At 69.7% G+C, this 45,151-nt stretch carries 47 protein-coding genes; 26 read left to right on the top strand and 21 right to left on the bottom strand.

From position 1 onward, the window contains the following. The 6 genes from Z052_RS16375 to Z052_RS16350 all read right to left on the bottom strand — a co-directional run. Nucleotides 1–667, bottom strand: a 667-nt coding sequence (locus Z052_RS16375) for a replication factor C small subunit (protein WP_099289257.1), incomplete at its 3' end; no start/stop codon positions are given. 49 nt (nucleotides 668–716) lie between these two features. Next, nucleotides 717–971 carry a hypothetical protein gene (locus tag Z052_RS16370; RefSeq protein WP_176455094.1) on the bottom strand — a complete coding sequence of 85 codons (255 nt, stop codon included), beginning with the start codon at nucleotides 969–971 and terminating at the stop codon, nucleotides 717–719. Between the two features lie 44 nt (nucleotides 972–1,015). After that, nucleotides 1,016–1,939 carry a DUF5995 family protein gene (locus tag Z052_RS16365; RefSeq protein WP_094495720.1) on the bottom strand — a complete coding sequence of 308 codons (924 nt, stop codon included), beginning with the start codon at nucleotides 1,937–1,939 and terminating at the stop codon, nucleotides 1,016–1,018. 81 nt (nucleotides 1,940–2,020) lie between these two features. Continuing rightward, nucleotides 2,021–2,965, bottom strand: coding sequence for an electron transfer flavoprotein subunit alpha/FixB family protein (locus Z052_RS16360; protein ID WP_086215921.1), 945 nt, complete (start codon nucleotides 2,963–2,965; stop codon nucleotides 2,021–2,023). Then, nucleotides 2,965–3,753 carry an electron transfer flavoprotein subunit beta/FixA family protein gene (locus Z052_RS16355; protein ID WP_049931454.1) on the bottom strand — a complete coding sequence of 263 codons (789 nt, stop codon included), beginning with the start codon at nucleotides 3,751–3,753 and terminating at the stop codon, nucleotides 2,965–2,967. Before Z052_RS16355 ends, Z052_RS16360 begins: the two co-directional genes overlap by 1 nt. A gap of 144 nt (nucleotides 3,754–3,897) precedes the next feature. Then, nucleotides 3,898–5,178: a hypothetical protein gene (locus tag Z052_RS16350; RefSeq protein ID WP_086215920.1), complete on the bottom strand. Its 1,281-nt coding sequence runs from the start codon at nucleotides 5,176–5,178 to the stop codon at nucleotides 3,898–3,900. 186 nt (nucleotides 5,179–5,364) lie between these two features. Between Z052_RS16350 and Z052_RS16345 the strand changes: the two genes are divergently transcribed. Beyond that, nucleotides 5,365–6,741 (top strand): hypothetical protein, encoded by a 1,377-nt coding sequence (locus tag Z052_RS16345; RefSeq protein WP_094520919.1) that lies wholly within the window; start codon nucleotides 5,365–5,367, stop codon nucleotides 6,739–6,741. A gap of 144 nt (nucleotides 6,742–6,885) precedes the next feature. Then, nucleotides 6,886–7,332, top strand: coding sequence for a type IV pilin (locus tag Z052_RS16340; protein ID WP_086215919.1), 447 nt, complete (start codon nucleotides 6,886–6,888; stop codon nucleotides 7,330–7,332). A 27-nt stretch (nucleotides 7,333–7,359) separates the two neighbouring features. Here the strand turns inward: Z052_RS16340 and Z052_RS16335 are convergent, their stop codons facing one another. Next, complete coding sequence (locus Z052_RS16335; protein WP_049931458.1) at nucleotides 7,360–8,049, bottom strand: methyltransferase domain-containing protein; 690 nt, start codon at nucleotides 8,047–8,049, stop codon at nucleotides 7,360–7,362. Between the two features lie 114 nt (nucleotides 8,050–8,163). On the opposite strand from Z052_RS16335, the gene Z052_RS16330 reads away from it, so the two are divergent. Next, on the top strand, nucleotides 8,164–8,961 hold the full coding sequence (locus Z052_RS16330) for a DUF6663 family protein (protein ID WP_089308017.1): 798 nt from the start codon (nucleotides 8,164–8,166) through the stop codon (nucleotides 8,959–8,961). Nucleotides 8,962–8,992: 31 nt separating this feature from the next. On the opposite strand, the gene Z052_RS16325 is transcribed toward Z052_RS16330, so the two are convergent. Continuing rightward, nucleotides 8,993–9,967, bottom strand: coding sequence for a C-terminal binding protein (locus Z052_RS16325; protein ID WP_086215917.1), 975 nt, complete (start codon nucleotides 9,965–9,967; stop codon nucleotides 8,993–8,995). Between the two features lie 243 nt (nucleotides 9,968–10,210). Here Z052_RS16325 and Z052_RS16320 point away from each other — a divergent pair, with 243 nt between their 5' ends. Beyond that, complete coding sequence (locus tag Z052_RS16320; protein WP_049931522.1) at nucleotides 10,211–10,486, top strand: hypothetical protein; 276 nt, start codon at nucleotides 10,211–10,213, stop codon at nucleotides 10,484–10,486. Nucleotides 10,487–10,551: 65 nt separating this feature from the next. Here the strand turns inward: Z052_RS16320 and Z052_RS16315 are convergent, their stop codons facing one another. Next, the gene (locus Z052_RS16315; protein WP_099289256.1) at nucleotides 10,552–10,833 is read right to left on the bottom strand and encodes a helix-turn-helix domain-containing protein; all 282 of its coding nucleotides are present in this window, start codon (nucleotides 10,831–10,833) and stop codon (nucleotides 10,552–10,554) included. 284 nt (nucleotides 10,834–11,117) lie between these two features. Between Z052_RS16315 and Z052_RS16310 the strand changes: the two genes are divergently transcribed. From Z052_RS16310 to Z052_RS16300, 3 genes are all read left to right on the top strand, one after another. Beyond that, nucleotides 11,118–11,426, top strand: a complete 309-nt coding sequence (locus tag Z052_RS16310) for a hypothetical protein (protein ID WP_086215915.1) — start codon at nucleotides 11,118–11,120, stop codon at nucleotides 11,424–11,426. A gap of 1 nt (nucleotide 11,427) precedes the next feature. Continuing rightward, on the top strand, nucleotides 11,428–13,248 hold the full coding sequence (locus Z052_RS16305) for a ribosome biogenesis/translation initiation ATPase RLI (protein WP_049931463.1): 1,821 nt from the start codon (nucleotides 11,428–11,430) through the stop codon (nucleotides 13,246–13,248). An 87-nt stretch (nucleotides 13,249–13,335) separates the two neighbouring features. Further along, the gene (locus tag Z052_RS16300) at nucleotides 13,336–13,602 is read left to right on the top strand and encodes an HAH_0734 family protein (RefSeq protein WP_049931464.1); all 267 of its coding nucleotides are present in this window, start codon (nucleotides 13,336–13,338) and stop codon (nucleotides 13,600–13,602) included. A 27-nt stretch (nucleotides 13,603–13,629) separates the two neighbouring features. On the opposite strand, the gene Z052_RS16295 is transcribed toward Z052_RS16300, so the two are convergent. The 3 genes from Z052_RS16295 to Z052_RS16285 form a co-directional block, all read right to left on the bottom strand. Next, nucleotides 13,630–14,259 carry an L-threonylcarbamoyladenylate synthase gene (locus Z052_RS16295; RefSeq protein WP_049931465.1) on the bottom strand — a complete coding sequence of 210 codons (630 nt, stop codon included), beginning with the start codon at nucleotides 14,257–14,259 and terminating at the stop codon, nucleotides 13,630–13,632. 101 nt (nucleotides 14,260–14,360) lie between these two features. Then, complete coding sequence (locus tag Z052_RS16290) at nucleotides 14,361–14,870, bottom strand: redoxin domain-containing protein (RefSeq protein ID WP_086215912.1); 510 nt, start codon at nucleotides 14,868–14,870, stop codon at nucleotides 14,361–14,363. A 1-nt stretch (nucleotide 14,871) separates the two neighbouring features. Next, complete coding sequence (locus Z052_RS16285) at nucleotides 14,872–15,168, bottom strand: glutathione S-transferase N-terminal domain-containing protein (RefSeq protein ID WP_089308014.1); 297 nt, start codon at nucleotides 15,166–15,168, stop codon at nucleotides 14,872–14,874. 210 nt (nucleotides 15,169–15,378) lie between these two features. On the opposite strand from Z052_RS16285, the gene Z052_RS16280 reads away from it, so the two are divergent. After that, nucleotides 15,379–16,803, top strand: coding sequence for a hemolysin family protein (locus Z052_RS16280; protein ID WP_094520920.1), 1,425 nt, complete (start codon nucleotides 15,379–15,381; stop codon nucleotides 16,801–16,803). A gap of 173 nt (nucleotides 16,804–16,976) precedes the next feature. Here the strand turns inward: Z052_RS16280 and Z052_RS16275 are convergent, their stop codons facing one another. Continuing rightward, on the bottom strand, nucleotides 16,977–17,708 hold the full coding sequence (locus tag Z052_RS16275) for a DUF5781 family protein (RefSeq protein WP_086215909.1): 732 nt from the start codon (nucleotides 17,706–17,708) through the stop codon (nucleotides 16,977–16,979). Nucleotides 17,709–17,872: 164 nt separating this feature from the next. On the opposite strand from Z052_RS16275, the gene Z052_RS16270 reads away from it, so the two are divergent. After that, nucleotides 17,873–18,931: a hypothetical protein gene (locus Z052_RS16270; RefSeq protein WP_094520921.1), complete on the top strand. Its 1,059-nt coding sequence runs from the start codon at nucleotides 17,873–17,875 to the stop codon at nucleotides 18,929–18,931. A 53-nt stretch (nucleotides 18,932–18,984) separates the two neighbouring features. Here the strand turns inward: Z052_RS16270 and Z052_RS16265 are convergent, their stop codons facing one another. Together Z052_RS16265 and Z052_RS16260 are read right to left on the bottom strand one after the other, a co-directional pair. Beyond that, complete coding sequence (locus Z052_RS16265) at nucleotides 18,985–19,704, bottom strand: queuosine precursor transporter (RefSeq protein ID WP_049931471.1); 720 nt, start codon at nucleotides 19,702–19,704, stop codon at nucleotides 18,985–18,987. Beyond that, on the bottom strand, nucleotides 19,697–19,924 hold the full coding sequence (locus Z052_RS16260) for a type II toxin-antitoxin system ParD family antitoxin (protein WP_094520691.1): 228 nt from the start codon (nucleotides 19,922–19,924) through the stop codon (nucleotides 19,697–19,699). Before Z052_RS16260 ends, Z052_RS16265 begins: the two co-directional genes overlap by 8 nt. Nucleotides 19,925–20,078: 154 nt before the next feature. On the opposite strand from Z052_RS16260, the gene Z052_RS16255 reads away from it, so the two are divergent. The 4 genes from Z052_RS16255 (at nucleotide 20,079) to Z052_RS16240 (ending at nucleotide 24,416) form a co-directional block, all read left to right on the top strand. Next, on the top strand, nucleotides 20,079–20,678 hold the full coding sequence (locus Z052_RS16255) for a biotin transporter BioY (RefSeq protein WP_094520690.1): 600 nt from the start codon (nucleotides 20,079–20,081) through the stop codon (nucleotides 20,676–20,678). A 6-nt stretch (nucleotides 20,679–20,684) separates the two neighbouring features. Then, nucleotides 20,685–21,419, top strand: coding sequence for an energy-coupling factor ABC transporter ATP-binding protein (locus Z052_RS16250; protein WP_049931474.1), 735 nt, complete (start codon nucleotides 20,685–20,687; stop codon nucleotides 21,417–21,419). After that, on the top strand, nucleotides 21,416–22,129 hold the full coding sequence (locus tag Z052_RS16245) for an energy-coupling factor transporter transmembrane protein EcfT (protein ID WP_099289255.1): 714 nt from the start codon (nucleotides 21,416–21,418) through the stop codon (nucleotides 22,127–22,129). Before Z052_RS16250 ends, Z052_RS16245 begins: the two co-directional genes overlap by 4 nt. 124 nt (nucleotides 22,130–22,253) lie before the next feature. Continuing rightward, nucleotides 22,254–24,416, top strand: coding sequence for a (Fe-S)-binding protein (locus Z052_RS16240; protein WP_099289254.1), 2,163 nt, complete (start codon nucleotides 22,254–22,256; stop codon nucleotides 24,414–24,416). A gap of 58 nt (nucleotides 24,417–24,474) precedes the next feature. Here the strand turns inward: Z052_RS16240 and Z052_RS16235 are convergent, their stop codons facing one another. Next, nucleotides 24,475–24,771 (bottom strand): hypothetical protein, encoded by a 297-nt coding sequence (locus tag Z052_RS16235; protein ID WP_049931477.1) that lies wholly within the window; start codon nucleotides 24,769–24,771, stop codon nucleotides 24,475–24,477. A 225-nt stretch (nucleotides 24,772–24,996) separates the two neighbouring features. On the opposite strand from Z052_RS16235, the gene Z052_RS16230 reads away from it, so the two are divergent. The 5 genes from Z052_RS16230 (at nucleotide 24,997) to Z052_RS16210 (ending at nucleotide 30,829) form a co-directional block, all read left to right on the top strand. Continuing rightward, entirely contained in the window at nucleotides 24,997–25,989 is a 993-nt protein-coding gene (locus Z052_RS16230; protein WP_049931478.1) for a PstS family phosphate ABC transporter substrate-binding protein, read from the top strand. Nucleotides 25,990–26,045: 56 nt separating this feature from the next. After that, the gene (gene pstC / locus Z052_RS16225; RefSeq protein WP_089308007.1) at nucleotides 26,046–27,020 is read left to right on the top strand and encodes a phosphate ABC transporter permease subunit PstC; all 975 of its coding nucleotides are present in this window, start codon (nucleotides 26,046–26,048) and stop codon (nucleotides 27,018–27,020) included. Then, on the top strand, nucleotides 27,020–28,786 hold the full coding sequence (gene pstA / locus Z052_RS16220; RefSeq protein WP_049931480.1) for a phosphate ABC transporter permease PstA: 1,767 nt from the start codon (nucleotides 27,020–27,022) through the stop codon (nucleotides 28,784–28,786). The genes pstC and pstA overlap by 1 nt, the downstream gene beginning before the upstream one ends. A gap of 1 nt (nucleotide 28,787) precedes the next feature. Then, nucleotides 28,788–29,621, top strand: a complete 834-nt coding sequence (pstB, locus tag Z052_RS16215) for a phosphate ABC transporter ATP-binding protein PstB (RefSeq protein ID WP_086215905.1) — start codon at nucleotides 28,788–28,790, stop codon at nucleotides 29,619–29,621. Between the two features lie 155 nt (nucleotides 29,622–29,776). Further along, on the top strand, nucleotides 29,777–30,829 hold the full coding sequence (locus tag Z052_RS16210) for a sodium:calcium antiporter (protein ID WP_086215904.1): 1,053 nt from the start codon (nucleotides 29,777–29,779) through the stop codon (nucleotides 30,827–30,829). A 52-nt stretch (nucleotides 30,830–30,881) separates the two neighbouring features. Here the strand turns inward: Z052_RS16210 and Z052_RS16205 are convergent, their stop codons facing one another. Continuing rightward, nucleotides 30,882–31,814: a VOC family protein gene (locus tag Z052_RS16205; RefSeq protein ID WP_049931483.1), complete on the bottom strand. Its 933-nt coding sequence runs from the start codon at nucleotides 31,812–31,814 to the stop codon at nucleotides 30,882–30,884. A gap of 125 nt (nucleotides 31,815–31,939) precedes the next feature. Between Z052_RS16205 and Z052_RS16200 the strand changes: the two genes are divergently transcribed. The 4 genes from Z052_RS16200 (at nucleotide 31,940) to Z052_RS16185 (ending at nucleotide 35,416) form a co-directional block, all read left to right on the top strand. Next, nucleotides 31,940–32,359 carry a cobalamin B12-binding domain-containing protein gene (locus Z052_RS16200; RefSeq protein ID WP_049931484.1) on the top strand — a complete coding sequence of 140 codons (420 nt, stop codon included), beginning with the start codon at nucleotides 31,940–31,942 and terminating at the stop codon, nucleotides 32,357–32,359. Continuing rightward, entirely contained in the window at nucleotides 32,360–33,535 is a 1,176-nt protein-coding gene (meaB, locus tag Z052_RS16195; protein WP_089308005.1) for a methylmalonyl Co-A mutase-associated GTPase MeaB, read from the top strand. A gap of 90 nt (nucleotides 33,536–33,625) precedes the next feature. Beyond that, a complete protein-coding gene (locus Z052_RS16190; protein ID WP_099289253.1) occupies nucleotides 33,626–34,579 on the top strand; it encodes an alpha/beta fold hydrolase in 954 nt (317 codons plus the stop codon). Between the two features lie 78 nt (nucleotides 34,580–34,657). Further along, nucleotides 34,658–35,416: a response regulator gene (locus Z052_RS16185; RefSeq protein ID WP_094495710.1), complete on the top strand. Its 759-nt coding sequence runs from the start codon at nucleotides 34,658–34,660 to the stop codon at nucleotides 35,414–35,416. A gap of 30 nt (nucleotides 35,417–35,446) precedes the next feature. Here the strand turns inward: Z052_RS16185 and Z052_RS16180 are convergent, their stop codons facing one another. After that, a complete protein-coding gene (locus Z052_RS16180; protein ID WP_099289252.1) occupies nucleotides 35,447–35,965 on the bottom strand; it encodes a DUF4442 domain-containing protein in 519 nt (172 codons plus the stop codon). A gap of 456 nt (nucleotides 35,966–36,421) precedes the next feature. Between Z052_RS16180 and Z052_RS16175 the strand changes: the two genes are divergently transcribed. Continuing rightward, nucleotides 36,422–37,414 (top strand): TIGR00269 family protein, encoded by a 993-nt coding sequence (locus Z052_RS16175; protein ID WP_086215900.1) that lies wholly within the window; start codon nucleotides 36,422–36,424, stop codon nucleotides 37,412–37,414. A gap of 66 nt (nucleotides 37,415–37,480) precedes the next feature. On the opposite strand, the gene ftsZ is transcribed toward Z052_RS16175, so the two are convergent. The 3 genes from ftsZ to Z052_RS16160 all read right to left on the bottom strand — a co-directional run bounded on the left by ftsZ (nucleotide 37,481) and on the right by Z052_RS16160 (nucleotide 39,759). Further along, the gene (ftsZ, locus tag Z052_RS16170; RefSeq protein WP_049931490.1) at nucleotides 37,481–38,731 is read right to left on the bottom strand and encodes a cell division protein FtsZ; all 1,251 of its coding nucleotides are present in this window, start codon (nucleotides 38,729–38,731) and stop codon (nucleotides 37,481–37,483) included. 4 nt (nucleotides 38,732–38,735) lie between these two features. Then, nucleotides 38,736–38,915 carry a ribbon-helix-helix domain-containing protein gene (locus Z052_RS16165; RefSeq protein WP_006111915.1) on the bottom strand — a complete coding sequence of 60 codons (180 nt, stop codon included), beginning with the start codon at nucleotides 38,913–38,915 and terminating at the stop codon, nucleotides 38,736–38,738. A gap of 214 nt (nucleotides 38,916–39,129) precedes the next feature. Next, nucleotides 39,130–39,759, bottom strand: coding sequence for a zinc ribbon domain-containing protein (locus tag Z052_RS16160; protein ID WP_099289251.1), 630 nt, complete (start codon nucleotides 39,757–39,759; stop codon nucleotides 39,130–39,132). Between the two features lie 178 nt (nucleotides 39,760–39,937). Here Z052_RS16160 and Z052_RS16155 point away from each other — a divergent pair, with 178 nt between their 5' ends. From Z052_RS16155 to Z052_RS16145, 3 genes are read left to right on the top strand one after another with little or no spacing between them, the layout of a single operon-like run. After that, a complete protein-coding gene (locus tag Z052_RS16155; RefSeq protein WP_094579590.1) occupies nucleotides 39,938–40,381 on the top strand; it encodes a hypothetical protein in 444 nt (147 codons plus the stop codon). A gap of 18 nt (nucleotides 40,382–40,399) precedes the next feature. Continuing rightward, nucleotides 40,400–43,981, top strand: a complete 3,582-nt coding sequence (gene smc, locus Z052_RS16150; RefSeq protein WP_089308002.1) for a chromosome segregation protein SMC — start codon at nucleotides 40,400–40,402, stop codon at nucleotides 43,979–43,981. Beyond that, a complete protein-coding gene (locus Z052_RS16145) occupies nucleotides 43,974–44,960 on the top strand; it encodes a ScpA family protein (RefSeq protein WP_094579589.1) in 987 nt (328 codons plus the stop codon). Before smc ends, Z052_RS16145 begins: the two co-directional genes overlap by 8 nt. The last annotated feature ends 191 nt before the right edge of the window (nucleotides 44,961–45,151 follow it).

Genomic DNA, 45,151 nt, shown 5'->3' with positions numbered 1-45,151 from the left:
CGGCGCCCGTCGTCGCCGCCGCCTGAAGCGAGTTGATCGCGCGGCGCATGTCGCCGTCGGCTGCGTACACCAAGGCGTCGACTCCGGCGTCGGTCACCTCGATCGACTCCGCGGACGCGATCTCGCGGACCATCCCGCCGACCGCCTCGTCCGACAGCGGCGAGAACCGGAAGACGGCGCAGCGCGACTGGATCGGGTCGATGATCTTCGACGAGTAGTTACACGAGAGGATAAACCGGGTGTTGTCGGAGAACTGCTCCATCGTGCGGCGGAGCGCCGCCTGTGCATCATCTGTAAGGCTGTCGGACTCGTCGAGGAACACGATCCGGAAGTCGCCGCCGAACGACGAGCGCGCGAACCCCTTGATCCGGTCGCGGACGACGTCGATGCCGCGTTGGTCGGAGGCGTTCAGTTCGAGGAAGTTGCCGCGCCAGTTGTCCTCGCCGTAGATCTCGCGGGCGATGGCGGTGGCCGCGGTCGTCTTCCCGACGCCCGCGGGCCCCGAGAAGAGCAGGTGCGGCACGTCGTCCTGCGCGATGTAGCTCTGGAGCCGCTCGACGATCTCCGATTGCCCGTGGATGTCGTCGAGCGTCTGCGGCCGGTACTTCTCGATCCAGATCTCCCGGCCCGTCGCGGTCGCAGCCGGCTGCTCGTCGGCCTCGCTCATTGCCCGATCTGAGGGTCGGCGGGGTGATAAACGAACCGAGACCGGGCTCTCACTCCGCCCGCATCAGCCGCTGGAGCTCGTACGCGAACACCCAGACTCCCATCAACACGCCGACGGGGACGACCACCGCCGCGATCTCTCGCGACACCGGCAGTTCCGCGACGTCGATGAGCAGGTGCGTCGTCGTCGCCGCGATCTGCGCGAACAGCTCGTACTCCTCGCGGATCGCGTCCGTCAGCATCGACCCGACGACGAGGGTCACCATCGCGGCGACGCCGTGGACCGTCCCCCGGATATGTGGCATAGTCGTCATATCCGCGAGGACCGTCATCAGTGTTTCTCTCGTCGCTACATCCGCCGTCGGACCGCCTCGCGGAACGCGCTCGCCGCGTCGCCGCCGTCCTCCGCCTCTCGCAGGCGCCCCGTCGCGTCGGCGTCTACATCCGGCGCGAGGACGGCCGCCGCGGCGCCAGTCGCGACGGTCTCGGCGCGCCAGTCAACGTATCGCTCCCCGAGCCACGCCGGGAGGTCGGCGCGTAACACGGCGTTCCGCCAGGCGAACTCCCGAGCGCCCTTCAGGCCGAGCAGGGCCAACCGGTCGTCGAGGGGATCGAGCAGCCGGTCGACCCCGGCGATCCCGACCGCAGCGTACGCCTCGACGAGGACGTCCTGTACGGTCTGGACGAGCCGGGCGAGGATCGCGTTTATGCGGTCGTGGTCCTCGCGCTTGACATCGCGGTCCGGGTCGATTTCGACCGCACCGAGCGTGTACGTGAGGTCGTAGGTGATGTGCGCGTTGATCGCGAGCAGGGCGTCCTGCGCGACGAGCGACTCGCCGCGGACCGCGGCGGTGAAGGCGATCAGCCACGGTCGCGGGAGCGACTCGAACGCGCGGCGCTCGAACGCCGCCAGCGCCCGGCGGTAGCGCTCCGCGAAGGCGACGAGGTACGACGCGGCCCACTCCGGGTCGACGAACGCGCCGTCGTCGATCGCGGTCCGGACGGTCGCCGTCATCCGGCTGTACACCGTGAGAAACACCGCGCGCCGGTCGCCGCGCTCGCGGAGGTACGACTCGGTCCGCGCCAGCCGCTCGTCGACATCGGCGACGGACGCGAACGGGCCCGAGACGATCTCGAGGAGGCCCAGATCCGGCTCCTCATCGGCTAGGGCCGCGGCCGCGCCGTCCGCCTCGATGTCGACTGTCCGTCGGACTCCGGCGAGCAGCGCCTCCGCTTCGTCGACGGTCGGAACGCTGGTGCGGATCGGGATCATCGTGACGAGACGGCGAACGCCGTCAGAACGTTCGGTACTCCGCCGCGATACAAGAGCGTTGCCGCCGGCTCCGGGGTCCGCCTACGCGAACTCGTCGATGAGTTCGGGCACCACGTCGAAGAGGTCGCCGACGATCCCGTAGTCGGCGATGTCGAATATCGGCGCGTTCGGGTCGGTGTTGATCGCGACGATCGTGTCCGACCCTTTCATGCCGGCGACGTGCTGGACCGCGCCGGAGATGCCGACCGCGATGTACACGTCCGGCGTGACGACCTTCCCACTCTGTCCGACCTGCCGGTTCTTCGGCAGCCAACCGTTGTCGACGATCGGTCGAGAGGCGGACAGCGTCGCGCCGAGCGCGTCCGCGAGGTCCTCGATGAGCTCGATGTTCTCCTCCTCCTCGATGCCGCGGCCGACCGAGACGAGCACGTCGGCGTCCGCGATGTCGACGTCGCCGCCGCCGACCTCCTCGAAGCCGGTGACGCGGGCTCCCGACTCGGGGAGGTCGATGTCGGCCGTCTCGACCGTCGCGTCTCCGACGCCCTCCGCGGGCGGCCACTCACCGCCCCGGACCGTGAGGACGAACCGGTCGCCCTCGACGTCGACCGTCGTCTCGACCTTCGAGCCGTACATCTCGCGGGTGACGGTGAGCCCGTCGTCGTACTCGATCCCGACCGCGTCGGTCACCAGCGGGACGCCGAGGCTCTCGGCGAGGGCGGGCGCGTAGTCGAGCCCGTTGACGGAGTTCGGCAGCACCACCGCCCCGGCGTCGACGCGGTCGGCCAGCGTCGAGGCCGCCGCTCGGTAGGCGTTGTGGTCGAACTCCTCGCCGTCGGCGACGGCGTGGATCGCGTCGACCCCCTCGCGGTTCAGCTCCTCCGCGAAGGCGTCGACGTCGCCCGCGACGACCGCCACGTGGAGGTCGACTCCCCGCGCGTCGGCGAGCTCTCGGCCGGCGGTGATCGCCTCGTACGAGACGTCGCGGAGCTCTCCCCGGCGGTGTTCGGCGGCGACGAGCACGCTCATTACGCGCTCACCCCCTTGTCACGGAGGACCTCGGCAAGGCGACCCGCGGACTCCCCGGCGTCCCCCTCGATGATCTCCGCGTCCGACTCGCTCTCCGGCTCGTACATCGAGGTGAGCGTCAGCGCGCTCTCGACGTCCTCGGCCGTCAGCCCGAGGTCGGACAGCGCCTTCACCGCTATCTCCTTCCGCTGTGCCTGCCGGATCCCGCGGAGGCTCGCGTACCGCGGCTCGTTGAGCCCGGTCTGGACGGTCAACACCGCCGGGAGGTCGACGTCGGTCAGCTCCTCGACCCCGCCCTCCAGCTCGCGGTGGACGTGGGCCACCCCCGCGTCCGCGTCGACGTCGAGGTCGTTGACGACCGCGGCGTGCTCGAAGCCGATCCGCTCCGCGAGCGCGACGCCGGTCGCGCCGAACCCGGTGTCGGCCGCCTGGACCCCCCCGAGGATCAGGTCCGGCTCCTCCTCCGCGACGACCGCCTCGAACAGCTCGACCTTCGAGGCGACGTCGGCGAACCCGCCGTCCAGCGCGTCGTCCCAGACGCGGACCGCGCGGTCGGCGCCCTTCGCGAGCGCCATCCGGATTGTCTCCTCCGAGCGCTCCGGCCCGACGGTGACGGTCACGACCTCGTCCGCGATCCCGGCCTCGGCCAGCTGGACCGCCGCCTCGACGGCGTAGTCGTCCCACTCGTTGAGATCGTACTCGAGATCGGACTCGGCGATGTCGGTCCCCTCGATCGCGAAGTCGTCGTCCGCCTCCGCGACCTCCTTGACGGTCACCAGAACCTTCATGATCGTTACTCGGTCGCTCGCCCTGTAATGGTTTTCGGAACGGGCGAGGACGGACCGGCGGTTTCCGCTTCCGCGGGTCAGCGCTCGGCGCTCGAACGGGCGCTGTCGCCGCCGTCGCTGTCTCCTCGGTGTCGCCGCTTCCGCCTACTCCTCGCCGTCGCCGCCCGTCTCGTCCTCGCCGTCGGGCAGCGAAATGAGGTTCTCGCGGCCGAGTCGGAGCTTCTCGACGCGCCCCTCGTCGGCCATCGCCGAGAGCAACTGCGAGACCTTCGCGTCCGACCACCCGGTCTCGGCGACGATGTCTGCCTGCCGCATCCGGCCGCCGTTCTCGTCGAGGAGCCGCTCGACGCGTTCCTCGTCCGAGAGCAGCGAGAGGTCCGGCCCGTCGTCGCCGTCCTCCCCCTTTCCGACGGAATCGCCGGGGTCGTCCCCCGAACCGTCGTCTTCCGGACCGCCGTCGCCGGCACCGATCGGCTTCCGGTCGGCGCCGCCGGGGTCCGCGGTCTCGGAGGTCGCGGCTGACTCGTCCGAGACGTCCTCCTCGGCGGTGATCCGGCGGTACCCGACGACGCTGCCGGCGATGAGCGTGGCCCCGAGCAGTATCGCGGCCGCCAGCATTCCCCACGGAGCGCCCGCCCCGGCGGGCTCGTACACGATCCGTACCGGGTCGCCGCTCTCGAACGTCTGGGGGCCCTCGATTATCACGTCGCCGTCGGAGAGCTGCGTCACGGCGGTGCTCGGCGTTCCGGTGACGGCGTACCCCTCCGGCGTCGCCACCTCCAGGGTCTGGCTCGCCTCGAGGCTACGCAGCCACGTCTCGTTGCCCGGCGTCGTCAGCGCGTCCCCGAGGATCAGGCTCTCGCCGTCCTGTGCGAGGAACTCGGTCCAGGTGAACCGCAGGCGGAACTCACCGACGGCGACGGCGTCTTCGGTGGCGACGTCGAACTCGCTCGGGTCCTCGTACACCTCGACCTCCCGCTCGACGCCCTCGATAGACATCGACCGGTCGACGGTGCGGCTCGCCTCCCGACGGAATCCCTCGAACAGCGCGGCGTTCGGCCCGATCTCGCCGCCGCGGAAGCGCTCGCCGGCCGTGCGGAACACGTCGGTCTCGTTCTCGTCGGCCAGCGAGTACCGCACCGCGACGGTCCAGTCGGCGCTCCGGTCCGGGTTCAACGCGAGTCGGATACGGGTCGTCGACGGCGAGGTGATCGCGTCGTCGGTCTGTTGGCGAACCGCTGATTCCCCGCCGAGAGACCCCCGAACGTCGGTCGAGCCGTCGAGCGGCCCGGCGTGGTTCGGGGCGACCTCCGCGTCGAGGGGAGAGGGGGCCGTCGTCGCGCCGGTGACCGCGCCGCCGGCGCTCGCGAGCAACGCGAGCGCGACGATCGCGACCAAGAACGCGCGCAGGGCGGGGTTCCGCATACGTCTCCGGCCACTCGCGCGCCGGGCAAAACGCTTTCCATACGCTGTTTTTCGACGGGAAACGCGGTCGAACTCCCACTCACGTCCGCGGCCGGACGCGCCGTCGACCGCGACACCGACCCGCACGGCGCCGGTGACCGACCGCAGTGGGTGGATTTTTTGTATCGCGGGGCGAACCAGCAGACGATGAGAGCCCTCCCGATCGCCGCGGTCGCGGTCCTGCTGCTCGTGGCGCCGGTCGCCGGCGTCGCCGGCCCCGACGTCGTCGCCTCCGACGGCGCTTCGCCCGCCTCAGAGCCGGCGCGGCCCGCCGCCTCCGTCCCGCCTTCCGGCCCGGCGCAGTCCGTTGATCCCGTCTCGCCCTCCACATCCCCGTCACGGTCCGTCGATCTCGCCTCCTCGGTGGATTCCCCGTCGACCCCCAGCCAACTCGCGCCGCAGATCGAAACGGCGAACCTCACGCTCCGGACGCTCTCGACGCCGTCGGGCGCGGCGACGCGCGTCAGCACGTCCACCCGGGGCCCCGACCTCGGATCGTCGCTCGGGTTCGCGACCGCCGACGCCGACGCCGCCTTCGAGACGGCGGCCGTCGTCGACCGGATCGAGCGCACCGAGACGAACGTCGAGCGCCAACAGCAGATCCTCGCGGAGATCAACCGCGTCGAGCGCGCCGAGGTGGCGCTGTACAGCCGCCAGTCGGAGGCCTTCAGCTCGCACGCCGACGGCGAGATCACCGACCGCGAACTGCTCGACGAACTCGTCCGTGTGGCGGCGACCGCTAAGGAGTACGACGAGCGGCTCGACGCGATCGACGCGCTCGCCGACGCGACGGAGGACTTCAGCTCTCCCGGTCGGCTCGACGAGCTTCAGGTGGCGCTACAGGTGTACGAGGGGCCGGTCCGCGACCGCGCCCTCGCCATCGCCCGCGGGCAGTCCGCCCCGAGCGACATCTACGTCGCGTCGAGCCAGGGCGCCGTCGTGCTCGCGACCGTCGTCGAGGACGAGTACGTTCGCGAGGTCTTCCGCACGGGCCGCTGGGACCGCGGCGGCAGCGACATCTCGAACGACGCGGCCATCGAGATGACCGAGGCGGCCTACCCTGAGACGGCCGCGCTCCGCCAGCCCGACGCGTTCGGCGCGGGCTCGGTCCAGCGTATCACGATCCCGCACGAGTTCGGCACCCTCCAGACGTTCGTCAGCGGCGGGACGGAACAGGTGTTCGTCGAACACCAGCGGGTCGGCCTGACGGCGTTCCCCGACAGCGAACCGGTCACCGCCTCCGGCGACGGGTTCAACGTCACCGTCGAGCGGACCTACCCCGGCGGCCCGGTGACCGTCACCGTCCTCGACGACGAGACGGGCGAACCGGTTCCCGATGTCACCGTCACGAAGTCCGTCGGCGGGGGAGACAGTCGGGCGATCGGCACCACCGACGGGGCCGGCGTCGTTCGGACGCTCTCGCCCGCCGAGCCGTACCGGATCACGGTCGTCGACGAGCCGTACGTCGTCGTTCTCGACGACATCGAACCCCTGACGACCCCGAGGCCGGTCGGCGACGAGTGACCGGTCGGCCGGGTCGTCTCCGCCGGTCCGGACCGCCCGTTCCGGCCCGCGTTTCCGCCCCCGCTCGCCGCCGCCCGGGCCGACCCTTTTGTACGGAACCGCCGCAGGACCGCCGTGCCACCAGCCGCTCGTCGCCGCCGGGGAATGGCGCCCGTCGCGGGCGTGCTGCTCATCGCGATCACGGTCGTGCTGGCCGGCGGCGTCGCGGCCGCCGCGCTCGACGGTCCCAGCGCGACGGTGCCGCCGTCGGCGGTGCTGTCGCTGTCGGCGACCGACGATCGGATCGCGATCGATCACCGCGGCGGCGACCCGATCGACGTCTCGGCCGTGACGATCCGCGTCAGCATCGACGGCGAACCGCTCGACGAACAGCCGCCGCTCCCGTTCTTTTCGGCCGCCGGGTTTCACCCCGGGCCGACCGGTCCGTTCAACGCCGCCGGCGACGACACGCTGCGCGTCGGGGAGACGGCGACGTTCCGCGTCGCGGACACCAACGATCCGACGCTCGAACCCGGCCGGACGGTCACCGTCGACATCACGGCCGACGGGCAGCCGGTCGCGTCGCTGGAGGCGTCCGTCGAAGCGGGCTGAAGCGAGCGCGACGCGGGAACCGCGCTCTCACTCGGCGTCGGGCGCCGAGGGTTCCGCGTTGGCGGCGGTCGAACCCGACCCGTCGTCCGTTCCGTCGCCGCCGGGAACGCGAGCGACGGTCGTGATCGCTCGCGGACTCTGTGGCGTCGCCTGCTGGATGTGGTGTTCGTACTCCTCGTAGCCGGCGGCCTCGAACATCCGGTCGGCCTCGTCGGCGTCGTAGAACAGCATGATCGCGTCGGCCACTCGCTGGAGGATCGGGTTGTTCGGGTAGTCCGGACCGACGACGAGCACCTGTCCGCCGGGCTTCGCGACGCGGCGGAGCTCGCGGAGCCCCTCGACGGGATTCGGCCAGTACTCGATCGAGCCGGACGACCAGACCACGTCGAACGCGTCGTCGCGGAACGGGAGCCGCTCGGCGTCGCCGCGATAGAAGTCGACGCGGTCGTGTTTCCCGAACTTCTCGAACGCCTTCTCCATCTGGTGGACGCTCTGGTCGAGGCCGTGGACGTCGTCGGCGTGCTCTAACAGTCCCTCGGTGCCGAACCCGGTGCCGCAGCCGACGTCGAGCACCGTCGGGTCGTCGCCGAACTCCAGCCACGAGAGCGCCTCGGCGCGCATCTCCTCGTTCCAGTTGAAGCGGTTGATCTGGTCGTACACCTTCGAGAGGTACTTGTAGAAGAGCCGGGCGTTCGACTTGTCCTCGAGGATCCCCATTTACCGGTTCATTGGGCCGCCCGCCCCATAACGACACGGATCCGCGGTCGGCCGACGCCGGTTTCGGCGCCCGCTTCCGACCGTCTTTTCCGCCCGCCACCCGTTCCCTCGGGCATGAACCCGACGACGAGCGGCCGGTTCCGCGTCCACGACCGGCGCCAGCGGCCGGACATCGACGACGACGCGGCTCGGAGCGGCGTCGACGACGCCGAGGAGTTCGTCCTCGTCGAACTCGCCGACGAGCCGGTCGATCCGACGGACCCCGACGCCGCGGACCGGTACGACCCGCTGTACGCCACCGCCGAGGGATACGACGGCGACCTCGCGGACGCCGTCGACGCGCTCCGTCCCGGCTTCGTCGTCGACGCGACGCTGGCGTGGACCGACGGCTCCGCGCGATTCCGCGAGGTCGAGGTCGTCCGCGAGACCCGGTTCCGCTTCGCCGACGACGTGGAGGGGATGTTCGAGGCGGCCGTCGAGACGTGGCGACAGATCCGCGCGGACGGCGAGCCCGTCGGCTCGATCACGACCCGGTCGAACGACGGCGATCCGAACGGCGCGCTCTACCTCTTCGCCGATGCGCCCGGCAGCGACACCTTCGAGGAGGTCCGAACCGGGCGGCTCCCGATCGAACCGCTCGTCGCGCGGGTGAACGACTCGCGGGACGACGACGACCCGCGGGAGGTGTTCGTGCTGCGCCCCGCGGAGTACGAGTTCGTCGCCGTCTACGTCGTCTTCGACCGCGACGGCGTCCTCGCGCAGACGGTCCGCGACACCTACGACCTCGGGGTCGGCTTGGCCGCGGGGCTCGACGCGAACTACCCCGACGGTGACGGCGGGAGCGACTCGCCGGTTCTCGACGAGGCGGGCGACTCGGACGACGACGACTTTGACGCCCTCGACCGCCTGTAGACGGAGCACCTGCGCCGTCGACGGCGCCGAACTACAGCCAGTCCGCGTCGGGGTCGACCCGGCCGGCCGGCGTCTCGCCGTTGAGGACGGCCGCCACGTCCGCCGCGCCGCTCCGGTTGAGGTCGTCCTTCGCCTCCTCGCTGTACCACGCCGCGTGCGGCGTGACGACCGTGTCGTCGCGCCCGACGAGTGGGTCGTCCTCCGGCGGTTCCTCGGCGAGCACGTCGAGGCCGGCGGCCTTGATCTCGTCCGCCTCCAGGGCGTCGAGCAGCGCGTCGGCGTCGACGACCGGACCGCGACTCACGTTGACGACGACCGAGTCCTCGTCGAGGCGCGCCAGCGCGTCAGCGTCGACGATTCCCCGGGTCGCGTCCGTCAGGGGGGCGTAGACGCCGACGTGGTCGGCCCGGTCGAACAGCGCCTCGAAATCGACCTCCTCGACGCCGTACTCGGCCATCTCGTCGGCACCGACGAACGGGTCGTACGCGACGAGGTCCGCGTCGAACCCGGAGAGCTGCTCGGCGGCGCGCTGCGCGATCGGCCCGAACGAGAGCAGCCCGATGGTCGACGCGCTCACGCGCCGGATCGGCGCGCCGGCCTCCCAGCTCCACCCGCCGCCCGCGACGGCGTCGTCGTACGGCTTCAGCGACCGCAGGCACGCGAGGAGCAGCGTCACCGAGTGCGTCGCGACCTCGTCGGTACAGTAGTCCGGGACGCGGGTGACGGTGACGCCGCGCTCCGCGGCCGCCTCCACGTCGATGTTGTCGACGCCGACCGCCGACCGGACCACGACGTCGAGGTCCGTGGCGTCGAGCGCCGCCTCCGTGACGGGCGTGTTGATGTCGGTGACGACAGCGTCGGCCCCCGAGGCCGCGTCGATCAGCCGCTCGGTCGAGCCCAGCTCCGCGACTTCGATCTCGACCGGCTCGTCGACCGCGTCCGCGAGCACCTCGCGGTACGTCTCCGGGTCTATCATCGGGAACGCGGACAGCACCAGTTTGGCCATACGCCTCCTCTCCCGCCGATCCACTTTACGACTGTCACTGACGCTGTCAGGCCTTCATACGTCCGTTTCGATCGTGTAGGATATCCTCTCCCCGTGTCGTCGAGGCTCGGTCAACGGGCCGCCCGTCCGCTTCGAATCGGCCTCGTCGCCCCCCGCTTCCGGGGGCCTCGGTCGCGTTCCGATGACTCTTTGCGGCCGCCGACCGTACGGCTACCTGTGAGCGAGGACAGTTCGAAGCCCCCGATGCTGGTTCTCCTTGAGTCGCTGTCGTTCTACCGCAACGTCCGAGTGGGGGCGGCGGCTGGCGCGCTGCTCGCGGTCCTGCTGTACCTCGTCAGGACCCTCGAACTGCTCGGCCCCGTGATCGACACGCGCGAGTACCCGCTTTTCGGACCGGACGTCTGGTTCCTCCTGCTGGCGTTCGTGCTGGCGGCGACCTCGGCGCTGTCGGTCGCGGTCGTCCTCACGATCGCGACCGCCGTCAGCGGCGCACGTGGCGCGGAGCGTCCGGAGTCATAGGGACCGCATCGGGCCGCCGCGAGAAGGGGGGCGATCGGAACCGCACCGACGATCGGAAGATCCCGTCAGTCGGCCGTACAGGAGGCCTCGTTCTCGTCGGCGGTGAACTCCTGAGCCGGCTCCGTGAGCTTGTAGAGGTTCTGCCTGGCGTCCGCGAAGTAGACGTCCTCGTCGACGACGTCGATCCCCTCGAGCCGTTCGAGCGCGTACCGGACGGTGCGGGCCGACAGCATCGACTCTTGGACGATCCCCTTCTGGGTCAACGGTCCGTTGTACTCGAGCACCTTGAAGACGAGTTTGGCGCTCGGCGGGAGGTCGTCGAGGCCCTCCGTTTGAGTTCCTTCCATCGTTACGATTCGAAACCGCACACGCTCATAAATGTTGATGGAGCATTGCCGCTGAACCGCCGTATACCGGAGATATGCGCCGCTTTTCGCGGTACAAACCGGCAATATGGCCCTATTTCTCCCCGCTGGACTGACCAGTCAGTCAGCGATTCGGCTCGCGCGCGCCTCGGCCGGGGCGACGCGCGCCGGACCGACCCGGCGGATGTCCCCGCGGTACTCCCGTCGCGGTCGCGGCCGGCGGCGGGAACGAACGGCTTTTCACGGGCGCTCGCGGATCCGAAGGCATGAGCGACGACTCGGGCCTCTCCGACCACGCGCGCGGCGTGGTCGTCACGACCATCTGCTGTCTCGCCGGGATCGCCGCCGGCGTCGTTTCGGCCGTCTACGTCGGCACCGATCCGGCCTCCGCCGCGAGCACGACCGCGGTGTTCGTGCTCGGGGCGTTCGTCATCGCGCAGTACCCGATATTTAAAGCGGTCGGCGTCGGGGACTTCGGCGTCAAAGACAACCTCTACGTCGCGTTTCTCACGTTCACCCTCTGGTTCATCAGCTACACCGTCCTCCTGACGTCCGGCGTCGAACTGGGGGTCTGAGATGGCGGACGACAGTATCGCGGTCGTGGACCTCGACCGGTGTCAGCCCGACCGCTGTAACTACGAGTGTATGAAGGACTGCCCGCCCAACCGGACGGGCAAGGAGTGTATCACGGAGCGCGGCGAGGACGCCGAAGAAGGCGATCCGGACCAGATCCACATCTCCGAGGAAATCTGTCTCGGCGAGACGTGCGGCATCTGCGTCAACTCCTGCCCGTTCGACGCCATCGAGATCATCAACCTCCCCTCCGAACTCGACGACGACCCGGTCCACCGCTACGGCGACAACGCCTTCTCGCTGTACGGCCTCCCCACGCCGGAGCCGGGCAGTGTCACCGGTATCCTCGGTCCGAACGGGATCGGGAAGTCCACGGCCGTCCACGCGCTCGCCGGCGAGATGGTCCCGAACCTCGGCGACCACGCCGCCGACGGCGACTGGGAGCGCGTCCTCGACCGCTTCCGCGGCACCGGGATCCAGAGCTACCTCGAATCGCTCCGCGACGGCGACGTGACGGTCGCGCGCAAGCCGCAGTACGTCGACCAGATCCCGAACCAGTTCGACGGGAACACCCGCGAACTCCTGGAGCGGACCGACGAGCGCGGCGCGCTCGACGATCTCGTCGACCGCCTCAACATCCGCCCGGTGATGGACCAGGACATCGACTCCATCTCGGGCGGCGAGCTCCAGCGCGTCGCCATCGCGGCGTGCCTCGCACGTGACGCCGACTTCTACTTCCTCGACGAGATCACGCCGTACCTCGACATCGGCCAGCGGATGATCGTCGCCCGGCTCATCCGCGAGCTCGCCGACGACGACGCGGCCGACCGGTCGATGCTCGTCGTCGAACACGACCTCGCCATCCTCGACCTCCTCGCCGACACCCTCCACGTCGCGTACGGGGAGCCCGGCGCGTACGGGGTCATCACCGACCCGAAGTCGGTGCGGAAGGGGATCAACGAGTACCTGAAGGGGTACCTCGACAACGAGAACATGCGGATCCGCCCGTCGGCGATCACCTTCGAGGAGCACGCGCCGCGGGTCGCCTCCCGGAGCGAGACGCTGATCGAGTACCCGGACCTGCGGAAGTCGTACGGCGACGGCGAGTTCGAGCTCCGCGTCGAGGGCGGCGAGATCAACCGCTCCGAGGTGTTGGGCGTCGTCGGCCCGAACGGGATCGGGAAGTCCACGCTCGCGCAGCTGTTCACGGGTGACTTGGAGCCCGACGAGGGCGAGCTCGACTTCGCGCTCGACATCTCCTATAAGCCGCAGTACATCGACATCGACCAGCACATGCGGGTCGACGCGTTCCTCTCGTCGATCACCGACGAGTTCGGCTCCTCCTACTGGAACACCGAGATCGCCCAGCCCCTCCAGTTGGAGCGCGTGATGGAGCAGAACCTCTCGGACCTCTCTGGCGGGGAACGTCAGCGCGTCGCCATCGCGGCCTGTCTCTCCGACGACGCCGATCTCTACCTGCTCGACGAGCCCTCGGCCCACCTCGACGTGGAGCAGCGCGTCCGGGCGACGACGGCGATCCGCCGGTACGCCGAGAACCACGACGCGACGGTGATGGTGATCGACCACGACATCTACATGATCGACCTGCTGGCCGACCGGCTGATGGTGTTCGACGGCGAGCCGGCCGAGCGCGGCCGCGCGGCGCCGCCGCAGGACATGCGCGACGGCATGAACGAGTTCCTCGCCGACCTCGAGATCACCTTCCGCCGCGACGAGCGCACCGGACGCCCCCGGATCAATAAGCCGGGCTCACAGCTCGACAGCCAGCAGAAGCGCGACGGCGAGTACTACTACTCCGGCTGATCGGAATCGACGTTCGCGGTTGCCCCCCGACGCCCGTCGATTCGCGGTATCGAAGCGATTAAGCCCGGAACACGCAAACGCCGGCACATGAAACACCTCATCATCCGCGGCGACCCCGACATCCGGAAGGACGCGGTGATCGAGCACGACGGCGAGGAGCTGGTCTGTTTCGGCATCAACGTCCAGGGGGGCTGGCACGGCCCGGACGAGCCCCAGCTATGGTGTACCGTCGGCACCGAGGACGAGCGCGACGCCTACGACAAACGCGAGTACGTCCCCCACTGGCTCGACGTCGAGACGGTCGACGCCGGGGACCTCGACGTGATCAAGGCGAAGGGCGACCTCTCCGTCTAACGCGCCGACCGCTTCTCGCCGGCGCTTCTACCCGTCTACCGGCGGGTCCGCCAGCCACGCCTCGATGGCGCCCGCCATCGCCCCGCGGCGGTGGATCGTCCCCGCCTCGGGGTCGACGACCGTGCTCTCGGTGCCGGGCGTCTCGCCGCCGTCGATCACGGCGGCGACCCCGTCGCGGACCCGGTCGTCGAGGTCGCCGAGGTCGGTGACGCTGCCGGTCCCGGAGACGTTGGCGCTCGTCGCCGTGAGGGGACCGGTCTCGGCCATGAGCGCCCGCGCGAGGTCGTGGTCCGGCACGCGGATCCCGACGCGGTCGCGGCCGGCGGTGAGCGCGTCCGGCACGCCGTCGCCGCGCTCGACGACGACGGTCACCGGCCCCGGGAGGAACGCCCGGGCGAACGCCACCGCCCGCTCCGTCGGGCGGGTGTGGCGGAGGGCGTCGTCGACGCTCGCGACGCCGAGCGAGAGCGGATTCGACCGGTCGCGGCCCTTCAGGTCGAAGACGCGCTCGACGGCGTCGGGATCGAGCGCGTCCGCGCCGAGCCCGTACACCGTCTCGGTCGGGTAGACGACGAGGTCGCCGCGGTCGACGGCGGCGGCCGCCGCGCGCAGCTCGTCGGATCGGTCCGGTCCGTCGTCGCTCGTATCGGCGGTCACGTGCGGCTATTCGGTGCCGAGTTGAAAAAGCGTGACGAGTGGACGTTGCCGCCCCTACCGACGCCCGCCGGGAGACGACGCGGCCGCGGAGCGCGAGGGTATCAGTCGACGAGGTTCGCGACCGCGTCGTCGATCGCCTCGGCGTCGGGGAATGCGGGGTGTTCGCCCGCGACCCACGCGTACTCGACGGTGCGGTCGGCGTCGAGGAGGAAGACGGCGGGACGACTCTCCGTGACCCCCGTCATGCCGTCGATGTCGTGCGCGAGGCCGTACTCCTCGATCACGCCCGCGCCCGGGTCAGAGAAGATGCGGACGCCGTCGCCGCGGTCGGCGAGCAGGCGCTTGTGGGCGTACGGCGTCGAGATCGAGACGCCGAGGACGTCGACCTCGTCGCTCCACCCGTGGTCGTCGACCGTGTTGTAGAGGTACGTCCCCTGAAACGCGCCGTCCATCGGGTGGAAGAGGAGGAGCGTCGGCCCGTCGACGACGTCGGCGAGCGAGCGGTCCTCCCAGTACTCGCCGTTCACGAGCGGGCGGGTGAAGTCGGGCGCCGCGTCGCCCTCCTCGACGTGGTCGGTCTCCGGGAGAGAGACGACGTCGAAGTCGGGCATCTCAGGCACCTCCCTCGGCGTCGACCGCGCGGCCGCCGTCGGCCGCCGCGTCGCCGTACGTGCCGCGGAGGTACTCGACGATGTTCGCGCTCTCGGACATCGTCACGCCCGTCTCGCGGTCGACGATCGCCGGGACGCTCCGCGCGCCGGAGACGCGCTTGACGACGTTGCGCTCCGAGTGCATCGGCTCGACGTATCGGGAGCGGTACGCCACGTCGAGTTCGTTCAGCGTCCGGACCACGCGCTCGCAGTACGGACACGCTTGGAGCCGGTACAGGGTGATCTGTGGCTCGGTCATGCCTCGCGATTCGCCCGCGAGACGGGTAATCGTGTCGGCAGCGGCACCCTCGGTGTCGGCGGATCCGAGTCGGCGACGATTCGGGGCACCGCGCGCACCGGTGGGCGCGCTCGGGTGCGCGGCACGGCGACCGTTTCCGCGGCGGTCGGGTCGCTTCCGGGTTAGTCGAAGGGAACGCTTTAATCGCGGGCCGACGGATGACAAACGAACATGGGCTTGTCGTCTAGTGCGCCGGTGGTCGATGTCCTCCAGATACCGATGCCGGGTCAAGAGGTCGTGACCGCCCTCGGTGTCGTTGCGATTATGCTTCTCATCGGGCTCTCGGCGTTCTTTTCCTCGTCCGAGATCGCGATGTTCTCGCTGCAGCAACACCGCATCGATAGCCTCGTCGACGAGGGGGTGACGGGGGCGAAGACGATCCGCGACATGAAACAGAACCCCCACCGCCTGCTGGTGACGATCCTCGTCGGGAACAACATCGTCAACGTGGCGATGACCTCCATCGCCACCGCGCTGTTCGGGATCTACCTCTCGCGGGGGCAGTCGGTGCTGGCGACGACCTTCGGGATCACGACGCTCGTGCTGATCTTCGGCGAGAGCGCGCCCAAGTCGTACGCCGTCGAGAACACCGAGTCGTGGGCGCTGCGGATCGCCCGCCCGCTGAAGGCCTCTGAGTATGCCCTCTACCCGCTCGTCGTCCTCTTCGACTACATCGTCAAGGGCGTCAACAGCGTCATCGGCGGCTCGGCGGCCATCGAGTCGACGTACGTCACCCGCGACGAGATCCAGGACATCATCGAGACGGGCGAGCGCGAGGGCGTCATCGAGGAGGAGGAGCGGGAGATGCTCGACCGCATCTTCCGGTTCAACAACACCATCGCCAAGGAGGTGATGACGCCGCGGCTCGACGTCACCGCGGTCGCGAAGGAGGACTCCGTCGAGGAGGCGATCGAGACGTGTATCCAGGCCGACCACGAGCGCGTCCCCGTCTACGAGGGGAACCTCGACAACATCATCGGCGTGGTGACGGTGCGCGATCTGGTCCGCGAACTGCGCTACTCCGAGGGCCAGCCCTCCCTCGAGCGCGTCGTCAAGCCCACGCTCCACGTCCCGGAGTCGAAGAACGCGGACGAGCTGCTCGCGGAGATGCAGGAGAACCGCCTCCAGATGGTGACGGTCATCGACGAGTTCGGCACCACGGAGGGGATCATCACCTTAGAGGACATGGTCGAGGAGATCGTCGGCGAGATCCTCGAGGGCGACGAGGAGGCGCCGGTGGAGTTCGTCGACGACAACGTCGCGGTCGTCCAGGGCGAGGTGAACATCGACGAGGTCAACGAGATCCTCGGGATCGATCTCCCGGAGGGCGAGGAGTTCGAGACGCTCGCGGGCTTCGTGTTCAACCGCGCCGGGCGCCTCGTCGAGGAGGGCGAAGAGATCGAGTTCGACGAGATCCGGATCCGTATCGAGCGCGTCGACAACACCCGCATCATGTCCGCGCGCGTGAAGGTCCTCGACGGCGACGCGGGGGCGGCGGACTCGAGCGCCCCGGTCGAGGCCACCGACTTGACCGACGAGACCGAGGCGGCGGAGACGGACGGCGAGGGCGGGCCCGCTCGGAACGACGCGGAATAGTCGCGGACTACGACATCTTCGGAGTTCGATGCGATTGTCTGTGGGTAGCTGACCGCGATTGTCAGTACGAACGTCAGAATATCCAGCCGTTCACTTATAAACAGCCATCACCGAAGCGGCGAAGACCACCGCCAAACCCCCTGCCGCACCACAGCCCCACGCCTCCTCGGCTTTCAAACGGCGTAGGCGCGGGCGGCCGCGACGAGCGCCTTCCGGTAGTCGCTCTCCGAGGGGTCGTGACCGAGGTCCAGGAACCGTGCTTTGAACGCGTCCACGTCGACGGCGTCGGTGTCGCTGCCGGCCGCGCGCGCGAGGTCGTAGATGCGGTGGTCGGGACCAGCGATGTCGTGTCGCTCCACGAGGGCGAGCGCGAATGCGGCGTTGACGGCGGTAATCTCTGGGTCGGCGCCCGCCGTCACCGGCGGTGAACCGGTACGAGACACGTCGGGGCGGTCCGCGACCGCGGCCGCCAGCGTCGATTCGAGGAAGCCGAGGAGCTTGTTCGCGGGCGCCACCGAGAGCGTGATGTCGTCGGCGTAGATGTCTTTCATGTGGTTCGCGATCTGGTAGCAGTGCGCGAGCTTGCGGCGCTCGACCTTCTCACCGGAGAGACCGAGGTACAACGCCTCCTCCGTGGACTGAAGGTGCGAGGGGTGTCCCTCCTCGTACCGGGCCATGTGCGCGAGCTCGTGGATCGCCAGTTCGCGCGCCATCGCGCTCGTGGCGGCCCGCCGGGAGACGTTCAGGACGTGGTGGTCGTCGTAGTGGCCGGCCCACGTCCGCTCGTCGGGGTCCTCGCGGACCACGACGCGGACCGGCGCCTCCACGGAGCGCTCGGTTTCGAAGAGGTCCGCGGCGCCGAGAAACGGGTCGGGAGGAACGTCCCCCTGAACGCGAAGATCCATGCGTACAGTTCACACGGGTGGCGGCGGTAAGTCTCTTGCGCTCGCGGACCCGGTTCGCGGCGCGCCGGCGCCCGGTTCCGACGACGACTCTCGCCCTCCCTAGGCGACTCGTTCCTCTCGGCGACCGGCGTACGCTTTTGAGGCCTCCCGACGAACGTCGAACCATGCGCGTCTACGCGGCGTACGACGACGGGCTCCGGATCGTCGACCCCGCGACCGGCGCGGTCGAGACTCGCCTCTCCGGCCAGCGCGTCGACTGTCTCTCCGTCGCGGACCCCGGCGACGGCGCGGCGGGAGCCGGAACCCGCGGTCCGCGCGTCCTCGCCGGGACCTTCGACGCGGGGCTGTTCCGCTCCGTCGACGGCGGCGAGCGGTTCGCGGGCGCGGCCGCGTCGACGCTCGGTCCCGAGGGGTCCGGCCCGGACGCGGTCACCGCGGTCGCGACGAGCCCGCACGACCCCTCGGTCGTCTGGATCGGCACGGAGCCCTCGCGCGCGTACCGCTCCGTCGACGGCGGCGAGACGGCGGCACTGGTCGGCGGGCTGACCGACCTCCCCTCGGCGTCCGAGTGGTCGTTCCCGCCGCGACCCGACACGCACCACGTCCGGTGGATCGAACCCTGTCCCGCCGATCCGGACCGCTGGCTCCTCGGGATCGAGGCGGGTGCGCTCGCCGTGACGGCCGACGGCGGCGCGACGTGGACCGACCGCCCGCCGGGGTCGCGCCGTGACACCCACGCGATGGCGACGCACCCGGACGCCCCCGACCGCGTCTACGCCGCCGCCGGCGACGGCTTCGCCGAGAGCGACGACCGCGGCGACTCGTGGCGCGTCCGCGACGCCGGCCTCGACCACGGCTACGTCTGGGGGCTCGCGGTCGACCCCGGGGACCCGGACACCGCCGTGGTCAGCGCGGCCCGGGGCGCGACGGCCGCCCACCGCCGCGGCGAGGCGCACCTGTACCGCTACCGTCGCGGCGGGGAAGAGGAGGACGAGGGGACGGGGGCGACGGGCGACGCGGGCGCGTTCGAGCGCCTCGACGACCGCGGCGTTCCGACCGGGGAGGGGACGTATCGAGCGGTCCTCGCGGCCGGGCGGTCCGCCGGCGAGATCTGGGCGCTCTCGAACCGCGGGCTCTTCGTGACCCGCGACGCCGGCGACTCCTTCGAGCAGGTCCCGGTCGATCTCCCCGACCGCCCGGCGCGGGCGCTGGCGGTCGCTTGAGCAGCGAGCGAGGCGAAAAGCGACGAAACGCGGTCGAACGCCGTCGAAAGCAGTCAGTCTCGGACCGCGCCGACGATCAGGTAGACGACCGGCGTGTCGAGGACGGCGATCGCGAGCTTCAGCAGGTACTGACCCAGTCCGAGCGCGAGCAGCGCCGGCGGGTCGAACACCGGCCCGACCCCGAGCAAGAGCGGGGCGGCGTAGAAGGCGACGCCGACGAAGATGGCGGTGTCTATCGCTTGGCTCGTGGCGGTCGAGCCGATGTTGCGGAGCCACAGCATTCCTTCGCCCGTGCGGTCGCGGATCGCGTGGAACACGAACACGTCCCAGTTCTGGCTCACGACGTACGCCAGCAGGCTGCCCGCGACGATGTTCGCCGCCGGTCCGAGCGCCGCCTGGAAGGCGGCGGACACCTCGGGGTCGACACCGGGCGCCGCGAGCGTCGACCACACCAGCGCTAACACGAGGAAGTTCGCGAGGAACGCGACGTTGACGACCACCTGCGTCGCGCGCCGGCCGTACAGCTCCGCGTAGCAGTCGGAGGCGAGGAACGTGAGCGCGTACGCGAGCGCGGCGCCGGGCAGCAGGATCTCTGCGCCGACCACCGGCAGCGCGAACGGGAGCGGCAGCGCGAGCACCTTCGCTGCGGTGAGCTGCGCGGTCCCGAGCGCGACCGTGAACAGCGTGATAAGCGCCACCGCCGCGACCGCCGTCCGGTCCAGCGGGTCGGTCCGGAAGGGCCCGTTCCCGCCGGCCGCCGTCCGACTACTCATCGGTCTCCTCCGTTGACTCGCTCTCCTCCAACCCCGCCGCCGTCCCCGGGTCGTCGTCGAGCCGGTCGTGGCGGGCGTCGATCTCGTCGAGCAGGTCGAGGGTCTTCCGGATCGACGCGCGCACCGCGTCGCTGCGGTTCACGAACTTCCCGTCGTCGCCCACGTGGTCGTCGAGGTCGGCGAGCAGCTCCGCCGGGATCTCGACGCTTATCTTCGGCATACTCGCGTCGTGGACGCCGGGTAGGGATGAACGTTATTATCCGGAGATTATCGAGAGAGTCCCGAAGTGCTCGACTCGACGTCCGGCTGCGCTGCCCGCCCGCCCAGAGCTCGTAAACCGCTACGTTGAAGTGGGTTTACGAGTCCGTTGAGTCATGGCAACGAACACGGAGTCCGTCGATCTCGTCGGCGACGAGGCGGCGACGAACCTCGCTCGCGCCGCGCTGTTCGCGGCGCTCGTCGGGGCGTTCGCGTACGTCTCCTTCCCGAACCCGCTCTCGGCAGGGGTACCGATCACGCTCCAAGTCCTCGGCGTGTTCCTCGCGGGGATCATGCTCGGCCCGGTGTGGGGGTCGCTCTCGATGGTCCTGTACCTCGCCGCCGGCGCGGTCGGCGCGCCGGTCTTCTCCGGCGGCACCGCGGGGATCAGCTACCTGATCGCCAGCCCGACGCTCGGGTTCCTCTGGTCGTACCCCTTCGCCGCGGGAGTGATCGGGCTCGTCGCCCACCGCGGGACGAGCCTCTCCGAGGTCGACGCGGTCCCGACGCCGGTCCTCGTGGGAGCGATGGTCGCCGGGACCGCGATCATCTACGGGTTCGGCACGGTCGGCTTCGCGGTGATACAGTACGACCCGTGGTACGCGTCGCTGTGGCAGGCGTTCCTTGTCTCTTCGTTCGCCTTCGTCCCCGTCGAGGCGGTCAAGATCGCCGCCGCCGTCGGCATCGTCAAGAACGACGCGATCGCGGCTGCCTGACCCGGCGTGATCGCCGTCAGCGACCTCACGCACGCGTTTGACGGGGCGGTCGCGCTCGACTCGGTCTCGCTCTCCGTCGACGACGGCGAGTTCCTCCTCGTCACCGGCCCGAACGGCTCCGGCAAGACGACGCTCGTCCGTCACTTCAACGGCCTGCTCTCGCCCACCGAGGGAGAGGTCCGGGTCAACGGCGTCCCGGCCGAGGCGGACCTCGTCGCGGCGCGGACGGCGGTCGGGATGGTGTTCCAACGCCCGGCGGACAGCTTCGTCGCCGCGACGATCGCGGCCGACGTGGCGTTCGGCCCCGAGAACCTCGGTCTGTCCCACGACGAGATCGACCGACGCGTGGCGACCGCCCTCGACGCGGTCAACCTCGCCGGGCGGGGCGACGAGCGGATCGACGCGCTCTCCGGCGGCGAGAAGGCCCGTGTCGCGGTCGCCGGCGCGCTGGCGATGGAGCCGGACCACCTCGTCCTCGACGAGCCGTTCTCGGGGCTCGACGAGCCCGCCCGTCGCTCGCTGCTGTCTCACCTCGCGTCGCTCTCGGCCGACGGAACGGGGATCGTCGTCGTCACTCACGACCTGCGCGGCCTGATCGACCGGTGTGACCGGGTGATCGCGCTCGCCGACGGGTCGATCGCGTTGGACGCCCCGCCCGAGGCGGCGCGCGCCGAACTCCCCGCGCTCGACGTCCACGTCCCGGCGAGCGAGCGCCTCGAGGGCGAGTCCGACACGCGATGATCGGCTACGTCCCCGGCTCGACTGTCGCGCACCGGCTCGACCCCCGGGCGAAGATCGCCGTTCAGGTCGCGTTCGCCGCCGCGGCGTTCGCGTACACGACCCCCCGCGGGCTCGCCGTCCTGTCCGTCCTCGCGCTCGCGGTCGCCCGGCTCGCGTCGCTGTCGCTCGCCGGCGTCGTCCGCTCGTTCAGGGTCATCCTCCCCTTCCTCGTCGCCGCGCCGCTCGTCGCGACGATCGAGCTGTCTCCGCCGGCGATAGACCCGGGAGCGGCCGTCTACCCGGCGCTGTCGAGCTACCGCGTGCTGCTCGTCGTCGTCGTCAGCGCGGCGTACGTCCGTACCACGACGGTCCGGGAGTCGCGCGCGGCGATCCAGCGGACCGTCCCGGGTCGCCCCGGCGTGTTCCTCGGCGTCGGCGTCTCGCTCGTCTTCCGGTTCCTCCCGGTTCTCCGGCGGGAGATCACGGCGGTCAGGGAGGCGTCGGCGGCCCGGCTCGGCACCGAACGCCCGCTCGTCGACCGGATCGAGCGCGTCGCCGTCGCGGGCGCGACCCGGACGCTGGGGTGCGCGGACCGCCTCTCCACGGCGCTCTCGGCCCGCTGTTTCGCGTGGAACCCGACGCTGCCGCGGCTGACGCTCGCCCGGATCGACGCGCCGGCGCTGGCGCTCGCGGGAGCGCTGCTGGCGGCGGCGCTGTTTCGGGCCGTCTGAGCCGTCGTCGCTTGCGCGGACCGGGATCTCCCCCGCGGCGGGAGCCCTTCGATTCGCGCGAACGCCGCGCGGCGGCCGCTGCGCTGTGGCAAGTTTTAACCCGGCCGTATCCCGGTGATCGATCATGACTCCCTTACAGGCGGCCACCCGCGAAACCTTCTGGACCATCGGTCCGGTGGGGAAGGCCGCGTTCTACTGGCTCGCCGTCGTCGCGATCCTCGTCTTCCTGTACGGCGTGTACGCGCGGTTCGCGGCGTACGCGCGCGGGAGCGAAGACCCGCGAGACCGGCTGTCGGACCTCCCCGGACGGGTGATCGGGGCGACGAAGACCGTCCTCGCGAACGAGAACCAGTTCGACGGGGACCTCTACACCGGCGTGATGCACACGTTCGTGCTGTGGGGGTTCCTCGTCCTGCTCGTCGCGACGACCATCCTCGGGATCGACATCGACCTCTACCGTCCGCTCACGGGCGAGTCCTTCTGGGTCGGCGACTTCTACCTCGCGTACCAGTTCGCCGTCGACGCGTTCGGCCTGCTGTTCGTCGTCGGCGTCGGCATGGCCGCGTACCGCCGCTACCGGCAGCGCGAGGGGCGGCTCTGGGGAAAACACACCTCCTTCGAGGACGACGCGTTCGTGTGGACGCTGTTCCTGCTCGGCGTCGGCGGCTTCGTCGTCGAGGGCGTGAGCATGGTCGGCCAGCCGGGGCGGGCGACCGAGACGGTGAGCTTCGTCGGGATGGCGCTCGCGACCGGGCTGGAGTCGGCCGGGCTCACGGCCGCGGGCGCCGAGGCGATATACGGCGTCCTCTGGTGGAGCCACTCGCTGCTGGCGTTCGCGTTCGTGGCGTGGATCCCCTACGCGAAGCCGTTCCACATGATCTCGTCGTTCGCCAACGTCGTCGCCCGCGACGAGAAGGCGGGCGCGCGGCTCCCGAACGTCCCCGCGGACCTCGACCACACGAACGCGGAGTCGCTCGACGACTTCACGTGGAAGGAGCTGATGGACGGCGACGCCTGTACGAAGTGCGGCCGGTGTACCGACGCCTGCCCCGCCGACACGGTCGGGCGCAACCTCGACCCGCGGAACGTCATCCTCGATCTGAAGTCGTACCGCGAGTCGGTGAGCGACGACCCGGTGGCCGGCTCGGGCGGCGGAGGCGGTCCCGCGGCGACCGACGGCGGCACGGTCCCCATCGTCGCCGACGAGGGCGGCGTCATCGACGCCGAGTCGATGGAGTCCTGTATGTCCTGTATGGCGTGTATGGACGCCTGCCCGGTCGACATCGAGCACCTCACCTCCTTCACGAAAATGAACCGCCAGCTCGTCGACGAGGGGGCGGTCGACTCGAACCTCCAAGACGTGTTCCAAGACGTGATGCAGAAGGGGAACACCTTCGGCGACTCCCAGGCGACCCGCGGCGACTGGGCCGACGACCTCGACGGCGTCGAGGTCCCGGACGCCCGCGAGACCGAGGTGGAGTACCTCTGGTACGTCGGCGACTACCCGAGCTTCGACGACCGGAACAAGAAGGTCGCGCGTGCGCTCGCCCGCCTCTTCGACGAGGCGGACGTGTCGTTCGGCATCCTCTTTGACGACGAGAAGACGGACGGCAACGACATCCGCCGGATCGGCGAGGAGTTCCTCTACCTCGAACTCGCCGGCCACCACGTCGAGACGTTCGCCGACTGCGAGTTCGAGAACATCGTCTGTACCGATCCGCACTCCTACAACACGATCAAAAACGAGTACCCCGAGGTCGACTTCGCGGAGTTCGCGGACGACCCGATGATGCCGTTCGAGCGCGAGGAGCCGTGGAACGCTGAGGGCGCGGTCGACGTGTTCCACTGGACGCAGGTGGTCGAGGAGCTGGTCGAGGCGGGCCGGCTCAGCCTCTCGGGCGACGAGCTGAACTACACCGTCACCTACCACGACCCATGTCACCTCGGCCGGTACAACGACGAGTACGAGGCGCCCCGCGAGCTCATCCGGGCGACCGGCGCCGACCTCCACGAGATGCCCCGGTCGCGGGACGACTCGTTCTGCTGCGGCGGCGGCGGCGGCGGGCTCTGGACCGAACACGAGGAGGAAGTCAAGCCGAGCGAGGAGCGCCTCCGTGAGGCCGTCGAGGACACCGACGCGGGGGCGTCGATCGAGAAGTTCGTCGTGGCCTGTCCGATGTGTACGACGATGTTCGAGGACGGGCGGAAGACGGGGGACTTCGAGGACCAGATCGAGATCGTTGACGTGGCGGAGCTGCTGATCGAGGCGGTGGAGGTCGGATCGTAGCGTGGGGACTCGGTCCGTCGGAGCCGCCGGACCGAGACGCTCGCCGCGACCGCCGTCCCTACGCTCGCCGCGACCGCCGGTCCGTCGCCTCGTCCGTGCGCCGCAACAGCGCTCGCCCGGGGGCGCGGTCGCGGACCGGCGCGTCGCCGAGGTAGTCGACGAGCGCGTCGCGGAGCAGGGCGACGCCCTCGTCGTCGAGCGCCGCGCCCCGCTCTAACGACTCGATCGGGCGGTGGTACGGTGCCTCGTCGTCGGTCGCGCTCCGCGCGGCGTCGAGCAGTGCGGCGTGAGCCACCCACGCCTCCTCCCGGGAGGTCGTCGGCGCCGGCGGCCCGTCGGTCGTGGGAGGCGTCATTCGTCCGGGTTCTCCCGGTACGAGGACTTAAAACCACGTCCCGGTTTCGCCCCGATCCGGCGCCGAGGAGCCGCGCGCCGCCGTCTCTCCCCGCCGACCGTCGCTCTTCGGGAGTATATACTGCTATATAGAATATGTGGAAGCATATAGCCGTACTGGGGAGTATGCGACACCACGTACCGTTCATAGCATACTACTTAACCGGAACTCGTCCACCCACACGTAATGGAGTCCAGTCACGACGCGGACGCAACGGGAATCACGCGGCGGAAATCGCTCGCGGCGATCGCTGGCGCCGGGGCGCTCGGTCTCGCCGGCTGTACGCAGAGCGGAGACGGCGGCTCGGGCGGCGACGAGCTCTCCGGTCCGATCAACATCGCCGGTTCGAGCACGGTGTTCCCGCTGATGAGCGCGGTCATGGAGGACTTCGCCGAGCAGCACCCCGGCGTCGACCCCGACATCAGCTCGACGGGGTCCGGCGGCGGATTCTCGAACTTCTTCTGTACGGGCGACACCGACTTCAACAACGCGAGCCGCCCGATCCAGCCCGAGGAGGAGGAGCTATGCGAGGAGAACGGCGTCGAGTACGTCGAGCTGATCGCGGCGACCGACGCGCTCACGGTCGTCGTCAACCCCGACGCCGACTGGATCGACTCGCTCACGACCGAGGAGCTCGCCCAGATCTGGAAGTCCGACCCCGTCCAGACGTGGGACGAGGTCCGCGACGAGTTCCCGAACGAGGAGATAAACCGCTTCGGCGCCGCCGACACCTCCGGCACGTACGACTACTTCATCGAGGCGATCCTCGAAGAGGAGGGCCACACCAGCGACTATCAGGCGACTGAGCAGGACAACACGATCGCCCAGGGCGTCTCCGGCGACCCGTACGCGATCGGCTACTTCGGCTTCGCGTACTACTTCCAGAACCCCGACCAGCTGAAGGCCCTCGGCATCGACGACGGCGACGGGCCGGTCGAGCCGAGCCTCGAAACCGCCTCGTCGGGCGAGTACACGCCGCTCTCGCGGCCCCTCTTCACCTACCCGTCGATCGAGTCGCTCGGCGAGGAGCACATCGCCGAGTTCGCCCGCTACTTCGTCGAACAGACGACGAACGAGGAGCTCGTCGCCAACGACGTCGGCTACGTGCCCGCCACCGAGGAGACGCAGGAGGAACAGATGCAGACGCTCGAAGACGCGATCGAGCAGGCGCAGGGCTGAGCCGGCGCGATGAACCGGTGTATTGATTTACGACAGCGTTCGATACCCCACCGTTCGTGACTGACAGCACAGAGAGTCCCGACCTGTCGCGGCGGGGCGGGCTCACACGACTGAAAGAGGGAACCTACGGCGGCCTGTTCGCGGCGTGTGCGGCGATAACCCTGCTCACCACGGCCGCAATCTTCGTCACGCTCCTGTCGGACGCGGTGGTGTTCTTCCGCTCGATCTCGATCGCCGAGTTCCTCACCGGCACCAACTGGAGCCCGAACCCGGCCGGCGGCGGGCAGGCGTTCGGCATCATCCCGCTTCTCATCGGGACGATCACGGTGACGATCACCGCGGCGTTCATCTCGATCCCGATCGGGACGCTCACGGCAATCTACCTCAGCGAGTACGCGACCCCGAACGCCCGGTCGATCCTGAAACCGCTGTTGGAGATCCTCGCGGGGATCCCGACGGTCGTGTACGGGTACTTCGCGCTCGTGTACGTCACTCCGGCGCTGAAGGCGACGCTGTTCCCGGAGATGAGCACGTTCAACGCCCTGTCCGCGTCGATCATGGTCGGGATCATGACGATCCCGATGGTGTCGTCGATCTCCGAGGACGCCATGAGCGCCGTGCCCGACGAGCTGCGGCAGGCCGGCTACGGGCTCGGCGCGACCAAGTTCGAGGTGTCGACCGGCATCGTCGTCCCGGCGTCGATCTCCGGGATCGCCTCCTCGTACATCCTCGCCGTCTCCCGCGCTATCGGCGAGACGATGATCGTCGTCGTCGCCATGGGCGCGCAGGCGCGGATGCCCGCGGTCCGGGAGGCGCTCTTCGGTATCCCCTTCGTCAACCCGGCCGACGTGCTCTTGGAGTCCGGGATGACCATCACCGTCGCGATGGTCCAGATCACCGGCGGCGACCTCACCGGCGGGACGCTCCCGTACAACTCCATGTTCGCGCTCGGCCTCGCGCTGTTCGCGGTAACGCTCGTCATGAACGTGATCAGTGATATCATCGCGCAACGCTACCGGGAGGAGTACTGATGGCGACCGACAACGCGAACGCGAACGGCTTCGGCGAGGTCAGTCGAGTCCGGGGAATCGTCTTCGAGTACCTGTCCCTAGGCGCGAGCGTGTTCGGCCTCGTCGCGCTCGGCGTGCTCCTCGTGTACGTCGCCATCGACGCCTTCGATCTCGCGAACGCGAGCCCGGAGTGGCTGCTGACGTACTTCCTCACGCTCGTCGTCCCGTTCCTCGCGTTCTGCCTGTACAGCGCGAGCGACCCGACCGTGACCCGACGCGCGCTCGGCGCGCTCGGCGGCGGCCTCGTCGCCGTCGCCGCGCTGTTCACCGCCATCGAGGCGCTCGTCGTGCCGATTCCGCGGCTCAACTGGCAGCTCGCGTACCTCTTCGTCGTCGCGGCCCCGGTCACCGCGTACCTCGCGTACGTCGGCAGCGGCGGCCGCGTCGGCGCGGTCGGCTTCGGACTCCTCGGGCGGCTGGTCGGCGGAGCCGCCGTCGGGCTCGCGGTCGGCACGCTGTTCCTCGTGTTCGACCCGCTGCTGTGGTTCCTCGCGTACACGCTCGGGGTCCTCCCGGCCGTCGGGCTGTACGCGTTCGGGCGGCGACGGTCGACGCCCCGAGCGCGGACCGCGGCGGCGCCGGTCGGCCTCGGCGGACTGGTCGCCGCGGTGTTCCTCCGCGAGGTGATCCCGACGTACCCGTCGGACCTGATCATCTACCTCTGGACGGTCGCCGTCCCGGTCGCGGTCGCGGGGGCGCTCCTCGTCGCCGACCGCCGGGGGCGCGTCGCCGCGGCCGCCGTCGGCGGCGTCCCGCTCGCCGCCGCGACTGCCGGGGGGTTCCTGGCGCCCGGCGCCGGGCTGCCCTCCCCGACGGTCCTCCTCGTGCTCGTCTCGATCGGCGTGCCGACCGCGGTGTACGTCTCTCGCGTCGTCGACGCCGGCGAGGGTCTCGCCGGCCTCGGGCTCCCGCTGCTCCTCGCCGCGGGCGCGGTCCTGGGCGCGCTGATCGTCGGAGCACTTGGCTTCCCGGCCCCCGACCCGTGGCTCGACGGGTCGTTCCTCACGGCGGCACCCTCTCGGACGCCGTCGGACGCCGGACTCTATCCGGCCATCGTCGGGTCCGTCATCATCATCGCGCTGGTCGCCGTGCTGTCGTTCGCGCTCGGGGTCGGCACGTCCGTCTTCCTGGAGGAATACACGCCGGGGACCGGGCCGCTCGGAACGCTGACGCGGATCCTCCAGGTCAACATCGCGAACCTCGCGGCGGTGCCGTCGGTCGTCTACGGGCTCCTCGGGCTGGGACTGTTCGCGAACCTCCTCGGGCTCGGCATCGGGACGGCGGTGACCGCGGCGCTGACGCTGTCGCTGCTTATCCTCCCGATCACGATCATCTCCGCGCAGGAGGCGATCCGGTCGGTGCCGGACGACCTCCGGCGCGGCTCCGACGCCATGGGCGCGACGCGCTGGCAGACGACGAAGAACGTGGTGCTGCCCGAGGCGATGCCGGGCATCCTCACCGGGACGATCCTCGCGCTCGGCCGCGCGATCGGCGAGACGGCGCCGCTGATCATGATCGGCGCGGCGACGACCGTGTTCAGGGCGCCGGACAGCCTGTTCAGTCGGTTCAGCGCCATGCCGATGCAGATCTACACGTGGGCCGGCTTCCCGCAGGCCGACTTCCGTTACGGCGTCGTCGCCGCAGGCGTTATCACGCTACTTCTCATCCTCGTCGGCATGAACGGGACGGCGATTCTGCTGCGGAACCGCGCGGAACGGGGGAGCTAACATGAGTAACACCACATCAGACGACTCGCTCATCACGACGGAGGTACAGGCGGACTCGAACGACGACAGCGCGGCGCCCGCCGCGGGCACCGCGGTGGCGGCGCGGAACCTGAACGTCTACTACGGCGACGAGCAGGCCATCGACGACGTGACGATGGAGATCCCCGAAGAGCGCGTCACCGCGCTCATCGGCCCCTCGGGCTGCGGGAAGTCGACGTTCCTCCGGTGTATTAACCGGATGAACGACATGATCGAGATCTGCCGCGTCGAGGGGGACGTGGAGTTCGGCGGCAAAAACGTGTACGACGCCGACGTCGACCCCGTCGCCTTGCGCCGGAAGATCGGGATGGTGTTCCAGAAGCCGAACCCGTTCCCGAAGTCGATCCGCGACAACGTCGCGTACGGGCTGAAGATCCAGGGGTTCGACGGCGACGTCGACGAGCGCGTCGAGGAGTCGCTGAAGGGCGCCGCGCTGTGGGACGAGGTGAAAGACCAGCTGGACTCCTCGGGCCTCGAACTCTCCGGCGGGCAACAGCAGCGCCTCTGTATCGCCCGGGCCATCGCACCCGACCCGGAAGTCATCCTGATGGACGAGCCGACCTCCGCGTTGGACCCCGTCGCGGCCTCGAAGATAGAGGACCTGATCGACGACCTCGCGGAGGAGTACACGGTCATCATCGTCACGCACAACATGCAGCAGGCGGCCCGGATCTCCGACCGGACGGCCGTGTTCCTCACCGGCGGCGAGCTGGTCGAGTACGACGACACGGCGAAGATCTTCGAGGACCCCGAAGCGCAGCGCGTCGAGGACTACATCACGGGCAAGTTCGGATAACGTTCCTCGAAATTCGCCCGGGGATCCGGAACGGCCGCCGACGCGGTGCGGTCGCCGCGCGCGGCGGGCGCCGTCCGGCGGACTGACGCACCGACGGCCGGACCACCCGAGCGCTTCCGGAATCACTAATCGGCTCCGTGCGTACCGATCGCACGGTGACGATACTCTACGAGCTCATCGGCGACCAGCCGCTCGCCGTCTGGATCGCGCTCGGCGTGATCGGGTTCCTCCTGACGTGGAAGGGCGCGAACGTCGTCGAGTCCACGACCTCGAAGATCAGCGACCACTTTGGCGTCTCGCAGGCGGTACAGGGCGGGCTGATCGTCGCGGCCGCCACGTCGTTCCCCGAGCTCGCGATCATCGTGATCTCCGTCTTGGTCCTCGGTGAGTTCGGCGTCGGCGCCGGGGCGCTCATCGGTACGGCGGTGTTCAACATCTTGGTCATCCCGGCCGCGGTCGCCATCACGAGCGGCGACACGGCGACGACGCAGGGGATCGTCTACCGCGACGCCATCTTCTACACCGTCGCGGTCCTCGCCCTCTTCGGCGTGATCGCCTTGGGCGTCCTCGGGACCGACGGGCGGGAGCTCGCCCGGATCTCCCCGCAGATGGGCGTCGGGCTGTTGGTACTGTACGGCGTGTACGTCATCCTGCTCGTCGGCGGCAAGAGCGGCGCGTCGGATCGGAAACGGGCCGAGTCGACGAACGTCCCGAAGCAGCTCGGCCTGTTCGCGGGCGGGCTGGCCGTCGTGCTCGTCGGCGTCGAGTCGATGATCGGCATGACGCTTCAGGTCGCCGACGCGCTCGGCGCGCCGCCGTTCCTGATCTCCGTGACCGTGCTCTCGGTGATGAGCTCGTTCCCGGACCTCCTCGTCGGCGTGAAGATGGGGCAGGCGGGCGACAAGCGGGCGGCGGTCGCGAACGTCTTCGGGACGAACACGTTCAACCTCGTCGCGGCGCTGCCGATCGGCGTCATCCTCGCCGGCGGGGTGTCGATCGGCTTCCTCACCTCCGTCCCGCTGCTTTTGTTCCTGTTTTACACGACGCTCGTCGTCGTGGTGCTGTCCGCGACGGACTTCGAGATATCGACCGAGGAGGGGTACGTCTTCCTCGCCATGTACGCGGTGTTCCTCGGGTGGATGACGACCGAGGCGCTCGGGGTCACCGCCTTCCTGACCGAGTCGACGCTCCGGACGATCGTCGGGTGAGCGGTTCGTGAGCCGGTCCGAGGCCGGCCACTGAGCGGACCCGCGGGACCGACTACTCAGTCAGAACGCGGACCTCGATGCCGTCGGTGTCGGTGACTACGATCCCGTCGTCGCGCTCGGCGACCGCAAACTCGGCGTCGCCCTCGGCCGCGACCGCGTCGAGCCGCGTTCGGACCGCGTCCAGCGCGGCCACGTCCGGAACGACCACCTCGAACCACGCCAGCCCGCGCCCGCCGGCCGGCGTCGTCCGCCCTCGCCACGTGTTCGCGCCGAGGTGGTGGTGGTAGCCGCCGGCCGCGACGAACCGGACGTCAGGGCCGCTCATCCCCGTCGCGAAGCCGAGTCCGTCGACGTACACCGCCTCGAACGCCGACAGCGAGGTCACTTCGAGGTGTACGTGACCCAGATCGGTGTCGGCGGGAGCGCGATCGACGAGGGCGGCGGAGCCGACTCCGCCGCCGTCGCTCCCGTCGCCGGCGGCCTCGGCGACTCCTTCGATATCGAGCGGTTCGGTCGCCATCCGCGCCGTTCCGCTCCCGGTGCGGGGCCACTCCTCCCGCGGCCGATCGCGGTATATCTCCACCCCGTTTCCCTCCGGGTCGTCGAGGTACAGCGCCTCGCTGACGAGGTGGTCGGAGGCGCCGTCGAGGCGCCACCCCTCCCGGACGCGCGCCAGCGCCTCGCCGAGCGCGGCCCGCGAGGGAACACGAAACGCGGTGTGGAAGAGCCCGGCGTCGCTCCGCTCTCGGTCCGGCGCGTCGGCGTCGCGTTCCAACACGAGCAGCGGGGCCCCTCCCGCCCCGAGCGTCGCGCGCCCGTCGTTGCGGTCGAGGACGGAGAGCCCGACCACGTCGCGGTAGAACGCGACCGCCTCGTCGAGGTCGGCGACCCGGAGCGCCCCGCGGCCGATCCGCGTTTCGGGCGGAAGGCCGCCTCCGCGGTCGCTCGCGGCGGTAGCGGAATCGCCGTCGTTGGTGTCGGTCACGAGACGATCTACGGTCGTCCGCGCGTTCAACGCGTCGGTGGCGGATCCGGATCGGAGGGGGTCCCCCGCTCGGACCTTCCCTATCTTCCGTTAGAATCAAGCGGGCACGTGACCCACCATGGGGCATGAGTGCCGAACAGCAGGAGCGGGCCGTCCGGTGTCTGGTCGCGAAGGTGGGGCTCGACGGCCACGACCGGGGCGCACACGTGATCGCGCGGGCGTTCCGCGACGCCGGCTTCGAGGTCGTCTACTCCGGGCTCCACCGGGCGCCCGAGGACATCGTTCAGGCGGCGGTTCAGGAGGACGTGGACGTGCTCGGCATCTCGATTCTCTCGGGCGCGCACAACACCTTGGTCCCGAAGGTGATCGAGGGGCTCGAGGAGTACGACGCGTTCGACGACACCCTCGTCCTCGTCGGCGGGATCATTCCGGACGAGGACGAGGACGACCTGAAGGAGCTCGGCGTCGCCGAGGTGTTCGGCCCCGGGACGCCGATGGAGGAGACGATCGAGTTCATCCGGAACAACGTTCCGGAGCGCGCGTAGATGGCCGGGCCGGACGCATCCGCAGTCGCCGACGCGCCGACGCTCTCCGAGGCGGACGCCGCGCTCGTCGAGGACCTCCTCGCGGGGAGCCACCGCGCCCTCGCCCGCGTGATCACCAAGATTGAGAACCGGACGCCGGGCTACCGGGCGATCGTCTCCGCGCTCCACGAGCACACCGGCGGCGCGGACGTGGTCGGGATCACGGGCTCGCCCGGCGCCGGGAAGTCGACGCTCGTCGACAAGCTCGCCGCCGCCTACCGCGAGCGCGGCGACACGGTCGGCGTGATCGCGGTCGACCCCTCTTCGCCGTACACCGGCGGCGCCGTCCTCGGCGACCGTATCCGGATGGGGTCGAACGTCGGCGACATGGACGTGTTCTTCCGGTCGATGAGCGCGCGCGGTCAGCTCGGGGGACTCTCGACGGCGACCGCGGACGCCGTGAAGGCGCTCGACGCCTTCGGGAAGGACTTGGTCGTGTTAGAGACCGTCGGCGCCGGACAGAACGAGGTGGACGTGGTCCGCACGGCCGACACGGTCGCGGTGCTCGTCCAGCCCGGCTCCGGCGACGACGTCCAGACGCTGAAGGCCGGTATCCTCGAGATCGGCGACGTGTTCGTCGTCAACAAGGCTGACATGGACGGCGCACAGCGGACCGTCGCCGAGCTAGAGGAGATGGTCCACCGCCGCGAGGGCGGTACGACCGGACGCGACGCCGGCCACCACGGCGCGACCTCGACGGCCCCGACCGGCGCCGGGGGCTCGTCGTCCGATCACGGCGACGGCGACCGCGCGGGTGGGTCCGGACACAGCGGGTCCGATCCGCACGCGGACGATTCCGACGGGTCGTGGACGCCCGACGTGTTAGAGACCGTCGCGAACACCGGCGAGGGCGTGGCGGCGCTGATCGAGACGTTCGACGCGCACGCGGCCTACCTCCGGGAGTCCGGTCGGATCGCGGCGACGGAGCGGCGCCGGTACGCCGAGGAGATCCGCACGCTCGTGCGGGCGGACGTGGGGTCGCTCGCGACCGCCGAGATCGAACGGCACGGCGGGATCGACCGGCTCGCGGAGCGCGTCCGCGACCGGGAGACGGACCCGTACGCGGTCGCCGAGGCGATCGTCGGTCCGATCGCCGACTGCGTCGACGAGGCCGCGGACGGCGACGCCGGCGACTGACGGGCGGTTCCCCGAACGCCCGGCCCGCTCCGAGGGGCGGCGTTCCGCCGCGTCCCACGAGTATAAGTCGCCAGCGAACCAACAGTTTGTATGATGCTCAGGAACCTCCTCGGCGGCGCCGTCCTCGGCGTCGGCGCGCTCGCCGCGCTCAACACCGGCCTCCGCTACGAGGGCGAACTGGAGCCCCCGCTCGACGGCGACGACGGCCTCTTCCGCTGGCGCGGGATGGATGTCGCGTACACCGAGGCGGGCGATCCGGACGACCCCGACCTCGTGTTGCTCCACGGGATCAACGCCGCCGGTTCCTCCGGCGAGTGGCGCGCGGTGTTCGACGACCTGGCCGACGAGTACCACGTCGTCGCGCCCGACTTCCCGGGGTACGGCCGCTCCGACCGGCCGCCGCTCCGGTACTCCGCGGCGCTGTACGAGGACTTCGTTCACGACTTCCTCGCCGAGTTCGACGAGCCCGCGGTCGTCGCCTCCTCGCTGTCGGCGGCGTACGCGGCCGCCGCGGTCGACGACGGCGACGCGGACGGCGGGGTCGAGCTGAGCGGCTTCCTCGCCGTCTGTCCCACCGCGACCGCGGGGCCGAGTCCGGCGAAGGGGTGGCTCCGCGAACTGCTCCGCGCGCCGCTCGTCGGCCGGGCGCTGTTCAACGCCATCACGGCGAAGCCGTCGATACGGTACTTCAACGCCGACCACGGCTACGACGACCCGGCGAACCCGAGCGCGGAGTGGACCGACTACGAGTGGCGCACGACCCACGTCGAGAACGCGCGCTTCGCGCCCGCGTCGTTCGTCTCCGGGACGCTCAACAGCGAGATCGACCTCGCGGCCGCGCTCGCCGACCTCGACGTGCCCCCGACGATCGTCTGGGGCCGAGAGGCGACCGTGAGCCCCCTGACGGACGGCCGCGAACTCGCGGACGCGGCCGACGCGCGCCTCGTCGTCTTCGACCGCGCGCGGCTGCTCCCGCACGTCGAACACCCCGACCGCTTCGTCGAGACGGTCGAGGAGGCGCTCGTCGCCGGCGCGACCGCGTAACGACCGGTCTCGTCCGCGATTCTCAGCCCTGAATATCGAACGGTCACGGATAAGTACGCCACTCCCCGAGGACTCGCAATGACGGACACGTTTCGCCTCCTGTGCGTCGACGACGAACCGGGGCTGGCCCGGCTCGTGGCGGCGCACCTCGAACGAGACGACGACCTCGGCTGCGAGACGGCGGCCGAGACGGACCCCCGCGAGGCGCTCCGCCGCGTCGAGCGCGAGTCGTTCGACTGCGTCGTCAGCGACTACGACATGCCCGGCCTCACCGGCGTCGAACTGCTCTCGGCGGCGCGCGAGGCCGAGCCGGAGCTCCCGTTCCTGCTGTTCTCGGCGACCGGTCCCGACGAGATCGCGGCCGAGATGGTCCGCGAAGGCGTCAGCGACTACGTCTCGAAACACGGCGGTGCGGACGGTTACACCGCACTGCTCCGCCGCGTCAAACGCGCCGAGGCGGGCGAGCGCGGGCGCCTCGACGCCGGCTTCGACGACGGCCGTCCCTCGGACGTCGCGCTCGACGGCGTCTGTACCGTGGGACCGGACGGCACCTTCGAGTTCGTCGGCGAGGAGTACGGCGAGCTGTACGGGTACGACCCCGAGGAGCTCGAAGGTGAGCCGTGGCAGCGGCTCCACCCCGCCGACGAAGTCGAGCACATCCGCACCCACATCATCCCGGCCGTGACCGGCGGCGAGCGGTGGAGCGGGACGAGCACGGGGCTCCGGGCGGACGGCAGCCGGTTCGCCGAGTCGAAGATGGTGAGCACCACCGCGGACGACCGGCTGGTCATCTCGGTGTCGCCGCTCGACGCCGTCGGACGCGCCGCCGACGACTGAGCCGACCCGCCGCCGGCTCGCGACGGCTCCTCACTCGTCGCGGCGGACGTACAGCGTCTTCTCGCAGGCCGCGTGGACCCCCCCGTCCTCGTCGACGAGCGAGACGAGGTACTCGCGATCGGTCGACTCGCCCAGGTCGAGTTCCTCGCGGATCGCCTCGGTTTCGTTGGACGGCAGTTCGAACTCCGCGTACAGCGTGTCGCGACCCGGCTCGATGAACTCCAGCGCCGCCGACTTGTCCCACACGGTGAACCCGTCGCCGAGGACGCGGCGGAGCATCATCATGTACACCGGGTCGATCGCGGCGTAGATACTGCCGCCAAAGATTGTGCCGACCGCGTTCCGGGTGCGCCAGTTCAGCGGAACCCGAATCCGGACGTACCGCCACCCGGCGGCGATGTGGTCGACGCGCGCCCCGGTCCCCCGGTACGCGGGCAGGAGGTTGAACCCGTACCGCCAGAGCCGGGTCCGGCGGCTCTCCGCCGGCGGGTCCTCGCGAAGCGGTCGCGGGTCGGGATCGCGGTCGACCCCGGTCGGGGAATCGGTCACGCCGATTCGGGGGGTTCCGCCGACAAACCGGTGTCGGAACCGGCGACAACGCGTCCGGGGTTTCACAGAGGAACAGGGAGGAATCCCACGGCTTCAGTCGTGGATCACTGGCGTCTAACACGCGTTTACGCGGATCTCGACGGCGCGTGCCTGCGAGCGGCCGACAGGCCGCGAGGAGCACGCCCGAGGGACGCCGCGAACGCCCGCGGGGCGTGAGCGGGAGCGAGGCGCGAGGCGCCTCTGGCAGCCGGCGACGAGGCTGGGGAGGCGTGAGGTGCGGGGCCTCGCGGCTGGGACCTCGGAGGCGGTTTCGACCAATCCGTGTTCCGCCACTCCCGAGCGAACGGTCGGGCTCTCGGAATCGTTTGCGCCGGCGTCGCCGCCGCCCCATCTCACTACTCTCTTCGCGTAGCTGGCCCGAAACGGGTATCCCCGCGCGACCGCAACCCGACACCGATGGAGTGCGACAAGTGCGGGGCCGACGCGATCCACCACGCCGCCTACTCCGGGGCGCACCTCTGCGGCGAACACCTCCGGCAGTCGGTCGAGAAGCGCGTGAAGCGTCGGGTCCGCGAGGATGGCCTCCTCGACCCGGACGCGACCCCCGACGACCCCGACCGCTGGGTGATCGGCCTCTCCGGCGGGAAAGACAGCGTCGCCCTGACGACGATCCTGGACGACGTGTTCGGGAAGGACCCCCGCGTGGAGATGCTCGCCTTAACGATCCACGAGGGGATCGAGGGGTACCGCGACGCGAGCGTGGACGCCTGCGTGGAGCTGGCCGACGACCTCTCCATGCGCCACGAACTCGTGTCTTACGAGGAGGAGTTCGACGTGCGGATGGACGACGTGGTCGAAGACGACCCCGAGAATATGGCGGCCTGCGCGTACTGCGGCGTGTTCCGCCGCGACCTGCTGGAGAACTACGCCGCCGAGTTCGACGCGGACAAGCTGCTCACCGGACACAACCTCGACGACGAGGCGCAGACCGCCATGATGAATTTCCTCGAAGGCGACGTGCGGCAGGTCGCGAAACACTTCGACGCCTCGCTCGGGCCCTTCGACGAGCGCGGGGACACCGACGCGTTCGTCCCGCGTGCCAAGCCGCTCCGCGACGTGCCCGAAAAGGAGATCGCGCTGTACTGCCACGTCCGCGACCTCCCCACGCACATGGCGGAGTGCCCCCACGCCGAGGAGGCGTACCGCGGCGAGATCCAGTCGACGATCCACGCCTTAGAGGAGAACCACCCCGGCGCGCGCCACTCGATCATGGCCGGCTACGAGGAACTGTCCGCGCTCGCGGCCGACGCCTACCGCGGGGACGGCGAGAAGGGAGACGACGCCGACGGCGAGAGCTCCGCCCTCCGCGAGTGCGAGCGCTGCGGCTCGCAGACGAGTCGCGACGTCTGTCGGAAGTGCCGGCTGCTAGAATCGATCGAAGCCGTCTGAGCGCGGAAGACGCGCGCCGGCGCGTCGGAAAAAGTCGACCGCGGTCGATCCCCGGACGACCGAGGGTCAGCGGATGACGTCGAGTCCGTTGTTCTTCTCGATCTGGTCGCTGCCGCCGTCGGACTCCCAGCCGCGGTCGGTGCCGCCGGAGACCGCCGGCTCGCCCCTGTTGCCCGCGCCGCCTGCGCCGCCCGCACCGCCTGCTGCCTCGTTCGCCTCGGCGGCCCGGGAGCGCGAGTCGCCGAGGTCGTCGGCGTTGACCGCCGCCCGTGACTTGTCGGCCTGCTTCTGGGTGGAGGGGCCGAGTACCTGCGCGCTCTGGACGCCCGTCATGATCGCCATGACGCGCACCTTCCCCTTGTACTCCTCCTGGATGCGTGCGCCCCAGATCACGTTGGCGCTCGCCTCCAGCCGCTCGGTGATGTTGTTCGCGATTCCCTCGGCCTCCTTCAGCGTGAGGTCCGGGCCGCCAGTGATGTGGACGAGCCCGCCGGAGGCGCCGCGGTAGTCGACGTCGAGCAGCGGGTGGTTCATCGCGTCGTTGACCACCTCTTGGGTCTTGTTCTTGTCCTGCGTCTCGCCGACGAGCATGACCGCGACGCCGCCTTGGTTCATGATCGTCGACATGTCCGCGTAGTCGAGGTTGATGAGGCTCGGTTGGGTGATCGTCTCGGAGATCCCCTTCACCGTCTCCGCGATGATCTGGTCCATCACGGAGAACGCCTTCCCGATCGGCAGGTTCGGGACGTAATCGAGCAGGCGGTTGTTGTCGAGGACGATGATCGAGTCGGCCTCGTTCCGGAGGTCTTCGAGCCCCTCTTCGGCTTTCACCGTGCGGGCGCGCTCGACGTTGAACGGGGTCGACACCATCCCGACGACGATGGCGCCCTGCTCTTTGGCGATCTTCGAGACGACGGGCGCCGCGCCGGTGCCCGTGCCGCCGCCCATGCCGGCGGTGACGAAGACGAGGTCCGCGTCGCCGAGCACCTCTTTGATCGTCCCCTGCGCCATCTCCGTGGCGCGCTCGCCCATCTTGGGGTCGCCGCCGGCACCGAGCCCCTGCGTGAGCGACTTGCCCACGAGGATCTTGGTGTCGGCCTCGATCATCTTGAGGTGCTGTTTGTCCGTGTTGATGGCGACGGTGTCGGCGCCGTCGACGCCGATGTTGTACAGCCGGTTGACCGTGTTGTTCCCGGCGCCGCCGGCACCGACGATGACGATCCGGGGGTCCCCGAACTCGTCGTCGTCCATGTCGACGTCCATGTCGCGTTTCTCCGCTTCCGCGTTGTCGAGGGCGTCCTGAACGAGATCTTGCATCAGTTTACACCTTCGCCCAGCTGCGGTTGCGGCCGCGCTCGTCGCGCTCGCCGTCCTGTTCGTTCAACATGTCTCGGACGGCCGACCGGATCGCCTCGCTCCGGTTCGGGAACTCGCCCGTTTCCACCATCTGTTCGACCTCGTCGATCTGCTGTTTCGGGATTCGTAGTGTCACACGCTCCATTGTATTCCCCCGGTAAGACGGCGAACACGCGACGCGTGTGTCTTACAGTCCGGAGCCGCCCGGGCAGGGGGCCGTGCCCCGAGCCGGACGCCTGTTGTAAGACGACCGTCTTACGCAACTCAAATCACCGAGGCTACCAATATAAAACTATCGGACGTTGTAAGACAAACCGCTGAGTCGATCGATTTCGACGGATTTGAGCGCTTACAACCTGTTACCTGTCTTTCAATACGTCTGCGGCCGGGGTCCGCCGACCGCAGCCAGGGCAGAACGCCCAGTCCGTCCGGATCTCGTCACCGCACTCGCAGAATGCTCTGTGCGACTGCTTTTCTCCGCAGTTCGGGCAGTACACGTGCTCTCGCGGGACGACCTCGCCGCAGCCACCGCAAGCACTTTCGCCCGTCTGCGCCTCACGGTTCCGGGCACCGACGCTATCCTCCGTCTTACGTCCGCCCGAGTCCGCCGCCTCGGCCGTCTCACGCGCCACACTGACGGCCTCCGCCGGCTCGCTCGACCCGGCTGACGGCGCGTCGAGCGTGACGTTTACGTTGACGTCGCCGGCGCCGCCGGGCGCGTACGCGGGTAGACCGGCGCTGTCCGCCGAGCCGAGCCGCTCGTCGAGCGCCGCGTCGAGCCGCTCCGCGATCAGCTCGTCGACGCGGTCCGCGAGGGCGTCGTCGACGCTCCCGGCCGCGGCGTCGGACGCGTCGGACGCGCCGTCCTCCGCGTCGACCTCGTCGAGGTGCGTCCGGAGCGCCTCCCGCATCACCTCGCTCTTGGAGGCGTCACACGCTTCCAGCCGGTCGACGAGGTCGTCGTCCGCCCGGAAGGTGATCTTGCTCATACCGGACTCGTACCGCCGGTCGGTACAAGTATCTTCCCCCGTTGTCTGACACGTTTACCGAATCCGAAATGTTTGGCCGAACGTCGATACGCCGCGGCGTTCGCCCCCGATCGTGGTATTTGGTCACACATGTGTCTGACGCAGATTTATACGCGTCGCGCGAGCATGCGTGAATATAATGAGTAACCGCGTCGAGGACCTCGAACGGCAGGTCGCGGAGCTACAGGCGGCGGTCAACGGGCTCACCGAGGAGCTCGTCGAGATGAAGGAACGCGTCCGACAGCTCGAAGACGAGCGGTCGGTCGCGGTCGAGGCCGACGCCGCCGAGCCCGCGGCCGATCGCTCGGCGGGAGACGACCCCGCGGCCGAGGAGGCCGGGGACGACTCGGCGTCCGGCGGCGAGCGGACGACCCACTCCGACGACCACGTCGACGTCTTCGAGTCCGTCGAGGAGTCGTCCGACGGGGCGGACGCGGCCAGCGCGGACGCCGCGAGCGACGGTGAGGACGTCATCGTGCCCGAGCAGTCGGCGACGACGCCCGACGCCGACGCGGCGGCCGAGGAGCCCGCCGAGGACGACGAGGGCGAGTCGAGCGAGGGCGACGACATCATCGTCGCGTAACCGGTCGCCTCCGACCACATGCACATCACTGAAGTCGTTCTGGACGGGTTCAAGAGCTTCGGGCGAACGACGAGGATCCCCTTCTACGAGGACTTCACGGTCGTCACCGGCCCGAACGGCTCGGGGAAGTCGAACATCATCGATGGCGTGCTGTTCGCGCTCGGCCTCGCCCGCACTCGCGGGATCCGCGCCAAGAAGCTCACCGACCTCATCTACAACCCCGGCCACGACGACGGCGAGGCCGCCGACGGGCCGAACGAGGCCTCGGTGACCGTGGTTCTCTCCAACGAGGACGGGACCCTCGACCGGTCGCAGGTCGTCTCCGCGGCCGGCACGGAGAACGTCGGCGACGTCTCCGAGATCACGATCAAGCGGCGAGTCAAGGAGACCGAGGACAACTACTACTCGTACTACTACCTCAACGGCCGTTCGGTGAACCTCTCGGACGTTCAGGATCTGCTCGCGGCCGCGGGCGTGACGCCGGAGGGGTACAACGTCGTCATGCAGGGCGACGTCACCGAGATCATCAACATGACCCCCTACCAGCGGCGGGGAATAATCGACGAGATCGCGGGCGTCGCCGAGTTCGACGAAAAGAAGGAGGCCGCCTACGAGGAGCTCGACACCGTCGAGGACCGCATCGGCGAGGCGGACCTCCGGATCGGCGAGAAGGAGGACCGGCTCGACCGGCTCTCCGACGAGCGCGAGACCGCCCTCCAGTACCAGGAGCTCCGCGACGAGTTAGAGGAGTACCGCGGGTTCCGCAAGGCCTCCGAGCTGGAGGAGAAGCGCGACGCGCTCGCGACCGTCGAGGCCGACATCGACGAGGCCGAGGCGGACCTCGGTGAGCTCCGCGCGGAACTCGACGCCAGACAGGGGAAGCTCACCCGGCTGGAGGAGGACCTCGAAGACCTCAACCACGAGATCGAGACGAAGGGCGAAGACGAGCAGATCGAGATCCGCTCGGAGATCGAGGAGATCAAAGGCGGGATCTCGCGGCTGGAAGACAGGATCGAGTCGGCGGAGTCGCGCGCCGAGTCCGCCGAGAACGACCGCCGGCAGGCGTTCGTCCAGATCGACCGCAAGGAGGAGACAATCGAGGAGTTGGAAGGCGAGATCCGCGAGACGAAAGTGGAGAAGGCCTCGGTGAAATCGGAGTTGGCGACGAAGCGCTCCGAGTTGGCCGACGTAGAGGCGGAGATCGAGGGTGCCGACACCGAGTTCGACGAGCTGAAGGCCGAGCTGTCGGAGAAGAAGGAGGCGATCGAGTCGCTCCGCGCGGAAAAAAACGAGACGCAACGCGAGAAAGACCGGCTGCTCGACGAGGCCCGCCGCCGCTCGAACGCGGTGAGCGAGGCTCGCGAGGAGCTGGAGGAGGCCCGGGAGTCGCTCCCGGAACACAAAGCGCGGATCTCCGAGCTGAAAGGGGAGCTCGACAAGGCCGAGAAGAATCAGGCGACCATCGAGGACGCGGTCGCCGACCTGTTCGCCGAGAAGGCGGAAGCAGAGGAGCGCCTCGAGGCGATCGAGGACACCCTCCGCGAGAAGCAGAACGAGTACGCCAAGCTGGAGGCGGCGGCCGACCAGCGCGGCGACGCCTCGTGGCCCCGGGCGGTCACCGAGGTGAAGAACGGCGGCATCGACGGCGTCCACGGCGCGGTCGGCGAACTCGCCTCTGTCGAAGCCCAGTACGCCGAAGCCTGCGAGACCGCGGCCGGCGGGCGGCTGGCGAACGTCGTCGTCGACGACGACGGTGTCGGCTCGACCTGTATCGACTACCTCAAGCGGCGCAACGCGGGCCGGGCGACGTTCCTCCCCGTCACGGAGATGGACGACCGGAGCCTGCCGCGGAAACCCTCGCTGCCGGGCGTCGTCGATTTCGCGCGGAACCTCGTCGACTACGACGCCGAGTACGAGTCGATCTTCTCGTACGTGCTCGGCTCGACGCTCGTCGTCGAGGACATGGCGACCGCCCGCGATCTGATGGGCGACTACCGGATGGTCACCCTCGACGGCGACCTCGTCGAGAAGTCGGGCGCGATGACCGGCGGCTCCGGCGGCGGCTCCCGCTACTCGTTCACGAAGTCCGGCGGCGGCAAGATCGAACGGCTCGCGACGGAGATCTCGGAACTCGAAGACGAGCGCCGGTCGGTCCAGTCCGAGATCGACGCGCTCGACGACGACATCGAGGACGCGCGCGACCGGAAGGCCGACGCGGCCGAGCGCGTCCGGTCGTTGGAGGCGGACGTCGAGCGCGCAGAAGACGACCTCGCGGAGGCGGAAGCCCGGATCGAGGAGCTAGAGGCCGAACTGGAGGAGCTGGAGGCGGAACGCGAGTCGGTCGACGCGGAGATGACCGCGTTAGACGAGGAGCTGGCGGAGACGGACGCGGAGATCGACGAGCTCGCGGCCGAGATCGACGAGATCGAGGCCGAACTCGCCGACTCGAAGATCCCCGAGCTCTCCGAGCGCGCCGACGAGATCCGCGCCGAGATCGGCGACCTCGACGACCGCATGAGCTCGCTCGACGGCCGGATCAACGAACTGGAGTTAGAGAAGGGGTACGCCGAGGACGCGCTCGACGACCTCCACGACGACGTCGAGGAGGCCCAGAACGCGAAGGCGGAGGCCGAGGAGGCGATCGCCGACCACGAGGCGGCGATCGAGGAGAGGGAGGCGGAGCTCGAAGCGAAGAAGGAGGCGATCGCCGACCTCGAAGAAGAGCTCTCGGCGCTGAAAAGCGACCGCGAGGAACTCCGCGAGGAGATCCGCGAGGCGACGCAGGCGCGCGACGAGCAGCGGTCGCTCGTCGCCGAGGCCGAGTCGGACCTGTCGGACCTCACCGACCGCCGCGACCGCTTGGAGTGGGAGATCGACGAGTTAGAGTCGCAGGTCGGCGCCTACGAGGCCGACGAGATCCCCGACCTCGACGAGGTGGAGTCGCGGATCGAGGAGCTGGAGACCGAGATGGAGGCGTTAGAGCCGGTGAACATGCTCGCGATCGACGAGTACGAGGAGGTCGAGGCCGCGCTCGACGAGCTCCGGGAGCGCCGGGACGTGCTCGTCGAGGAGCGCGACGCCATCGAGGAACGCATCGAGGGGTACGAGGCGGCGAAGAAGGAGACGTTCATGGAGACGTTCGAGTCGATCAACGACCACTTCGAGGACATCTTCGCGCGCCTCTCGGCCGGGACGGGGGAGCTCGTCTTGGAGAACCCCGAGGACCCGTTCGAGGAGGGGCTGACGATGAAGGCCCAGCCCGCGGACAAGCCGGTCCAGCGGCTCGACGCGATGAGCGGCGGGGAGAAGTCGCTCACCGCCCTGTCCTTCATCTTCGCCGTTCAGCGCCACAACCCCGCGCCGTTCTACGCGCTCGACGAGATCGACGCCTTCCTCGACGCCGTCAACGCCGAGCGCGTCGGCGAGATGATAGAGGAGCTGGCCGAGGAGGCGCAGTTCGTCGTCGTCGGCCACCGCGCGGCGCTGTTGGAGCGCTCGGACCGCGCCATCGGCGTCACGATGCAGGGCGACAACCTCTCGGCGGTGACCGGGATGCAGTTCGGCGACGACGCCGACGAGGAGGTGAGCGCGGATGACTGAGGAGGGCGACGGGGCCGCCGGCGGCGTCCCGGACCTCGACCTGACGAGCGACCGCGACGGCGCGCCCCCGTTCACGGACGACGCGTCCGGAGACGAGGCGGAGTCGACCGGCGCGCCCGATTTGGACGTGCCCGACGTCTCACCGTCGGACGTGCCCGATGTCGCACCGCCGGACGAGACCGACGACGACGAGGTCGAGCCAGTCGAGCTCCTCGTCCAGCTCGCCGAGGAGGGCGAGATCGAACCGTGGGACATCGACATCGTCCAAGTGACGGACGCCTTCTTGGAGAAGCTCGACGAGACGGACCTCCGAACGACCGGCCGGGCGCTGTTCTACGCCAGCGTCCTCCTCCGGATGAAAAGCGACGGCATGCTGGCGGACGACGACGAGGACGAGGAGCCGGAGCCAGAGCCGTGGGAGGTCGCGATGGAGGGCGGCGCGCCCGACCCGGCCGCCGACGGGTTCGACCCGGTCGACAAGCTGGAGGCCGAGATTGACCGCCGGCTCGACCGGAAGAACACTCGCGGGTCGCCGGAGACGCTCGACGAGCTCGTGCGGGAGCTGCGCGAGGCCGAGCGCGGCTCGTGGTGGAAGGACTCCCGGGAGTACGACACCTCGGAGTCGCCGCACGGCCACGCCCGCGGCACGCAGACGCTCGACTACCGCGCCGGCGACGAGTTCCGGCAGGACGGCGAGCCGACCGCGGGCGAGGCGACCGACCGCACCCACGACGAGGACATCGAGGAGGTGATCGTGGAGATCGACGGCGTCCTTCGGACGCACTTCGACCGCGGGCGCACGGAAGTGCTGTTCGCGGAGATCGAGAGCGCCGGCGGCCGCCCGTTCATGACGTACCTCGCGCTGCTGTTCATGGCCCACCGCGGCTCGGTCCGCCTCCAGCAGGACGACCTGTTCGGCGACCTCTGGGTGAAGGACCCGTCTGCGATGACCGCCGAGTCGGAAGCGATCGCGGACTAATACGTTTCTAGGGAGGGAACCGTCCCCAGTGATGTCGCCGTTCTGTAGTGAATAGCTGCCCGCCAATCGGCGGCGAACGCCTCCGAAGCCCCAGCCGTGAGGCGGGCAGACGCTCTCTGCGCTCCTCGTCGCTCGTTTCACTCGCTCCTGCGGTGCTTACGTCGCCTCTGCCCGCCTCACGGCTGCCCCTT

The sequence above is a fragment of the Halorubrum sp. C191 genome, from assembly GCF_002727095.1.
Classification (GTDB): domain Archaea; phylum Halobacteriota; class Halobacteria; order Halobacteriales; family Haloferacaceae; genus Halorubrum; species Halorubrum ezzemoulense.
This window is presented reverse-complemented; position numbering and strand designations above follow the sequence as displayed.

Bases quoted from the DNA above. Each gene is read 5' to 3' on its own strand.
- Z052_RS16370 (WP_176455094.1), bottom strand. From the start codon at position 971: ATGCCACATATCCGGGGGACGGTCCACGGCGTCGCCGCGATGGTGACC.
- Z052_RS16365 (WP_094495720.1), bottom strand. From the start codon at position 1,939: ATGATCCCGATCCGCACCAGCGTTCCGACCGTCGACGAAGCGGAGGCG.
- Z052_RS16360 (WP_086215921.1), bottom strand. From the start codon at position 2,965: ATGAGCGTGCTCGTCGCCGCCGAACACCGCCGGGGAGAGCTCCGCGAC.
- Z052_RS16355 (WP_049931454.1), bottom strand. From the start codon at position 3,753: ATGAAGGTTCTGGTGACCGTCAAGGAGGTCGCGGAGGCGGACGACGAC.
- Z052_RS16350 (WP_086215920.1), bottom strand. From the start codon at position 5,178: ATGCGGAACCCCGCCCTGCGCGCGTTCTTGGTCGCGATCGTCGCGCTC.
- Z052_RS16345 (WP_094520919.1), top strand. From the start codon at position 5,365: ATGAGAGCCCTCCCGATCGCCGCGGTCGCGGTCCTGCTGCTCGTGGCG.
- Z052_RS16340 (WP_086215919.1), top strand. From the start codon at position 6,886: ATGGCGCCCGTCGCGGGCGTGCTGCTCATCGCGATCACGGTCGTGCTG.
- Z052_RS16335 (WP_049931458.1), bottom strand. From the start codon at position 8,049: ATGGGGATCCTCGAGGACAAGTCGAACGCCCGGCTCTTCTACAAGTAC.
- Z052_RS16330 (WP_089308017.1), top strand. From the start codon at position 8,164: ATGAACCCGACGACGAGCGGCCGGTTCCGCGTCCACGACCGGCGCCAG.
- Z052_RS16325 (WP_086215917.1), bottom strand. From the start codon at position 9,967: ATGGCCAAACTGGTGCTGTCCGCGTTCCCGATGATAGACCCGGAGACG.
- Z052_RS16320 (WP_049931522.1), top strand. From the start codon at position 10,211: ATGCTGGTTCTCCTTGAGTCGCTGTCGTTCTACCGCAACGTCCGAGTG.
- Z052_RS16315 (WP_099289256.1), bottom strand. From the start codon at position 10,833: ATGGAAGGAACTCAAACGGAGGGCCTCGACGACCTCCCGCCGAGCGCC.
- Z052_RS16310 (WP_086215915.1), top strand. From the start codon at position 11,118: ATGAGCGACGACTCGGGCCTCTCCGACCACGCGCGCGGCGTGGTCGTC.
- Z052_RS16305 (WP_049931463.1), top strand. From the start codon at position 11,428: ATGGCGGACGACAGTATCGCGGTCGTGGACCTCGACCGGTGTCAGCCC.
- Z052_RS16300 (WP_049931464.1), top strand. From the start codon at position 13,336: ATGAAACACCTCATCATCCGCGGCGACCCCGACATCCGGAAGGACGCG.
- Z052_RS16290 (WP_086215912.1), bottom strand. From the start codon at position 14,870: ATGCCCGACTTCGACGTCGTCTCTCTCCCGGAGACCGACCACGTCGAG.
- Z052_RS16285 (WP_089308014.1), bottom strand. From the start codon at position 15,168: ATGACCGAGCCACAGATCACCCTGTACCGGCTCCAAGCGTGTCCGTAC.
- Z052_RS16280 (WP_094520920.1), top strand. From the start codon at position 15,379: ATGGGCTTGTCGTCTAGTGCGCCGGTGGTCGATGTCCTCCAGATACCG.
- Z052_RS16275 (WP_086215909.1), bottom strand. From the start codon at position 17,708: ATGGATCTTCGCGTTCAGGGGGACGTTCCTCCCGACCCGTTTCTCGGC.
- Z052_RS16270 (WP_094520921.1), top strand. From the start codon at position 17,873: ATGCGCGTCTACGCGGCGTACGACGACGGGCTCCGGATCGTCGACCCC.
- Z052_RS16265 (WP_049931471.1), bottom strand. From the start codon at position 19,704: ATGAGTAGTCGGACGGCGGCCGGCGGGAACGGGCCCTTCCGGACCGAC.
- Z052_RS16260 (WP_094520691.1), bottom strand. From the start codon at position 19,924: ATGCCGAAGATAAGCGTCGAGATCCCGGCGGAGCTGCTCGCCGACCTC.
- Z052_RS16255 (WP_094520690.1), top strand. From the start codon at position 20,079: ATGGCAACGAACACGGAGTCCGTCGATCTCGTCGGCGACGAGGCGGCG.
- Z052_RS16245 (WP_099289255.1), top strand. From the start codon at position 21,416: ATGATCGGCTACGTCCCCGGCTCGACTGTCGCGCACCGGCTCGACCCC.
- Z052_RS16240 (WP_099289254.1), top strand. From the start codon at position 22,254: ATGACTCCCTTACAGGCGGCCACCCGCGAAACCTTCTGGACCATCGGT.
- Z052_RS16235 (WP_049931477.1), bottom strand. From the start codon at position 24,771: ATGACGCCTCCCACGACCGACGGGCCGCCGGCGCCGACGACCTCCCGG.
- Z052_RS16230 (WP_049931478.1), top strand. From the start codon at position 24,997: ATGGAGTCCAGTCACGACGCGGACGCAACGGGAATCACGCGGCGGAAA.
- pstA (WP_049931480.1), top strand. From the start codon at position 27,020: ATGGCGACCGACAACGCGAACGCGAACGGCTTCGGCGAGGTCAGTCGA.
- pstB (WP_086215905.1), top strand. From the start codon at position 28,788: ATGAGTAACACCACATCAGACGACTCGCTCATCACGACGGAGGTACAG.
- Z052_RS16200 (WP_049931484.1), top strand. From the start codon at position 31,940: ATGAGTGCCGAACAGCAGGAGCGGGCCGTCCGGTGTCTGGTCGCGAAG.
- meaB (WP_089308005.1), top strand. From the start codon at position 32,360: ATGGCCGGGCCGGACGCATCCGCAGTCGCCGACGCGCCGACGCTCTCC.
- Z052_RS16190 (WP_099289253.1), top strand. From the start codon at position 33,626: ATGATGCTCAGGAACCTCCTCGGCGGCGCCGTCCTCGGCGTCGGCGCG.
- Z052_RS16185 (WP_094495710.1), top strand. From the start codon at position 34,658: ATGACGGACACGTTTCGCCTCCTGTGCGTCGACGACGAACCGGGGCTG.
- Z052_RS16175 (WP_086215900.1), top strand. From the start codon at position 36,422: ATGGAGTGCGACAAGTGCGGGGCCGACGCGATCCACCACGCCGCCTAC.
- ftsZ (WP_049931490.1), bottom strand. From the start codon at position 38,731: ATGCAAGATCTCGTTCAGGACGCCCTCGACAACGCGGAAGCGGAGAAA.
- Z052_RS16165 (WP_006111915.1), bottom strand. From the start codon at position 38,915: ATGGAGCGTGTGACACTACGAATCCCGAAACAGCAGATCGACGAGGTC.
- Z052_RS16160 (WP_099289251.1), bottom strand. From the start codon at position 39,759: ATGAGCAAGATCACCTTCCGGGCGGACGACGACCTCGTCGACCGGCTG.
- Z052_RS16155 (WP_094579590.1), top strand. From the start codon at position 39,938: ATGAGTAACCGCGTCGAGGACCTCGAACGGCAGGTCGCGGAGCTACAG.
- smc (WP_089308002.1), top strand. From the start codon at position 40,400: ATGCACATCACTGAAGTCGTTCTGGACGGGTTCAAGAGCTTCGGGCGA.
- Z052_RS16145 (WP_094579589.1), top strand. From the start codon at position 43,974: ATGACTGAGGAGGGCGACGGGGCCGCCGGCGGCGTCCCGGACCTCGAC.